A 51,451-nucleotide genomic window follows, 5' to 3' on the forward strand; every position below is an offset into this window, starting at 1 on the left:
GTGGTGGCGTTCAGATCATCGATCTGTTCCTTGAGCGTCTTCGCGTCTTCGCTGGAGCTGCTCAGCCACTGGACCATCGCGGCGCCGGCCGCGATCGAACCGATGGTGACCAGATTGACCGGGCTCAGCAGCCCGACAAACGCCTGCCCCAGCGCCCGTACGGCGCCGGATGCGCCCATCGGACCGATCACCTGGGTGATCTGCGTACCCTGCTGGATGGCCAGCTGCAGTGGGTTCTGCCCGGCCGCCATCATGATGCCGATGTCGTTGAACTGCGCGGTCAGGTTGCCGACGCTGCCGGCGGCCAGTTTCTGCGTGTCGTCCACATCGCGCAGCCCGGTGATGTAGGCGGAAACGCTGGAGCGCAGCGCGGACAGCCGCGCCCGGACACTGCTCAATCCCTGCCCCATGCGGTTGCCGGATTCCGCCGCCTGGTCGGAACCGGTCTTGAGCCCGGCAACCGATTTCGCGGTGCGGCCCAGTTCGGCGCGCGCCTGGCTGCCTTTGACATCGATCAGGGCGGAGACGCGCAGGGTCATGACCGGGCCCCGTTCATCTCGGCACGCGCACCGGCCTCGATCAGACGGACGTCAGCCCAGAGTGCCGGCGTCATCTCGATGCCGGCCAGGTCCAGGCCAGCCCGGGCGGCGGCATAGTCGAGGCCAAGCGCCCTCATGCCGCCCATCCCCAGCGGCGCCATCCGCCATTGCGTGTCGATTGCCAGGAACGCGCGCAGGGCCGGCACGAGCCATGCCCAGATGCCGTCGCCGGGATCACCGGCGAGGTCGGCAGGGTCGAGATCGATCCCCCAGCGTTCGGCATCCGCAAGCGCGTCATCATCCTGCTCTGACCCTCCGTCAAGCCGGCCAGCCGCCCAGGCGCGGCCGGCCTCCATCAGTTTCCCCGGCGGGCCGCCGCGATCGCGAAGCAATAGGCGTTGATCATGGCGCCACGCGCCCAGCTGCGGCCGATCAGCTGTTCCAGCAGCTCCGGGGTGAAGGGCAGTTCGACATCATCATCGCCGACGATGTCGCGCAGCCCCTTCGTGACCTTGCGCAGCAGATCCTTCTGACCGCTCAGGGTGCTCAGGTTGAACTCGGCCAGCTCGTCATCGGGAAGCGCAAGGAAGGTGGCGCGGATCTGTTCATCCCGGTGCCCTTCGTCCGCTGGGACCGGGATCTTGACGACATGGGTGAAGACGGGCGTTTCGGTTATCTTCAACATGGGTTTTCTCCAGGCTTCAAAATCAGGTCAGGGTGAGGGTCCACTGGTCGTTGCCGGCAACCGGCAACGGCACCAGGCGCAGCGGCCATTCCTTCACGTCCTGGGCATTGGCGAGGCCCTGCGGGCGCTGCATCTGCGCCGCCGGAATGGCCAGCGTGGAGATCTTGCCCGCGCCGGTGCCATGCACGAGGTTGACGGCCACCTGGTTCTGGCCGATGGCGGCGGCGAAGGGATCGAAGGTGGTGAGCGCAACGGCCTCGACCGTGGTCTCGAACACCTCCTGCTTCTCGGTGATGATGATCTCTTCCTTGCCGACCAGGAACCGCCGCTCGACGGCGTTGCCGAGATCGAGCATGGCGGAGCGCATCACGAAACTCGTGCCACCGATGGTGAAGGTCGGGGTGAAGGCGTCGGTCACGAGCTGCGGCTTCTTGAACGCGGTCAGATCGACGCTGGGCCGGGTGCCCTCGGCCGGAGCCACGAAGAGACCGGTGAACTCGAACTCGATGACCGGCACGGATTGCGCGGTCAGGTTCAGCTTGGCAGTGCCGCGCAGACCGTTCGAGGCGTAGAGCGTGTCACCGATATAGAGATAGAGCGTGCCGCTCTCATGGGCATCGGTGACGGGATTGTAGGCCACCGAGGTGCCGGGCACGATCACTTCGGCCACGCCGCAGGCGCGCAGCATGGGTCCCCAGGCGGGCGCGGTGCCGGCGGTGCCGGAGGGCGCCAGTTCCACCTTGAACGTGATCCGCGCGTGCAGCTCGGCCGCAATGGTCTCGTCGGCCCCAAGCCAGGGCTTTTCCAGATCACGGCTGACATCGGTGCCTTCCATGGGCCGGATTTCAACATCCTTGGCATAGATGGCGTTGGAGGCACCGGACGGCGTCGGGTCGGTGCCATAGGTTGCTTCCAGCTTGAACAGCAGGATCTTCGATCGCCATTTGATGGCCATTTACTTGCCCTCCTTCTTGGCAGGCTTCGGCGGCTTCGCGTCCTGGACCTTTGCCAGGCTGCCGTCCTCGTTGCGGATGTAGCTGCCGCCGGCGGCGGGCATGGTCTTAGTGCTCATGTGGCAATCCTCAGCTGGTCGGTGATGGAAAATTCGAGCATGTAGATGAGTGCGCCGTTGCGGATGCCGACAAGCGTGCCGCGGCGCAGCTCGAAGACGCCGAAGGCGCCCCCGGCGGTCCAGCCGGCAATGGCGGCGATGACCGACTGCAGCAGCGGCCGGATTTCCTCCAGCGCCTTGCTGCCAGCCTGGTCGGTCACGCGGGCCACCAGCAGCACGCCGATGGTCTCGGTGAATTCCTGGGTGAAAAGGCCGCTGGCGTCATCCGCCGGGCGCGCCTGCAGCCCGAGCGGCACCACGAAGGTGGTCGAGTTCTGCGGCAGGCCACGGGCCGAGAGCATCTCCGCAAGCCCGGCCGCGCTCTGCACGCGGCCGTCAAGCGCGGGTACCTGCGTCTTCAGGCGCTGGACGATCTCACCCAGCATCAGATGAAGCCCTTCAGGTTGTCGGCAGTGAGCGGGCGTTCGCGGTCGGTGATCTCCACCCCGCTCGCGCCGCTGCCTTCCGGTTCCACGCCGGCCACGTCCAGGACGATGATGCCGCGGGCGATGTCCTTGAGCTGGCGCACCGCCTCCTCGTAGTCGGCCTTCACCTTGGCGGGCGGGTCGTAGAGGTGCAGCTTCCAACAGGCGATGGCCTGGGCGAGATCCGCCAGGATCGGCGGTGTCGCGGCCAGCGGCAGCTTGTAGCGGCCCTTGAGATAGCCGTCGATCTGCGCGTCGGCCCCGGCAATGGCGCGGTCGATCACGCCGGTATCGATCGTTCCCGTCGGGGTGTCAGCCCGGTCGGTGAGTGAGACCAGCATGGCGTCGCCGTAGCGGTCGGTCAGCTCTGCAAGCGTCGTATAGGCCATGCTGGTCTCTCGTGAGTGGTGGTTTGAGAATTCCTGGCGGCGATCGCGCCGCCACCAGGCAGGCCCCACATTCGGAGCATCAAGCGGCCGAGGGGGTGGCCGCTATTCGGGATCCGCCGCGCGCGTGGTCACGCTCAGCTTCGGGTCGGCGATCAGGGCCGCCTTCTCGTCCTCGCTGAGCTCGTCCAGCGGGATCACCACCGGATCGGCGGTGAAGTGGCGGCCGATGCGCCACCGGCCCTTCTTCGGGCCGACAACCTCGACGACGAGATCACCGGCGGGGGGTTGGGTGGCGGGGGCCTTGCCTGCCCCCGCCTGCGGCTTCTGGCCGGTCTCGGCAGCCGCCTCCGCTGCGGCCTTACTGGGCTGGGTATCGCCTTTGGACGCCATCGCTTCGTCGATCAGCGCCTTCAGCTTCGCCGTGGGGATGTTGCCCGCAAAGTCGAGCCCCATCGCAACGGCTTGGGCTTTAAGGGTGTCACGTTCGCTCATGGCTCAGCCCCTCACGCCAGCCAGGGCACGACGAGCAGTTCGGCGGTGCCTTTCCACTCGTTGGTCTCGCCGCCGGCGGCGCTTTCCGAGTTCAGCAGCTTGCGGGCGGCGCTTTCGAGGCTCGGCGGCACCACCAGCAGGTTCGGCATCAGGCCCAGCGGGCGGCCATAGTCGCCCTTCATGCCGGTCAGCGCCGCGCGGGCGGTGGCGTAGTTGGCGGCGTTCAGGGTCTGCTTCGATCCCCAGGTGAATTGCCAGAAGCCGAAGCCTGCGTTCATCCGCGCATCGGCGCCGTAGACGAACTCGTTGTTGTCGAAGACGTTGTCGTCATCGAGCTTGTCCTTGGCGACGAACTGGAAGTCCTTGCGCTTCTGCAGGATCAGCGGCTTCAGCGCCCGGCTGGTGTCCATCAGGAACCAGGGCGTGCCCGAACCGCCGTCGGTGTTGGCCACGGTGGTCGCCTCGCCGTCCTCGTCGAGCACCGGATGGTCGGTGTCGCAGTAGTTCTGGCCGTCGTAGCACTCGGTCGTGAAGGCGTTCTTCAACAGGCCGAAGATCAGCGTGTCGGGATAGGCGCCGGTGGCGCGGCCCATCTCCGAGAACATCGGGCCGTAGATGCCCAGGTTGTCGGTTTCCACGTCATCCCGGTCGACGCCGATGGTCAATTCCAGCGGCTTTTCCTTGATGGCGTAGTCGTGCTGCTCGAGGTTCTGCACGGCGCGGGCGCCGATCCATTCGCGCACGTTGGGCATCTTGCCCAGCCAGCCGTATTTCTGCTCCTTCTGCGAGGAGCGCACTTCGGCGGCCACGCGGGTCCACTGCGACGGCGCTTGTTCGAGGCCGCCCTGGAACGCGGCGCTGAAGCCGGCGCGCAGGGTGTTGAGGTTTGCGGCATTTACCAGCATGTCAGGTCTCCGTTCAGGCTGCGTTGGTCAGGGCTTCGTCGAGGCGCACCCAGACGCCCTGGGCATCCACGTCCTCGATGATGCCGGCGGGCGAGCGGGTCGACGTGCCGTCGGTCTTGGCGACGGTCTGGTCATCGACCGCAAAGCACTTGGCGCCGATATCGGCGATGGTGATCAGGTCGCCGGCGGCGGAGTTCGCAAAACGGAACACGCCGGGGCGCACGGTCACGGTGAGAGCGCCGTTCGCGCCGGCCGAGTTGTCGACCTGTTCCTCGGCACGGCCGACGCCGACCAGGCCGGTGGCGGTCTGGCCTTTGACCAGGTAGCCGGTGGCGTTGCGCATCACCAGCGCGCCGGCGAAGATCTTGGTGGATGCCGCGACAGCGCCGGAGCGGAGTTCGCCCTCGCGGCGAGGCGTGTTGCGGTCAGCGGTGAGAGCGGTCATCAGTTGGCCTCCTTCCGGGGCTTGAGGTTTTCAGCAAGTTTGGTGGGATCGACGCCGATCAGGCGGGCAAAGGCCTCCTGTTCGGCGTTGAGGGACACGTCGCCCTCGATCGACGGCGGCTCGACGGTGACACCCGAGGGGCCAAGGATCGGCAGCGCGCCGATTTCCTTTTCGACCCGGGCCGGGTCTTCCTGGTGCATGGCGATGTAATGCTCGCGCAGCGGTTTGACGCCGACGCGGCCCTTGGCGATCTCGCCGTCAACGAAGGCGGCTGCCTTCTCGCGGGCGCGATCCTGCTTGAACGAGGTCAGCTCGCTCTGCAGCGCGACGTTCTCCGCCTGCAGCTCGGCAACCGCGTCCTGCCAGCCGGGTGCGGCGGTCTTTGCAGCCTTGGCTGCGGCAACGATGTCGCCGTCCACTTCGACGCCCAGGGCCGTGGCGATCTCGCCCAGCTGCGCCTGCATGGCCTCGGTTTCACCGCCCTTCTTGAGCGCGGCGATCGCGGCTTCGATGTCGGCCTCGGTGGCGGCCGGGTCCAGACCGAGCAACTCGGCCAGCTTTTCGATAAACGGCATGCCGCCGTCCTCCTTCTCCTGGTTGAGCGCGGCCAGGCCGCGCAGGTTTTGCCTGTTGACCAGGCTCGCGTTCAGAATGCTGACGACGCGCCGCCCTTTCGGACGGTCGAGCGCGAAGACAGGGGAAATCCGGCGGTAGGCGCGGGTTGCGACCAGGCGCCGGCCTTCCTCGGTCCAGCGCACACGCCCCCAGATCCCGTCGGGACGGGCCTGCATCTCCGTGATCCAGCCACGCGCCGGGGCATCGCCGCCCTGCGGGGCGGCGGTGAAGGTTGCATGATTGACGTCGATTTCGATCTCGCCCCGCGGGGCGAAGCTCGCATCGATCACCGCCTGCGGGTCGGTGATCTCGTAAGGGCCGCGCCGATCGAAGGTCTCGATCGGACCGGCAGGCGCCAGGTGGATCCACTCCGGCACATCCGCGCCTTCGGGCGCGGCCGGCAGATCCTGGGCAGCCATCATGGCGATATGAAGCGCGATACTCATGATCCGAATATCGCCGCCCGGGACATGCAAAAACGCCCGCAAGTGCTTGCGGGTCACGTCATTTGGAGGTTCAGGGAAGGGTCAGGCGCAGGATGACGGCGGATGGCGGCGCGGTCAATCCCGTCCGTCTGCTATATCCGACAACCAGTCTTCGATCTCGGCAACTATGGCAATCCGGTCATCTTCGGAGACGCCCAGGTAAGGACGTGCGGGGATGTCTCCCCAAGGGATCGAGATCGTTGGCGTGGAATCACCGAACCCTTTGCCCTGGTAAGTCCCAAAGGCCCCCTTCTTCGCACCGAACTGCATCACCGCCGCCTGGATCGCGTTCGAGCCCCAGCTAACGTAATCGGATCCGGCCTCGTAGGCCAGCTGCTGGCGCATCTCGCCGGTGCCCCAGAGCGGTTGCGGTCCAAAACGGAAGCCGCGCTCGGCATATTCCTTCAGCGTGGTTTCCGAACGCGGTGCAAAAGGCGCGCCATCCGGCTGCTCCCCGCGCTGCATCCGCTCCTGGGTGCTGTTAACCAGGATCTCGCCCAGGTCCTGCATGAGAGGGGTCATGTTGCTCACCCCGTCGCGCAACCGCATCAGCGCCGGGGTCAGGTCATCATCGTTGATTTGGAGCGTGTACATGGCGTTTCTCGCTCTATTCGAACTCGCGTTTAATGCGGCGTTCAAAATCCACCTGCGCGGCATCCTTTGCGGCGGCCTGCGTTTCATATCCCGGCGTGAGTACGTAGCTGGTTGCGCCGGGCGACATCAACGTCCAGTCGCCCGGCCTGCCAGTCACGCGGTAGAACACTTCGATGCCAAAAGCCGGGGCTTCCAACCGGTCACCAAGGCCGATCCATTTTAACCTCCAGACCTGCATCATTCCTCCTGCCTCAAGAGGCGCTGCAACTCGCGATCCTGCTCGGCCGCCTCCCGGCTCAAGCGGCGCAGATCGGTGATGGACAACCCCGACGCCGTCTCATTCACCCTGACCACCAGGATGTGTCCGTCGGTGTCGGGAATCGCCCGGACAAAGACCAGGCTGTTTGGTCCGTCCTTGACCCTGTGGGTGGCGTTCAGAACGGTCACCTGCGCCCGGGCGAAGTCCGCGATCGTCAGGTCCGGATGCTGCCGCATCTGCCTGAGCGCGACATCAGCCGCCAGATCCGCGACCTCGCGCGGCGCGCCGATGGACTGGGCATCCTGCTTCGACAGGCGCACCAGCGGCCAGTTGCCCTGGGGCTCTTTCAACCAATGCTCGAATGGCCCGTTGAGCAGCCAGTCCTGGATCAGATCGACGGAGGGTTGAGCGGGCAAGAGATCCAGCTTGTCGCGCAGCGCCAGAACCGTGTCGCCAACGCTGGATCCCGGCGCATAGTCCCAGCCCTTGCCGACGCCTTTCGGCGCGCCGGTCCTGGGATCGCGGTTCTGCCAGCCTTCGCCCAGCGCCTTGCCCGGATCGCCGCCACGCCGCTTGGCGGCCTCTTTCGATCGGGCGCCCACCACGCGGCAGCTGCAGCCCCAGCCGTTCGGCGGGTAATGCGTCCGCCAGAACTCGTGATCCGCCTCCAGCACCAGGCGGTCCCAGCCGAGATGCTGCAGGCGCGGCTCGATCGAACCGCCGTGGCGATAGATCCAGTATTTGAACCCGCCTTCCGTCAGCTGGGCGTGCCGGCCGGCCATGTAGCTGACCCGCATGTTGGTGCGGTAGATCGTCCGCATCCGCCACGCCTCGCCCTGTTCCGTGCCCTCGCCGGTCCAGCCGTGCCAGCCGTGCTTGGCAACAATGGCCCGGAAATCACGCTTGAACGTCTCGAAGCCGGTTCCGTCGGCGATGGCCTTGTCGACCGCTTCCGCCAGATCCGCCAGCAGATCGGTCCTGGTCGCGCCCGCCACCATGAAGGCCCGGTCATGCGCATCGCGCTCGATGTCATCCCAGCGCGCGGTCGGAACCAGATCGCCCAGGCGCAGCCGGAACGCCGCGACCTGTTCCTTGAACGGCTTGCGGAAGGTGGTGGCCAGGGGCTTAGTCATTCGCCTCGTCCTCGACCGCCGCCCGTCCGCCGGCATGCGCCGCCAGCATCGCCTGGGCCAGCACCTCGGCAAACTCGGCCTCATCGAGATCCGGGTAGCCGGCGCGCAGCATTTCGGCGAACTCCTCGAACGAGCCGGAGGCGTTCAGCATCGCCTCGATGCGATCCAGCATCCGCCCGACGGCCGGGGCGGCGTCGGCCTCCAGTTGATCCGCCAGATCGAGCTCCGGAGCGCGAGGCGCTGAGAGCGCCGCTGAGGCGCGTTCCGCCTGCAAGGCTCCCTCGGGCCCCGATCGAGCGTTGAGGGTATTAAATGGGTATTTAACGGCGCTCCCATCGCCGTTTCCGCCCTTGGTGGCCGGATTGCCGACGCCGGACGGGCCGGGTTGGGCCGGATTTGCGATGATCCGGTCGCCTTCACCCGGTTCCGAGAGACCGAACTTGGCGAGCACTTCCGCCTCCTTCACCCGCAGGCCCTGGGCGATGAGCGGCGAGATCGCCGAAGAGAAGGCCGAGAGGTCCTCTTCGTCGGGCCGTGCCAGCACCAGGCGCGGGCAGCCCTGCAATGTGCCGAACTCGAGCTGCATCCAGGGCTGCACCAGGTCGCGGTTCAGGATCGCCGCCAGCGCCCGGGCGTCGGCGCGCTCGATGTCCTGCTGGACCTCGCGATGTTCCTTGCCGGATCCCAGCCCGCCGGTCACCGCATCGGTGGTCGCGGTCTGGCCCAGCACCAGTTTCGAGGTCTGCTTGTCGAGCCAGTCCGACCGGCGTTCGTAGTGATCGGTGGACGAGCCCAGGTTCGCGGTCTCGACGAACTCGATCATCATGCTTTCCGGCACGATCGCGGCGCAGTCGCCGGCGATGTTGGACACGGCGCGGAACAGCTTGGCGCGGTCCTCCTCGGAGGTGCCCGGGCCGTACTTGCCGATCCGGAGCGGCTGTCCGTAGGTCTGGGTGAAGATCGCCCAGTCGCGCTGGGTGAAGGCCTTGAACATCCACGACCAGGCGGCAACGCGGGCGATGCCGGCCCTGAGCGGCAGGCCGGACTTGGCCTTCATGGTGGCGAAGATGAACTTGAACGCCGGCAGCGGCAGCTCGTGGCCGTTGGGATCCAGCATCAGCGGCGAGGCAAGATCGTGGCGGGCAAAGCGGAACCAGCGCGGGTCCCGCCATTCCAGGCGGGCCGGCTGCCATTGCCCCTGCGAGGTTTCCCACATGATCTCAGTGAAACTGTATCCCTTGCCGATGGCATCGAGGATGTCGAAGAGTTCGTCGGTCAGCTCGTCGCGCTTCAGCCAGTGCCGGACGCGTTTTGCCATGTCCTGGGCAAGGGCGCTGTCGTCTCCCGGCTCGACCGTGATGTCGAGCTGACTGACCGAGCGTTTGCGGGTACCGAGCACGCCAAGGTAGTGTGCATCGCGCTCCTCGATGGCTTCCGCCAGTTCCAGGTAGCGCAGCGGATCGCCGGCATCGGCCTCGCGCAGGATCGACGCCAGGCGCTGCGGGTTGAGGCCATCCGCCGGATAGCCGGAGATCGGCGAGCGGACGCCGCCGATGGTGGGTGCGGCGACCTCGTCGCGCAGGACGGCGCGCCGGACCGGGTTGCCCCAGCGGTCGAGGAGGTGCGGTTTATTCGTCATCGGAGGTCACCATGGGCACGTCGCGCCAGACCGAGCCCCCGGTCGATGTCAGGAAGCGCTGTTGCAGGATGCGAACCTTGCGGGCCCGTTCCCCGGTTGCAGTCTTGCGGGTTTCCGCCCGCTCGATGAAGCGCAGGCCGGTGGTCGGCATCAGGTGGTCGAGATCAGCGGCCATGGCGCAGCCCCCGGACATTGTGAAGAACCACCGCGGCCATCACCACGTTCAGCAGCCAGAGCAGCCAGATTGCGTCCCGGTCGACGATCACCGCCGCCGCAATAACGGCAAACATCAGCTTGGCAAAAATCCAACCCGGATCGCCGACAAGGTCCATCAGGTAGGCGACGATCGGATTGAGCTCCCGGCCTCCCCTGGCGAGGATGCGCCGCGTCGTCACCACGTCGGCGATCTGCAAGACGGCGCAGACCCCGAGTGCAAGAACCGCGTTGAGACTGTCGAGCATGGTCTGTCCTTTCGTTGCCCGTGTTCAGAGACCGCCGCGCAGGCCGGAGCCCAGCGGACCGCGCCACCAGGGACGGTCGTCGTCGCGGTCGGGATCGTCCGTTGCCCAGCGGGTGCCCGCGCTGCGGTAGTCGTATTCCACCGGTGCGGCCTCGGCGGCGGAGACCGCCAGGGCCAGCGCCCAGAACCGGTCGGCGTGGCCGTCGGTTTCGCCATCCGCAACCAGCCGCCGGATGCCGGTTGGTCCGACGCGGCTGCGGATCGCGTGCAGGTCGGCGCGCAGCACCGGATCCCCGGCCGGGATCAGCAGCGCGCGGTCCTGCATGTGTTCCTTGAGGACGGTGGCCATCTCCAGCTTGCGGGACGCGCTGAACAGCACGCCCTCGACGCGGCTGGTGCCATAGCGCCGGATCGCGTCCTCGACCGGTTTTTCGCCCATGCCGGTCTGGTCGATCGCCACGCGCAGCACCTTGTAGCGGCGCATGACCTCGTCCAGCAGCCGGTCCTGGTCGGCAAACGAGATCCGCTTTTCCGCGATCACTTCGCGGGTCACCAGCCGTTCGCCCATGTCCTCGATCACCCAGATCACGAAAAGGTCGTTGCGGGCGGCGATATCGACGCCGACGTAACAGGCGTTGCCGCGATACCCTTCCGGACGCCCGGCATCTGCCGCTTCGCATTCCGCGATCAGGTCGTAGTCCAGCCAGGACGATGCCGCGTCGAGCCATTGCAGCTCGAATTCCTGTGCCCAGGCATCCTCGTCGGACATGCCGGCGCGTAGCTCGTCGATATCGACTTCAAGCCCCTGTTGAACGGCCTCGTAAATGTCCACGTGATGGCGCGACCACTTGCTGTCCTCGGCCGTCATCAGCTCGTAGAACTTGTTGCCCTTGCCGTTTGGCGTCGAGATCACCCGGATCTTGTGACCGCCGCGCGCGGCGACCGGGAAGGCCGATCCCCAGATCCGGCGGCTGTCGCGGTGGAACGCGAATTCGTCGAGCAGCAGGTTGCCGCCGAATCCGCGCGCCGCGTCGGGGCTGGCCGAGAGGGCGGTGACCCGGCTGCCGCCCGGAAACCGCACCTCGTGGGTCTTGTAGGTGGCGTCGAGCTCCTGACTGTAGAACTCGCCCTCGCCAAACTCCGGCTCGCGCATCCGCGCCAGCTCGTTGTAGGCGGCCCAGAAGCCGCGCGCGATTGGCTTCAGCGCATCCTCCATCGCTTCCTTGGCGGTGGCCTCGGAGCGGCTCAGGATGGTCCAGCGGGTCTTGCGCCCGTCGATCTCGGCCTTGAAACAGTCATCGGCGATCTCGCCGCAGGCCCCGAAGGTCTTGCCGCCACGGCGGGTGAACATACCGATCTTGAAGCGGCTTTGGTCCTCCAGCCAGCGGCGCTGGTAGGGCAGGAAGGTGATGACGGGGGCGGTCATCCGGCGGTCTCCCCAGCTGCGCGCAGAGCACAGAGTGCTTGCAGCGCCCTATGGAGGTTGTCGTGGATGCCGAAATGCGCATACCTCCGGCTCATCGACAGATCGAGCATACGGCGATGCAAACCGTACCAGGTCCGCCCATCGACAGGTTCGTCGGCCAAAATCATGCGGATCATCACCGCAGCATCGTTGCAGGCCTTGGAGATGGCCTTGTCTCGACGCGCCCAGAACACCGATTGTGCGGCCATGTCGTTGGCGATCTCAGCCGGGCTCGCCATCACGCGGCCTCCCAGTAGCCGTTCCGCAGCCAGCCGCGCCAGCCGCAGGACGTCACATGCATGGGAGACGCGAGGGTCGGGTCATTGAGCGAGCCGTTCCACGCCCAGAACGCCGGAGCGTCGGGCTCGGCGTCCTTGACGACCGTGATGCGCGAATAGGCGCCGCAGCCACAGGGGCAGAGGAACAACATGGCCATCGGATCTCGGGTGACGTCAAAAAAGATCGCCCCCTTGTGGGCCTTCTCCCGGAAATCCCGGTGGTCGCGGTAGCGGATGGCCCGGATCATGCAAACCCCATGATCTCGCGGGCCCGCCGCGCCGCGTCCTGGTCGAGCTGGCCGGCGGCGACACCGGCGTCGAGCTTCTCCAGAGCCTCCGCCCGCGCCTTTGCTTCCGCCTCGCGGGCGATGCGCTTCGCCTCGTCCTCGCGCAACTTCTCGCGGATGCCGGCCGAGTGCATCAGGTCCTTGAGCATGCGGCTCAGGTTGGCCAAAGCCTTGGGGTCGAAATGCTCGTCCTTCTCCGACACCGCCTGCATCATCTGGAAGGCGGCGGTCGCGATCATCTGCATCAGCACCTTGTGCATCTGGCTCTCGGCCTCGATGTCCATGTCCGAAAGCAGCGTCTCGGCCATGGCAAACGCGTCGCGCTGGTCCTTCAGCAGCTTGGAGAACTCGCCCACCGAACTCTTGCCGATGCGGATCTGAAGCCCGGCCTCGTCGAGCCAGAAGTTCAGATCCTCGGTGACGGCAACGATGTCGGCAAAGCCGCGCTCCTGCAGCGTCTGGGCAAGGCGCTGGCGCAGCTCCAGCGGGATGAGGTCGAGCTTCTTCGGCGGCGGCACGGCATCACACTCCCGGCCGGGGGCGCTGGATCTCCGGATGCCGGGCCACGCCCTGGGCGATCTCGACGCCGCGGGTGGTGGCGGTGACCACGATGAAATCACCCGAGGTTTCGGTCACCACCATGCCCTGCTCCGTCAGCCAGGTGATTTCGGTCACCACTTGGTCGCGGGTGAACGCGATGCCGACCAGCGGCAATTGCGTGGCCAGCATCGAAACGTTGGACGTGTAGCGCGGCGCTTCTTCCAGGAACCGCAGAATGGCGATGCGGGCGTGGCGACGCAGGGTGTCGGAATAGCTCATCGGTCACGGCCTCCTTGCAGCAGATGGTCTTCGTGGCGGGAGACGATGCTTTCGAGGCGGCTCATGATCATCTGGCTGCCTTCCATGACAGCCTCCATCCGGCCCATCGTGCCGTTCATGCGTTCCATCGCCAGTTCGATCTTGTGGACGTCCTCGCGGGTCGGCATCGCCTTCACCGATTGTTCGAGCGAGTTGAGACGCAGCTCGTGCCGGTCCATCCGGTCGGCGCCCGCCTTGAACCGCTCATCGACGTTGGACCGCCGGGTGGCGAACCAGGTGTAGATCACGGTGGCGATCGAAACGACGACCGGGATCGTGATGGTGAAGTCGACAGCGAACATCAGTCGGGATCCCCGTCCGCGGTGACCGGATTGACCAGGTAGAAGTGTTCGCCCACCATCATGATGCAGGAAATGCCGTCGGCGCTGGTCAGTATCGTGAAAGTGCCGAACGGATTGGCCCAGACCTCGATGAGCGAGCCGCCCGAGATGCCGACCGCCTGGCGGCGCTCGCCGAGGCGGTCGGACAACCGGTCGTAGATCCGTCCGCTGACATCACACTGGACGTCCTGCGCCTCGGCGATGGTTGCGATCAGCAGCGAAACCGCCGCCCAAACGACCAGGACCATGAATGCCTGGTACACGGTCCAGAAGATCGAGGTTGAACGCTGCGTTGAACGTCTCATTGAATGCCGCCTTTCAGGGATGCGATGATCTGTTGCTTCTCTTTCGATCCCGCCGAGGAGCCAAAGAAATAGTTGGAGATCTGGGTGGTCATGGTGCCGAGCGCGCCGACCATGATGAGCAGGACCTCGCCACCGGTCTCCGGCAGGCCGAAGTAGAAGATCGCCGCCAGCACGCCGAAGAACCCGGCGATGATCAGCAGGCCAAGCAGCGTCGGCGTCCAGTCACCGGTTCGGACCTGCCGGTCGCGGGCGCTGGCCCGATCGTCGGCGGCGATGCGTTCAAGCTCGATGCCGGCCCGCTGCATTTCCTGCTGGAACTCGGCCTCGATTTCCTTCAGCCGCACCAGGTCCGCCCCGGACGCGCCGGCGACAAAGGCCTCGACCTCGTCCTGGCTGGCGTCGGGCTGACCCAGCAGCTGGTCGGCCAGCGTGCGGGTGGCGACACCGGCCAGCGGACCGCCGAAAGCCGCGGCGATGGTTGGCGCCACCGTCCGCAAGATGTCCAAGAACTTGCCCTGCTTTTTCATGACAGATTCTCCTGTTCGGTGAGCGGATCGGCGTAGCGAGCCACAATCCAGCCCTCCCGGCCGCCATAGAGAACCCGCAGCCAGTGGCGACCGTCGAACACGCCTTCGCGCAGCACCGGCACCACGGCGCCGTCCGGGATTTGCCCGATGACGTTGGGGTTGAAGCTGGGCCAGCGACGCAGGTTCAGGCTGTCCTCGGGCGCATGGATCATGACGAGATCGTCGGCATGTGCCGGCTGCGAAGCGATCTTCACCGCCTTGTCGACCGGGTCTTCGCGGCCGAATACGTGCGAGCGAACCTGCTCCAGCGGGAACAGCGGGTTGGTGTCGGTCTTGCGGCCGGGCGAGACATACCAGTGCGCGGTAATGTCCTTGAGCGAGGGCATGGCGCGGAACAGCGCCGGCAGCAGGTCGAGCAGCGTGTTCAGCTGCGATTCCGTGTAGGGCATCCACAGGCCATGCCCGTGCTCTGGCGTCGTCACCTCCTGGATGCCGAGTTCGTCGATGTCAAAGCGCTCGCCATACCAGGCCTGCGCTTCGCAAACCGAAAACCGCGTCATCCGGCCCGGATTGACGATCTCGACGCCGATGGAGTATTCGTTGCATTTTTCGCGGCCGTGATAGGACGACTGCCCAGCGTGGTAGGCGGCCTGGTGGATCGGCACCAGCTGGGTCAGCGCCCCGCTGCGCTCGATCACGAAATGCGCCGAGACTTTGCGGTCATTGTCGGCCAGGTCACGCGCGGCGGCACCGGGGGTGAGGCGCGAGGCGGTGTCATGCAGGATGACGATTTCGGGCACGATCGGCCCGCCTGACCACTTGGCGCGTCGAAACGCGACGCCTTGCAAGATGCCGTCCTGGAAGTCCATGCCTGCCCCTGAGTTTCCGGGTGAAATACAAGGTTCAGGATGCGGCAGGCCGGGATGCAAAAAAGCCCGCAAGCATTTGCGGGCCTTGGTCAGAACAGGGTCAGCTGGTTCGGATCACCGGGCGGAGCATTGCCCAGGTAGGCGCGAACGGTAACGTCCGTGACGCCCAGCTTGCGCGCGATCTGCGCCTTTTTCAAGCCCTTCGAATAATAGACCTGGGCGCGCCAGCGTTTGGCCAGCGGAACCCGGCGCTGAAGCCGCTCCGCGATGCTGGCCAGCGCCTTCGCCTTGGCATGGCCGACCACCGCCGCGACACTGGAACGCGACTTCGGATTGGTCGCGATGTAGATCTCCGAACCGCCAAACGCTTCAAGGAAGGCCAGCGTGTCTTCGAGCCCAAGCGCCTCGATATAGGGTTCCACCTGCGCCGGCGGACGCGGATAAGGAAGATCATGCTTCGACATACTCGCCCCCGAACTTGCAGGTTTCGTTCCCCCACACATCGTGTTCCGCCCAGGGCTCGCGCGCGAACAACTCGCAACAGAAGCTGTGCGGCAGCAGGCGTCCGATCATCTCGCGCATCTCGATGGGTTTGCGGGAATGCTCGCGGCGCACCGATTCGATGCTGTCGGGCACGTCCTCGGGCGCGAGGATGACGTTGCGCTCCGACCGGGATACAATCCGGGGCCGGCCGATCTTGCCGACAAGATACGGCTCGCAAGCGCTGCGCAGGACATATCCCGTGCCAAATGCCAGTTTTCCGGTCTGGGTCCTCTTCGTCCAGGAACCGCCGGTCACGTAATCGAAACCCCATTGCTGCATCAGCCACAGCGCCTGCGGCAGGTGCGGCCAGGTCGACCAGAGAAACAGGTAGCAATCGGGGCCGGCCAACTGCTGGACATCCAAGGCTGCCAGCGCGTCGATATCCATGGTTGCATAATGTGATTCCGGCGACTTCTCGTAGCCCGCGTCCGAACGCATCACGTATGCCCAGGGCGGATCGGCGAGGATCGCGCCGTATTTCATCGGGGTCAGGTGGCCGAAGCTCCAATCACTCATTGATGTATCCCCGCTTGCCACGCGCGCGGCCGGTCCGCAGGTCGGCGCTTGCCTGCGGGATCACCGTGATGACCGCACCTTCCTGCATGCGGTAGACGAACCCGCCCGAGACGACACCGCAAGCCGCCGGGTGATCCACGGCCAGATCGACGATGTGGCCGATCTCGCGACGGATGGTCTCGACGTCGAGCCCCTTGACCCGCTCCAGGTAGCGCAGCACGGCGTGATCGGTGACATGGGCCATCGGCTTTTTCATTTCCTGTGCTCCTCCCAGTCGAAATCGATCTCCGCCCGTTCGCCCCAACTCTTGAGCGCTTGGATCACCTGGTCGATCTGCAACCACTCGCGCAGCATGTCGACATCGGCGGGCACCGATCCCCAGGCCCTGGCGAACCGGGCCCGGATGAACCGGTTGAGCCCGGCGCGGCTCGGATCGCGCAGCTGGCCGGCCTCGCCAAGCTTGCGCCAGAGGACATGCACCAGCCGCAGGTCGCTCCGCGGCGCGACCGGTCGTCTGCCGCCGGGCTTCTTGGCGGCCTTGAACCCGTCGTTTTCCAGACGTTTCAACACCCGTTTCAAATCGGCCTCGGACATGTCCCGCATCGAGGACTTGCCGGTTTCCGCCAGCTGCAACGCCCGCCGCGCTTCGGCGTCGAGCCCCAGATGGCGGCACCCAACATGGATCTTCTGTTGCAGCGAACGGGTCATGATCTACTCCGCCAGTTGCCGGGCCAGAGCCGCTTCGAGCCGCGCCTGCCGATCCCGGAGCGCGCTCACCGGAACGCCGAGCGTTTGAGCCAGCCCCGCCAGATCATCCGGCGAGGCAACAAGAATGTCGTCATCGAACCGGCCGTCGGCCAAGCAGCGGGCGCGTCCGCGCTGCAGCACCGCACCGACGCCACCAGATACCGGGCTGTCATCCAGCGCGTCCGACGCGCCATCAAGCCAATTCGACGTGTGGAACATGGTCATGGTGCGCCCTCAATGCAGTTTCCGCTTGCGCTGCCACTGGCACAGAACCGCACCGATGGCCGCGTTGATGTAAGTGACCTCGCCGTCCAGAACCTCCCGGATGGCCGCGTTGCCGATGCCGCTGGCGCGGGCTTGTTCACACGCAGCGTCGGCCCGCTGGGCCAGTGCGATCTGCACCGCGCATTCCGCCCGAACGTGACCTTCGGAAATCTCCCGCATCGCCTTGCGCAGTTCGTCCAGGGCCTGCGAGGTGTCGACTGTCTGTTTTCTCATCCCAGCCTCCGCTCTCACGTGTCCATGATCGACTTGCCCTGGTGAAACTTGCGCGGCTCGGGCCGCGCCCAGTCCGGCAGTTTCACCACGACCTCGCCCCGTTTCGGCGCATGCGAGACGGCCATCTGCCGGGCCGGTTTCTTCCCCGGCGCCACCTGGCAGTAAGGAGCGACCTTCAGAGCGATCGAACCGCGCGGGCCGCCAGAGACCGGAACGGCATTGGCTTCGTCCGCGTCCGCCACCTCGATGCGCAACAGGTGGTGCTTGCTGGCGTCATCATCGATCGACAGCCGCAGCGCATCTTTCTTCGGATCGAGCAGGCCGCCGAGATAGGCCTCCTGCGCCGCCGACGTGAAACCGATGCGAACAAACTGTCCCGAGCGGCCCTGCCCCAGCGAGATCGAGATCCCGGACCCGGCAGCTTGGCCCTGATCGAAGGCCTTGAGTTGGATCAGTGTCATCTCCGCCTCCCTCATGCCTTGGCCAGGTCGATGGTGATGGCGCGCCAGGGCGCGTCGGCGCTGTCACGCTCGTAGCAGCGCACATAGGTGGTGGAGCCGACCACGCGCATGGCGTCGCGGATCGCGTCCATCGCGCGCCGCCAGCGGGCATCCTCGATCTCCAGCCGCAGCAGCATGAAGATCTCGGAGCGGTTGATCTGACCGGCCTTGTCGGTGTTGAAGGCGCGGGTGACGATGGCGCGGATCTCGGGGCGGGCATCGGCCGACCACTCGTTCAAACACTCGTCCACCAGTTCCTTGGCGATCTGCAGCTCGGGGCCGAAGTCGATCCGGTCCGACACCTGCACCTGCACCTTGAACAGCCCGTCGAAGCTCAGCAGGGTCTTGTTGCCCTTGGCGCCGCCGACGGTGGCGTCGTATTCCTGCGCGAGGATCGCCTCAAAGGCGCCGATGTCGTCGAAGACGTGCGACTTGAACCGCTTGACCTGGGCGCTGAGCGCCATGGCGTAGCCGACGATCTTGCGCACCGTCTCGTCCTGCAGTTGGTCCTGCGGCCGGACCAGGTCGAGCGGCACCAGCGCGCCTTTCGCATCGGTCATGTAGGTCTTGCCGCCGGCCTCGACCCGTCCTTCCGGGATCGGGTGCGGCTGGTACTGGCTGGGGGGAACTTGCATGGTCATGGTCTTCCAACTCCATTGGATTGTTGAGTGTCTTCGTCGCAACCGTCGTCGAGCACGGCATCCACCAGATCGCTGGCCGCCACCGCCTCGAGGATTTCCGCCGCCAGCTCGCGCACGGTCAGGCCGCGCAGGTCGGCATGTGGGCGAAACTGCTCCTTAACCTCCGGAGTGAACCGGATCCGGCTCAGGCCACGTGCGCCGGTCCGGCCGCCCGAGAAACGTTTTATCTCCACGCCGCGCTGCCGGGCGGAGCTGAGCACGTAGTAGATCGCGTGGGGCGCGATCCCGAGTTCCTCGGCGATCTCGCGCGGAGGATACCCGGATTGCGCCATGGTAATGATCTGGTCCCGGTCAGGTCTCGCTGCTGGCATCGCCGTCTCCTCCGATCGGGCCCTTGTTGAGGGCGCAGCGGTTGCAGGCCCGGAACATGGCAACGTTGAGCGCATTTGCCGGCTGCAGCTTCTTCGCCTTGCCGCGCCAGTCGTGGCAGACATCCAGGGGCATTTGCCCCATAGCCGGACAGTCCACGACTTTCGCCTCGTATGCGCCGCGATAGAGGTCTTCCAGGCGGGCAAGATCGCCCGGATACCGGGCGGCGATGACGTTCGAGATCATCGCCGCCGACACGCCCAGGCGCGCCGCCACCTTGTTCTGGCTGGACTCGGCGCAGGCGGCGGCCAAGCCTTCGACCCAGTCCGGCAGCTTGTCACCCCAGCAGGCGCGGGCTTTTTCCACCGGGCCGCTCATTTCAGGATCCCCTGGGCATAGGTGACCTGGCCGAGATTGTCGTCGCGGATCGCCCGAATGCGGGTCACGCGCGGCGGCAGCGGCCCGGTGTTGCGCATCAGCCGATAGGTGGCCGGACGCCGTCCAGCGATCGCTTTGACCTCGATGCGGAGGTAGCCGCCCTTGGCCAACACACGGCAGTACTCAACCGCCTCCGCCTCGGCGACCGGGACGGTCTCCGTATTGGCGTGCATGGCAACATCACGCGGGCTGAAGGTGCGCAGCATCCGAATTGCCCGCCACATGTTGCCCTCGGGCGATCCTTCTTCGCGAATCCTGTTTCCGTCTCGATCGGTCGCGGGCGGCATCCCGGATTTGCCAGTGATCTTGAACTGCTTCTTGTTGCCTCGGCGCTCGGGAAGCTCTTCAACATATCCGAGAAGGATCCAATCCCCGATGCGGTCCTTGCAAAACTGCACCGATCTGCCGCTGTCGGCCGAAAGATCATGCGCGGTGAATTGCCCCATCACACGGGCGAGATTCCAGATCCGCTCGCGCTCCAAAAGGAAGCGTCTGTGCCGTGCAAAACTCATGACAACCTCCGCGCTTCAGGCGCCAGGCCGGTAAAAAAGGCCCGCTTGCCCCAGTCCGCCACGGTCACCTTGCGCAGACCGTTCACGGCTGCGATCTCGCGGGCCTCGTCGAGGTTCTCCACGATCCGGCGCACGGATCCCCGGCTTGCCTGGACCATCTTGGCCGCCAGCGCGTCGTCGAGCTCGATGCCGGGCAGGCGGATCTTCTGCAACTGCCGGAAATCTGCTTCGTCGGCCGGCTGCGCGGCCGCCCAGCTCAGGATCCGACCATGCACCCGCTCCCATTTCTGAAGCTTCTGCGGCAACAGCTCCTCGCCGATCAGCACGACCGGCACGAAACTGCCCTCGTAGATGTCGCGGACGATCTCGATCATGTTCTTGCGGACCAAGTGATCGGCCTCGTCGATCAACAGCGGCACGTCGCGGCGGGCCAGCGTCTCGGAGATCTGGTCGACCATCTCGTAGACCAGCTTGGCGGGCTTGACGCCAAGTTCCGACAGGATCGCCTGGCACAGTGCCTTCTGCGTCCAGACGCTCTTCACCTGGACGACGCAGGCCTGGTGCTCGTTGGCGGCGAAGACCGAAGCCGTGGTCTTGCCATATCCCGAGGGGCCGTAAAAACACCCCATTCCGGGCAGCCCGTGCCGGCGTTCGTGCAGGCGGCGAACCAGTGTCAGGAACGAGCTGACGTTCCGCAGCGGTGCCAAAGTATTGTAAAGTGGTTTCTGCTCTGACATATTTCCCTCTATTCACTTACTACCGGCGCGCGCGGGGTGCATCCCGCCGCGCCACTTCCTTCACCCCAGCATGTCGGTGCCGAATTTTGCGACCAGGTCGCGCTGCGCCTTGTATTCCGCTGAGGTCTGGTAGCCTTCCAGCCACCTTTCCTGGTCACGGCTGACCGGTTCCCCGGCTTCGATCCGCGCCTCCAGTTCCAGGGCCCGCTTCATGCGGGTCCGCATATCGTCTTCTTCCACCTTGGGCGTACGCGCCGCCCGGTGGGTCTCGAAATCCGCCACGAAGGCTGCATGAGCAGCTTCCTCCTCGGCGCTGCGCACGGGCTCGGCCGGCGCCACGGGTTTGCGGTCGAACACCGGGCGCACCACGCGGGCTTCCACCGCTTGAGGCATCTCTCCGGGCGCGGCCTCGCCGCGGCGGCCCGCATCGAGGAAGTCGCCAAGCTCGGCCACCTTGAACTTCCGGTGGGCCTCCGCCGCCGCCTTCTCGGCATTTACCCATTTGCGGCGCGCCGCGGCGTGGGTGCGGGCCTCGTCGATATCGAAGAACCCGGCGGCCAGCTTGCAGGTTGCGTGACCGAGATAGCCGCCATCCAACGCATAGAGATGCAGGCCGGCGCGGAGATCGGCCGGGTCGAACCGCGCCACCACCTTCTCTCCGGCCAGCTGGTGCATCCAGGCATCCCAGTATTCGTTGCCCATGAACCGGACCAACCCGGTGCGCGCGTCCGCTTTCACGCCTTCTGCGCCCATCAGCCAGAGCCTCCGCTGTGCGTCGGTCGCCTTGCGGATCGGCGCGACGGCATAGCTGGCCTCGAAGGTCTCCAGCAGGCTGCGCCCCTGGGCCGTTTGCCCCCTGCGGCCAGTGCGGATGTTGTGCTCTTCGATCCCTTCCTCGACCACCTCGATGAAGCGCTCCAGCGGCACCGCCGCGCTCTGGTAATTCTCCGGCTTGGCATCGGGCCGGTTGCCGGTATAGGCACCGGAGAACCGCGGATCCCTGGCGATGTCATCGCACATGTCCCGGAACGCGCGTTCGATGGGTTTGGACTGGCCGGAATAGGGCGTCGCCCAGTGTACCTCGACACCCAGCACCTTCAGGATGCCGGGGATGTCGTCATCCTTCACCTTGAACCGGAACCGGGTCGGCACGCCGCCTGTCAGGAACTTGTTGGCAAACTCGCGGCCGTTGTCGAGCAGGACATGCTCGGGGATCCCGAACCGCTCGATCATGTCGCCGAGCGCCAGGCTGACGCCGACCTTGTTCGGCGTCTTGTCCAGGCGCCAGCTGAGTATGCGACCCGAGTAGATGTCCTGGAACGCGACCATCTGCGGCCGCACGATCTCCTCGCCCTCACCGTTGCTGTCCGGCCAACGCACGAACACGTCGAATCGGTGATAGTCGGCGTTGACCGCCTCCATCGCATGCAGCGCAGTCCGGTCGCGCGTCTGCGCCGGATACAGCGATTTCAGCGCATCCGCGCCCTTGCGACAGAGCGTGATCGTCAGCGCCGAAACCTCGGCCTCCAGCCGCCGGCGCATGGTGCGTTCCGGCAGCGTCGACCAGCCCTGTTCCCTGGCGACCCGCATCGCGCGGCGATGCACGGAGGAAAAGCTGGGCCGCTCCGGACGCAGGAAATCCGCCTTGATGTAGTCCCAGAATTCGTCGCTGCATTCGGCCTTCGCACCACGCTTGACGGCAGCCTGATGGCGCGGCGCCAGATACGGCAGGCGGTCATCGGGGCGCACGCCCTCGACCAGGGCAAACCAGTTCCACACGGTGCGTTTGCTCACGCCGCCCATGCGGCCCGCCTGGTAGGCTGCCAGGTCCCGACTCATGCCGCCGCGTTCCAGCGCCTCGACCGTCTGCAGCACATGCAGCCGCGACCGGGCGGCATCCCTTGCCTTGTCGTTGAGCCCTTCGAACCACTCCCACGCTTCGTCGCGCCCCATTTGCGGTGTTTCTGCCTCTGCAGGACGAGCTTCGGCCAGCAGCGCCTTCTGGGCGCGCGACGGCAGCAAGGTCCAATGATATTCCCAGCCGCCGCCGCGGCCCTTGCGACGGCGCGCCAGCGTGGGATGCGCGCGCCAGTTCAGTCGCTGGATCATGCGGTCGATCGGCTGTCGAGCGGAGGGCATGTCCGGCAGACACGCCTCGGCCATTTCGTTTGCCGTCCACCATACGCGATCGGGTTGCAGGTCAGACATCGGCCGAGCCCCCCTCCATAGCCGCGAGGTCATCGGCGATCTGATGTACGAACCGCCGACGCGCCGCCATCGGCGCCCGGCCCCACGTTTTGAACAGAACCTGAAACGCCTCTTCAACGGGGTCTTTCGGCGGGGTCGGATTGTCCTTGTCAGCGATTGCCTTCCGGGCTTTTGCAGCGCTCTTGGCCGCGCCGGTCGACAAAAGGCGGCAGACGTCATAGCGCTCAACCGTGTTGCTGATCTTGCCGATCAACTGAAGATCGGCCAGCGACACCGGTTTAGGCGCCATGCGAAGCTCCTGCACTTCTTTGACACCGAGGGCCGCACCGGCGGCAGCGATCTTGCGGATTTGACGTTCGCTTATGCCCATCTTCTCCGCCGCAGCGGATGCAAAGGAACTGAGTTCCGTTGCATCCCACCGCTTTGCCGCGCCGGCCGCACCTTGTTTCGTTTCCGGGTGAAGCTCCTCGTAGATCCGCTTGCGACGCGCGAGGAAAACCGCCGTGTCCAGGGCCGTCAATTCAGCGCTGGCAAGGTTGTCGTCCACCTCCATCAGCTGCGCCCATGTGTCATTGCAGGTCCAGAGCGTGGCAGGGATCGTCTCCCAACCCAGCTGCCGCGCGGCCTCCAGGCGATGCGCGCCGGCCATCAGCACCAGCTTGTCGTCACGATGCCGGATCTTGCGGACATGGATCGGGTCCTTGATCACCCCCAGTTCCCGAACCGAGGCGACAATCGCGGCCACCCCGTTCGCACTGACCGGGCGGATCCGGCTTTCGACCGTGATGTCGGCGACTGGAAGTTCCGAGATCGACTGGATCCGGTCTGCCATGGGGATGCTCCTTTAAACCTTTGGGCTCTTGATGAGCGTGTAGTAGAAAACCCGCTGGCCGCTCTCTTCGACGGCCTGGCGGCAGGTGATCTCGGCTCCGTTGGCGCGCAGCTCGGCGATCACGGAATTCACGGCGCAGAGGTCGGCGGCACGGGACAGCGCATAGGTGCTGATCTCGCCGCCCGCCTCGCGCAGCGCACGCAGGGCGCGCTGAAGTCGGGGGCTGGTGCCGATCCGCGCGTGGTGCATCAGGGCCGCCCCACCGTTTCCGCGCGCAGCATGTCGCGCCACTCCGAAATCAGGCCCTCGGCCGCCAGGTGGCGGATCCGCGCGACCACCTCCTCGACCGCCGCGATCTCGGCGTCGATCATCTGGTCGAGCAGATCCAGATCATCGGGGTCGCTTGCGCCCGACGCCGCATCCACTCCGTGAGCAACGCATTGCGTCACCGTCCGGCGCGCTTCGAGGACCGCCAGGCTGTCGATCAATGCCTCGACCCGCTCGAACGGTGTTGGAGGGGGATGGCCCAGGGCCCGGCCGTGAATGTGGGTTTGAATGCTCATTGCAAGGCGGCTCCAAAGATCAGCAGAGCGAAGAGGATGACGAACAGGCTTGCTGCGGCGAGGATCTCGCTGGCCCAGAAGGCGACCTGGCGAATGAACTCGGCGACGCGCGCCCTGGGAAGAAAATGCCCGGCCGGGACATCCCCATGGCCGGCCGGGCAGGTGCCCGACGGGGCGCGGGGAGCGCTCGCTGCATCGGGTGTATTGGCAAATTTGGAGACGCAGTGGCCAGTCATCACTTCCACCCCCGCGCCTTCATTGCTGCATCGACCTCGGCAACATGACGTCGGATTCGGTCGGCATATGCGCGTGCCACGAATTCCGGCCCTGCATGCTGGATGATCATATCAAGCTGCTCACGACCCCGCGGACCCCGAGACTGTCCGAACATCGCATTGCGGACCGTGTTTTGATTGAAGTCGTGCCCGTCGCACCAGTCTGTAAAGCTGATACCGCGGGCGCGAAGGCAGCCAAGGATAACCTCGTACAGCATCGCTCCAGGCTGGTATGGGATTTCGCGTTTATGCATGGTAGCTAATGGCCTACGTTTCGTGGTCGTTACGCAATATTAGGTCGTCATTTGACTACCGTCAAGCCGAATGGTTGTCAATTGTCAACCTTGTGGGAGGGATGTAGGAATGGGCACCGTTGGGGCGCGCCTAAAAGAAGAACGAGAGCGTCTCGGCTTAAGCCAAATCGCATTTGCAGATTTGGGAGGCGTGAAGAAACACGCTCAAATCAATTATGAGAGTGATCGACGGAAGCCAGATAGCAGCTACCTAAGCCTGATCTCGAAAGAAGGAGCGGACGTTCTTTACATCCTGACTGGCAAGCGAGTTGATGCTCCGCGCAATCCGACCCGCACCGAGGCACAGATGCGCCAAACCGCCACGGACATACGTCGATCGCTCGACCAGACCATCTCCATCGACGGCAGCGACTATGCCACGGTTGCCCGTTTCGACGTCGAGGCCGCAGCCGGCGACGGCGCGACGGTCGGCTACGTCGAAAACGCGGAACGTATTGCATTCCGACGCGCCTGGTTGGACCGGATCGGCGTCAAACCAAAGAACGCTGCTCTGCTCAGAGCGCGCGGGTCTTCGATGGAACCGTTGATCTGGGATGGCGACCTTCTGATGATCGATACGACCATGACGGAACCTCGATTGTACCGGCGCGGGCGGTGGAAGGGTCACCAGGATGAGATTTTCGTACTCGAGCTCGACGGCGATCTGCGCGTCAAATCGGTGCGCCGGCCAGAGGAGGACAAAGTCGTCATCAGTTCGGAGAACCATGTACGCTACGAACCCGAGGTCTACCAGGGCGACGAAATCAGCCGCCTTCGCTTCGTCGGCAAGGTGGTCTGGTGGGGCCATACGGCGGTGTGATCTTCGGTCCCGAACGTAGGCTCAGCAAAGGCAGAGCGGGCTCTGCGCTTTTTGCGTGACTCTCAAAAGAGAACTGGCACATAAATTCGGCAATGTTCGATTTGGCGTGGAGTGAAGTTGTGCCGAAATCTCGATATTTGGTTGTGATGTCCGTTTGTCTGCTCGGTGCTTGTCAGGATCCGCAACAGGTGGCCTCGTCCGCATTCGACAAGTCGTTCTTCGTCGGCGAAAGCTACCAGGCCGTTTATGCCAGGACGCTGCAGACAATGCGCCTCTGTTTGAAGCCAGGCACCACCTATCTCGCAGCGTCTGGAGCTGGGGTTACACTCGACGCCCAGCTATACCCAGATCTCGGCTACGCTGAAATCATCAACGGTCTCTCCGGTGTTAGTCCCGTCACCTTGGGGGTGACTCGCATCGAGAACAGCGATGGCAAAACCAAGGTTTCGATCAAAGCGCCTTACGGCATCCAAAGCGCACGTGACGGGTATCGATCATGGCTTGAGTATTGGAGTCGGGGCGGCACATCGTGCAAGTCCGCTGAATTCCAGGTGGCGCCAACGATCCAGTGAAAAACTGTCGCCGAAGGCGTGTTAGGAATGCAGGTTCCAGCCGTCGAAATCGTAGCTCTGCGAGGCCGACCGACCGCCTGATCTGATGAAATCGGGTGCATGTTCGAGATCTTGCAGGGCGAGGCCGCTAACACGGCAAGCCATTAAAAACACTTCTATTTTCGCTATCTCGCACCTGTTTTTGCGAACATGCACCTTTAGGTGCGAGTTCACGAGCCCTCGGCGACCTCGATTTACCCCTGAAGAGCCGTCTGCAAGCCTCGTTTTAACCAGTGTTCAATGGGGTTTGGGCTGTTGCCGGCTGCACCGGCTGTCAAAACGCCTGGGCAACCCTGCAAAGCGCGTTTTCGGCCTTTTTTGGCCTTTTGTGCGTGACAACTCGTCCGCCTGACAAATGGGCGTCAGCGCCTCGTTACGAGCCTTGTTTTATTGGCCCGTCCGCAATCTTCCGGCCACTTCGACCCTCTTCCGGCATCTCTGCAGATATCGGTGTCAACTTACAGCGCAACCCGGTCAGGATTGCACGGTGAGGTGTCTTTTGCCCAAAATTTGAATGGCGGTTACTGGGTCAGTCGCCCAGCTTGGCCTCAAGCGCCGCGATGCGCGCCTCGAGCGCGGCGTTTTCCTCGCGCGCCTTCTGCGCCATGGCGCGCACGGCGTCGAATTCCTCGCGGGTGACGAAGTCGCGGTCGGCGAGCCAGCGGTCGATCATCGACTTCATCGCGGTCTCGGCCTCTTCCCGCGCGCCCTGCGCCACGCCCATGGCATTGGTCATCAGCTGGGAAATGTCGTCCAGGATCTTGTTGCGGGTCTGCATGTCTTTACTCCGGTGTCGCGGTTGCACTCTATATGGGCAAGGAAACGCCCGGGCTCAAGGTTGACTTGCCCGGCAAACCCCGGGCAATGAGACGCACATGCAGGCAGTTCTGAATTTTCCCGACGTTTCGCCCGAACTTTTCTCGATCTCGCTGTTCGGGATGGAGTTCGCGCTGCGCTGGTACGCGCTGGCTTATATCGTCGGCATCCTCATCGCGTGGCGCATGGCGCTTGCCGCCCTGCGCCGCACCGCTTTATGGCCGGGCGATGCGTCCCCGATGACGGCGCAGCAGCTCGAAGACCTGGTGACCTGGATCATTGTCGGCGTCATCGTCGGCGGGCGGCTTGGCTTTGTCCTGTTCTACCAGCCGGCCTATTACCTTCAGAACCCGGTCGAGATCGTGAAGGTCTGGCAGGGCGGCATGGCCTTTCACGGCGGGCTGCTCGGGGTGGTGACGGCCACACTGCTTTACGCGCGGCGCCACGGCATTCCCGGCCTGGCGATCTCGGACCTGGTGGCGCACACGGTCCCGCCCGGGTTGTTCCTTGGCCGCCTGGCCAATTTCATCAACGCCGAACTGTGGGGCAGGCCCAGCGAGTTGCCCTGGGCGGTGATCTTTCCGGGTGCCGCGGCGCAGGATTGCCCCGATGTAACCGGCCTTTGCGCGCGCCACCCTTCACAATTGTACGAAGCCGCACTCGAGGGGTTGTTGCTGGGCGCTCTGCTGCTTTGGCTGGTCTACCGCCGCGGCGCGTTCCGAAAGCCGGGGCTGATTCTCGGCACGTTCCTCGCGGGCTACGGCGCCTCGCGCTTTGTCGTCGAATTCTTCCGGCAGCCGGATGCGCAATTCGTCGCGCCCGGCAATCCGCTCGGGCTGGCCTGGCAGGTCGGCGGCTACGGCCTGACCATGGGGCAGCTTCTGTCCCTGCCGATGATCGCGCTGGGGCTGTGGTTCCTGCTGCGCGCAAGACGAGCGCCGGTATGAGCCTCAAGGACCTGCTCATCGAGCGAATCCGGCAGGACGGCCCCCTGACCGTCGCGGACTACATGGCCGAATGCCTGCTGCACCCGGTCCACGGCTACTACACAACCCGCGATCCCTTGGGCGCGCAGGGCGATTTCACCACCGCGCCCGAGATCAGCCAGATGTTCGGCGAACTGGTCGGCCTTGCGCTGGCGCAAAGCTGGCTGGATCAGGGCCGCCCCGATCCGTTCACGCTGGCCGAACTGGGGCCGGGACGCGGCACGCTGATGGCGGACATCCTTCGGGCGACACGGAACGTGCCCGGATTTCACGACGCGGCGCGGATCGCGCTGGTCGAAGCCTCGCCCACGCTGCGCAAGCTGCAGGCCGATACTCTGTCTGGATACGCGCCGGAATGGCTGGGCGAGGTCGGGGACCTGCCGCGCCGGCCGCTGTACCTTGTCGCCAACGAATTCTTCGACGCCCTGCCCATCCGCCAGTTCGTCCGCGACGGCGAAGGCTGGCGCGAGCGTGTGGTCGGTTTGAAGGACGGCGAACTGACCTTCGGCCTGGGTGCCGCCGCGCCGCAGGCCGCGCTGAAGGATAGGCTCCCGGATACGCGCGACGGCGACATCGTCGAAACCTGCCCTGCGGCGGCCCCGATTCTCGGGCAAGTGGCCGGGACGATATCGTCGCTGGGCGGCGCAGCCCTGATCATTGACTATGGCGACTGGCGCTCGCTGGGCGATACGTTCCAGGCAGTGCGCCGGCACGACAAGGTGGGCCTGTTGGACGCACCGGGCGAGGCGGATCTGACCGCCCATGTGGATTTCGAGTCGCTTGCGATCGCGGCCAGATCCCAAGGGTGCGCCCACACCCGCCTGACGCCGCAGGGTGTGTTCCTGGAACGCCTCGGCATCACCGCGCGCGCGCAGGTTCTGGCCCGCTCCGGCGAAGAAAAGAACGCCGAAGCGGTGGTCCGTGCACATCGCCGGTTGACGCATCCCGAGGAAATGGGAAATTTGTTCAAGGTGCTGGGCCTCTACCCGGCACAAGCCGCACCGCCACCCGGACTGGAGCCATGACCCTCGAAATCCTCACCTCGGATACGCTGTCTCCCTTCCAGCACGGTTTCTTCACCCGCCGGGGCGGCGCATCTTCGGGGATTTTTTCCGGGCTGAACTGCGGCATGGGTTCGTCCGACCAGAGCGAGGCGGTCGCCCTCAACCGCTGCCGGGTCGCGGCGGCGATGGAGGTGGCGCCCGACAACCTGATCGGCGTGCACCAGGTTCATTCGGCGGATGTCCATGTGGTGACCGGCCCGCCATCGGAAACCCGGCCCAAGGCCGACGCGATGGTGACCAACCTGCCGGGCGTCGCCCTGACGATCCTGACGGCCGACTGCCAGCCGGTCCTCTTCGCCGACCGCGACGCGCAGGTCGTCGGGGCCGCACATGCGGGATGGCGCGGCGCGCTGGACGGCATTCTCGAGGCGACGCTCGAGGCGATGGAGCAACTGGGCGCGCATCGCGAGAACACGGTCGCCGTGATCGGCCCGACGATCTCGCAACGCGCCTACGAGGTCGGGCCGGAATTCCTGGACGATTTCATGGCCGACAGCCCGGACAACGCCCGCTTTTTCAGCAATGGCAACGGCGACAGGCTGCTGTTCGACCTGCCCGGATTCGGGCTTGACCGGCTGCGCCGCGCGGGCATCGGCCAAGCCGAATGGACGCGGCACTGCACCTATTCCGATGCCGTCAGGTTCTACTCGTACCGCCGCTCGACGCATGCGGGCGAAGCCGACTATGGCCGGCTGATCTCGGCGATCCGGCTTTGAGAATGTGGCGCGACTAAGGCGCCGCCGCCACGTTTTGGCCGTAATCATCCTGAATATTTTCCAGTGAGTCGGGTGAAAAATCCCGCCTGAACTCAGTTGCTTAGTTGGTCAATTTGGGCCGTTTGAAATTGGTGCGAGTGTAAAGGGAGTTCGAACAGCACGAAGTTTTGTCCTCATTTTTTCCCGGATCAGCCCTATCTGCGCCGCAAAACGGTTTCACAGTCGAAAGCTGAGCAGGAAAGGCTGAACAGCCGCATCGAGGCAGGAGAAAATGATGAAACCCAAATCGCGCTTTATCAGGTCCGTGATCGCTGCCGCCAAGGAACACGATCTGGACATGCCCTGGAAACGCGGGGTGGGCAATTCCATCAAAAGCGTTCGCCGTACCGGCGAAACAGCTTGATCGCAAGAATGCTCCAGGAGGCCAAGCTGCTAGGCCTTTTGGACAAGGCCGCACCGGTTACCGGCCTCGGACCGGCGCGGATACTGACCGCTGCCCGGTTTGCTCGGCGGCATCACGAGGTCGAGGGGTGCGCAGGCAATTTTCGCCTGTGTTTAACGAGTTCTGACTGGGGGGTCATTGGTATGGCCGAAAACGCGCGAATTGAACGTCGCAGGTTTGGCAAACGACGCGGGATCCTGTTCCTGGATGCTCCATCCATTTCAGAATGCAAAGGAAAGAAAGCCAATCCAAGGCCGTCTGAGGGGGCTGCCCGGCAATGGCAGGAATTGAAAGGGACGGAATACAGATGCCAATTCCACATTCACTGACGCGGGCGGCGCGCAACGCCGTCGGCACATCGGCGCTGCTGCGCGACGTCGGCACTCAGCGCGGGGTCCGGCGGCCCAAGCTTCGACGCTACGAGGTCAGCTGCCTGTCGCCCGAGGGCGAAATCGTGCAGGCGCGCCACATCGCACCTGCCCTGCCCATTTTCGAGGACGCGTTTTGCGCCTTCACCCGCGGCTCGCTTGTGGAAACCGACCAGGGGCCGATGGCGATCGAGGATCTGCTGCCCGGCGACATGGTCGTGACCCAGGACGGTTCGGCCCAGAAGGTGCTGTGGAAGGGCTCGCTGACACTGGTGCCGGGACAGCCGGATTCGCGCGGGCGGACCCATCCGCTGACGCGGATCATGGCCGACACGTTCGGCATGCAGAAACCCTTGTCCGGCGTGATCGCCGGCCCATCCGCGCGGTTGCTGGCGACGCCCGGGCATCTGCGGCATCTGGCCGACGGCGGACAGCTGCTGGCCCCGGTGCAGGAGTTTCTGGACGGGTTGAGCGTGATCGAGACCATGCCTCCGACGCCGGTGGAGCTGTTCCACATCTGCTTGCGCCGCCACTCGGTCATCCGCGTGGACGGCCTGCAGTTCGAAACCTACCATCCGGGCATCAACGCGATCCGGATGCTGGGCCAGTCGCTGCGGTCGCTTTACCTGGGCCTGTTCGCGCATGTCGATTCTATGGGCGATTTCGGCCCCCTGCTGCTGCCGCGCGCCGGCGACGGCGAAATCGACGCGATCACGGCCTGAAAGGGGGGAACCATGCAGATCATTCTCAGCTGGCTGATCTCCCTGACGATCGCCGCCTTCCTGCCGCCCAGCAACGCGCACCCGAAGGGCGCGTCCGCTACGCCGACCGGTTCAACCGTGCTTCCAGCACGTCGAACGGCACGCCCGGCTCGTCTTTGGCCCCGCGAATGACGAGCGAGGTCTTGACGCTGGCCACGTTCGGCGTGGTCAGCAACTCGCCGGTCAGGAACTGCTGAAAACTGCTCAGATCGGGGGCGACGCATTTCAGGATGAAATCCACTTCGCCGTTCAGCATGTGGCATTCGCGGACCAGCGGCCAGTTGCGGCACCGCTCCTCGAAGGCGCGCAGTTCGACCTCGGCCTGGCTGTCCAGCCCGACCATCGCGAAGACCTGAACCTCGAACCCCAGCTCGCGCGCGTTGACGTCTGCGTGATAGCCTCGGATGAGCCCCGCCTCCTCCAGCGTACGCACGCGCCGCAGGCAGGGCGGCGCCGAGATTCCCACGCGTTTCGCCAGTTCGACATTGGTCATGCGACCATCCGCCTGCAATTCTGCCAGTATCTTGCGGTCAATCTCGTCCAGTCGTGTTCCGACCATGAAATGCTCCTGATGTTTGCGGTTCTTATAGCAGCACCCCGGCGATGCGCAATAATATTTCACGCCCGAGCAATATTGTTCATTTGCAATGCTCTTTTTCCGCGCATTGGCCAAGCCCTTCAGTCGTGAGCACACGCGACGTAGGGGGTTTAAGCCCGCGTCGGCGGTCGCTATATCCAAGCCCCGAGGACAGCAAGATCGCTGCGGCAGTTTTTTGGGGGTATCATGGCCGAAACACGTCACACCAGGGTTCTGATCATCGGGTCGGGACCCGCAGGCTATTCCGCGGGCGTCTATGCCAGCCGCGCCATGCTGAATCCGATTCTGGTGCAGGGGATCGAACCGGGCGGCCAGCTGACCACGACCACCGATGTCGAGAACTATCCCGGCTTCACCGAGGTTCAGGGCCCGGACCTGATGATCAAGATGCAGGAGCACGCCGCCGCAATGGGTTGCGAGGTCATCGGCGACATCATCACCGATCTGGACCTGAGCAAACGCCCCTTCAACGCCAGGGGCGACAACGGAACGACCTATACCGCGGATGCCGTGATCCTCGCCACCGGTGCCCGCGCCAAGTGGCTGGGCCTGCCGTCCGAGGACAAGTTCAAGGGGTTCGGCGTGTCGGCCTGCGCCACCTGTGACGGATTCTTCTACCGCGGTCAGGAAATCGTGGTGGTCGGCGGCGGCAACACGGCCGTCGAAGAGGCGCTGTTCCTGACCAATTTCGCCAGCAAGGTGACGCTGGTCCACCGCCGCGACGAGCTGCGCGCGGAAAAGATCCTGCAGGACCGCCTGTTCAAGCACGAAAAGATCGAAACGCTGTGGTTCAACGTGCTTGAAGAAGTGATCGGCACCGAAGACCCGCTGGGCGTCGAAGGCGTCAAGGTCAGGAACGTCAAGACCGGCGAGATCACCGAAATCCCATGCAAGGGCGTGTTCATCGCCATCGGCCACGCGCCGGCGAACGAACTGGTCAAGGACGTGCTGGAAACCCACATGGGCGGTTACGTCGTGGTCAAGCCGGGCTCGACCGAAACCTCGGTTCCGGGCGTCTTTGCCGCCGGCGACCTTACCGATCACAAGTACCGCCAGGCCGTAACATCGGCCGGCATGGGCTGCATGGCCGCGCTGGACGCCGAGCGGTTCCTGGCGGAACAGGACGGCTGACATCATCGCATGACAGGGGCCGGCCCCGGGCAAGGGGCTGGCCCGATTGCGTTTTGGCCCGCACGGAGCTGTGTCTTGACCCTCCGTGACCCGCGTCGCAAAGTCGTCTCGACGGACAACACCCGGAGATGTCGTTGGCGAGGGCAATCTGGCGCGGAAGCTGGACCACACGACTCAGGCTCGCAACCGGTCTGATCCTTTTCACCTACGCGTTCTTCCATTTCATCAACATCGGTCTGGGCCTGCTGGACCCGGTGTGGATGAACGACTTTCAGGACGCGAGGCAGGTGATCTCTCGCAGCCTCGCGGGAACGATCATCCTTTATGGGGCGCTGCTGATCCATGTCGGCCTGGCCCTGCTCTCTCTGGCGCAGAGGCGCACCTTGCGGATGCCCTTCAGCATGGGCCTGCAGGTGGCCTTGGGCCTGCTGATCCCGCTGCAACTGCTGCCGCATCTCGTCCACACCCGGTTTGCGCATGAGGTGTTCGGCGTCAATGACGAGATGAGCTATCTCATCATCCTGATGTGGCCCAACGAATCCGTGTGGTTCCAGAGCCTTTTGCTGCTGCTGGTCTGGATCCACGGCTGCATCGGTCTGCACCTGTGGCTGCGGCTCACGCGCTGGTGGCGCAGCGTCGCGCCCTATCTGATCGGCGCGGCGGTGCTGGTCCCCGCCTTCGCCTTTGCCGGGTTGATCACCGAAGGGCGGCGGATGATGTCGGACTTTGGCGACGAGCAACTTCGCGCGGCCTATGTCGACCATTTCAACTGGCCCGGCGAGCAGGAATTCCAGACGCTTTTTTCGGTCAAGGATTGGGCCCACGCGGTGTTCTGGGCGTTGCTGGCTCTGACGGCGGCTGTCTACCTGGGGCGCAAGATCTGGCGCCGGCGTCACACGGTGCGCATCCGCTACGTGGACGGTCCCGAAATCCGCTCGGAACTGGGCATGACGCTGCTCGAGATGTCTCGGGCCAACCGCATCCCCCATACCGCGCTCTGCGGCGGCAAGGGGCGCTGCACGACCTGCCGGGTCATCGTCGAGGAAGGCGCCGATCTGCTGCACCCCCCGGGAGAGATCGAGGCGCGCAGCTTGGCCGCCGTCGGGGCGGAGCCCGGAACGCGGCTGGCCTGCCAGATCCGGCCCGCGCATCCTTCAACCGTCCTGCGGGTCTTCCGCCCCGACGGCCGCAAGAGCCGCGCCCACGCCAGCCAGGGGCAGGAACGTCAGCTTGCCATCCTGTTTCTGGACATGCGCGGCTTCACGGCGCGCACCACGGGTCAGCTGCCCTATGACGTGGTGTTCCTGCTGAACCGCTTTTTCGACGCCATCGTTCCCGCGATCACCGGCGCTGGCGGCGTTGTCGACAAGTATCTGGGCGACGGTCTGCTGGCCGTGTTCGAAACCCGCGATGCGGCCAGTTCCGCCCGCGCGGGACTGAAGGCCGCCGTCGAGGTCGGCCGCGCGCTGGAGCGTTTCAACCGCCGGCTCACCGACGAGAACGCCTCGGCGATCCGGATCGGCATGGGCCTGCATTTGGGCAACCTCGTGCTGGGCGAGATCGGCGCCGCCGGACATGCAACCCGCACCATCATCGGCGACACCGTCAACGTCGCCAGCCGCCTGGAGGCGGAAACCAAGGCGCAGAAGGTGGAACTTCTGGTGTCAGCCGCCATTCTGCAGGCCGCCGGCATCGAAACCGGGGAGCTGGATCTGCAGGAATTCACCCTGCGCGGCGTTTCGGTGCCCATTGCCGCATTGCCCGTTGCCTGCGCCTCGGAACTGGATTCGATTCTCGGAATCAAGGAACGCCAGTCCCGCAACTCGGCCTGAGATGGGCATTTCACGGATTGCCGTCCAATTCGGCGCCGCGAACCGGGATTTTCTTCCGATCTGCGCAAAAACGGCACAAAACGTCCTTACTTGCTGCACCCCGTCTGGACATCGGCCGGACGACGCGTCAAATGCCCCGCAAGACGACCCCGGAAGCACCGGAAATCACAACCGAACCGACAAGAGAATTCAAATGACGATGTTGAGCAATCTGGCCCCGATTCCCGAACTGTACGTTTCCTACGACTCGGCGCAGAAACTGAAGGTCGAAGCGGCGGATCTGACCAGCTGGGATCTGACCCCGCGCCAGATCTGCGACTTGGAACTGCTGATGAACGGCGGGTTCAACCCGCTCAAGGGGTTCCTCAGCGAAGCCGACTACAACGGCGTGGTCGAGGACATGCGGCTGGCCGACGGCACCCTCTGGCCGATGCCGATCACGCTGGACGTGAACGAGGCCTTCGCCGAAAAGATCGAACTGGGCCAGGACATCGCGCTGCGCGACCAGGAAGGCGTGATTCTCGCCACCATGACCGTCACCGACCGCTGGACCCCGGACAAGTCGAACGAGGCCGCCAAGGTGTTCGGCGCCGATGACATCGCGCATCCGGCGGTGAACTACCTGCACAACGCGGCCGGCAAGGTCTATCTGGGCGGCCCGGTCGTCGGCATCCAGCCGCCGATCCACTATGACTTCAAGGCCCGCCGCGACACGCCGAACGAACTGCGCGCCTATTTCCGCAAGCTGGGCTGGCGCCGCATCGTCGCCTTCCAGACCCGCAACCCCTTGCACCGCGCGCACCAGGAACTGACCTTCCGCGCCGCCAAGGAGGCGCAGGCCAACCTGCTGATCCACCCGGTCGTCGGCATGACCAAGCCGGGCGATGTCGATCACTTCACCCGCGTGCGCTGCTACGAGGCGGTGCTGGACAAGTACCCGGCCGCAACCACCTCGATGTCGCTCTTGAACCTCGCCATGCGCATGGCCGGCCCGCGCGAGGCGGTCTGGCACGGGCTGATCCGCAAGAACCACGGCTGCACCCATTTCATCGTCGGCCGCGACCATGCCGGCCCGGGCAAGAACTCGGCTGGCGAGGATTTCTACGGGCCCTACGACGCGCAGGATCTGTTCCGTCACTACCAGGACGAGATCGGCATAGAGATGGTCGATTTCAAACAGATGGTCTACGTGCAGGAGCGCGCCCAGTACGAGCCCAGCGACGAGATCGAGGACAAGGACAACGTCACCATCCTGAACATCTCGGGCACCGAGCTGCGCCGCCGTCTGCGCGAGGGGCTGGAGATCCCGGAATGGTTCTCGTTCCCCGAAGTGGTGCAGGAGTTGCGCAACCGCTTCCCGCCGCGTTCGCAGCAGGGCTTTACCGTGTTCTTCACCGGCTTCTCGGGTTCCGGCAAGTCGACCATCGCCAACGCTCTGATGGTCAAGCTGATGGAGATGGGCGACCGCCCGGTGACGCTGCTCGACGGCGACATCGTGCGCAAGAACCTCAGTTCGGAACTGGGCTTCTCGAAAGAGCACCGCGACCTCAACATCCGCCGTATCGGCTATGTGGCGAGCGAGATCACCAAGAATGGCGGCATCGCCATCTGCGCGCCCATCGCGCCCTATGCCACCACCCGCCGCGCGGTGCGCGAAGAGATCGAAGCCTTCGGCGCCTTCTGCGAGGTACATGTGGCGACCTCGATCGAGGAATGCGAACGCCGCGACCGCAAGGGCCTCTACAAGCTGGCGCGCGAGGGCAAGATCAAGGAGTTCACCGGCATCTCCGACCCCTATGACGTGCCCGAAAACCCGGAACTGCGCGTCGAGACCGAGAACGTCGATGTCGACAACTGCGCCCACCAGGTCATCCTCAAGCTGGAACAGATGGGCCTGATCGCCGCCAGCTGACAGGCGACGGATTTGCTTTGCTTCAACGGCCTCCGGTTTCCGGGGGCCGTTTTTCGTCTGGCAAGCGGCACCCGGCCGTTGCGACAGAAACCTTGCTATCCGGTTTCATCACTTGCAACATCCGAACACCAAGGGCTGCGTAACCGTCCATTACAAAGAAACGCCGCATTGAAACGGGTTAGCCGCAGACCGCATCGACCGAAAACCGGGCTTGGCCCATTGACCGGGAATACGCGCCGAGAAGAAACATGGACCGAACGCTATCGAAGAAGGCCCTTGTCAGGATTGCCGAGGCGATACGGAAAGGCGACAGGCTGGACGTCACCGACGTGGAGCCGTTTCTGAACCACGAGTTTCCGGAAACCTCGTCCTTCGGTCGGTTCATGCTGAAGGTGGCCGCGGGGATCTCGCTGTTCTTCGCCTCGGTTCTGGTCATCTTTCCGGAGGTCGGCGAAAAACTCATAGAAATCCTGCCCGGTTTCTTCCTATTGCCCGAACGCTTGGCCAAGGCGCTGGACTATGTCTGGAGCCTGGTCGGAAAACCGGTCGGCAAGCAGCACCTGATGTATCACCTGCCGAACATCATCATCTACGCATTCGGCGTAGCCGGAATCCGGCAGTTGTGGCGACGGATCAACAAGAACAACTGGAAGGATCTGGTCGGGGCGGCGCAGGACAAGCTGGAGAAAGCCATATCGGAAGGCACCGCGCGCTTTACCTTTGCACCTGGCTTTTCGCTGCTGTTTGTCGGCGAAGGAGACCAGATCGCCAAGAGCCTTGTTGCCGACGACCCCACCCTGGGCCCGACCATAGCCTCGCGCAAGCCGCCTTACACGAACCTGTGGGGAAGGTTCAAAGCATCGGACGGGGATGAAGGGTTCGAGCGGGTTCTCGATCAGTTCAATTCGGAAGACGCGGGCGAGTACGTGCTTTTCCCGGTCGTTGACGAGCATCTGTTTCTGCCCGGAATGCACGAATACGACCTGCCGCCCCACCGCGTCGAAATCGCCGTGCGCCGAATCCGCGAATACGAAAAGGAAAGAGGCTGGGACAAGAAACAGATCCTGATCGTCGGCGACAAGGAGCAGAAAAGCAGGTTCGTCACCGCCTCGGACGGCGGCAGGGTCGACACGCCGAACGACGAAGTCAGTCTGCGCACCATCGCCGCCGACTATGAAAAGGTCACGATCGCGGATCCGACCGACATCACTCTCAGAAAGATCATCGACATCGCGGACGGGCGTAAGATCCTGTTCCGGGCTTCGGATCAAGGCGCCGACAAGTATGGCGCCGAGTTCTATCACCGGCTGTCCCTGCTGGGATACGCACCTTCGAAAGACAATAGCCTGACGGTCGGCTACGACATTTCGGACCTGGAAACCGAGCATCAGGTCGTATCGCAGAAACACACGGAATACCTGCCCGTCATCATTTCGCGGGACATTTTCGATTTGCTTTCCAAGAGTTATCTCCGCGACGGCACGTATATTTTCGTACCCCGCCTGGTGAAGCGCGAGTTGCAGCGCCTCGTTGCCCAGGACGAAGGCTGAGCGCGGCAGCGCCCCGGCGCAAGCCGTTCAGAGCTGATCCCGCAGCGCCTTGACCGCCCGTCTATCATAGTCGGCGAACTCCGCCGCGGCCGGCTTCAGGCCCCGGACAAGCGGCAGACGTTTCGCGAAATCCTCGACCGATGCGGCTTCGACCGCCCGTCGTATGTCGGCCTCGCTGTTGCAAAGGATCATGCCCGACGGGTCCATGAACCGTTCGATGTTGGGGCAACCCCAGTAGATCGGCACGGTGTCGCACAGGATGGCGTCGATCAGTTTTTCGGTGAAATAATTCGGTTCCCGCGTATTCTCGATCACGACAGAATAGCGGTAGGGCGCAAGCCCGTCGGCCTTGTCCTCGAACGGAGCGTAGCCGCGGCCCATAACCTCTACGTTCTGCCCTGTCCGCTGCACCCAGTCCACGATGGAATGGCGCAACCGGTGCCCCTCGGTGTCGCGTTTGCTGGACGCGATCAACGAGGCCATTTCCTTCTTTTCCGGCTTCAACTCGCGCCATTCCGGCACGTAAGTCAGCCCGAACGGCAGGAAGACTCCGTTTGGAATCCGGCCAAGCAGATCCTCGTTGAACGAAAAGACGCGAAAGAAGCGGCGATGAAAAACCTGCATCAAGAGCAGATGCTTGCGGTGGATCGTCGACGGTTCGACGATCACCACTGAAACCCTGGCCGCTGTTCCGAAATCCCGGCGGAAGTAGAGGCTGGTCTTGGGTGTGACGATCAGATGATCGTCCGGCGACATCTCTCCGACTGTGCGGCCTTGCAGTCGGTCGGGCATGCCCAATGGCCAAGTCAGTTCGGATACCGGTTTGGACCTGAGATCGGGGCCAGCGGTCTGCCCATAGGGCAGAAAGGCGATTGCCGGGTCTTGCCGTTTCGTCGCGTTACGCACGTTTTGCCCTCTTCCTCGCCTTGCGAGCCAGCAGGGCGTGCTTGATCCGCTCTTCGGCCTGCTTGTCCAGCATCAACAGCGCGTTCCGGGCCATCCAGTCGGCAATGTTGCCGCGGGTTCCCTTTTCGGGCAGGAAGGTACGCTCGGACCAGATGTGGCGCGGCTTGTCCGCGCCCTCGCCGACCGGTCGCTCAAGCATCGCGGTCGCGAGGCGGTCGAACAGGAATGCGATGTTGTAGCGCCGCAGAATGGCATCGCGGGCCCGTTCGATTTCCTTTTGCGCCTTTTCCCAACGGCCGCTGTTCACGCTTTCGACCATTAGATCCGCCGCGCCCTCGGGATCGTCCAGATCGATCGGGGCGAAACTGCCTTCGGGCACGTAATCCGCAAGGTTGTCGCAGCCGGCGTAAAACGGAAAGGTCCAGCACAGCACCGGATCGGCGAATTTCTCGGTCCAGGTGTCCGGGCCGCCGCAGTTTTCCAGCGCGACGTGATACTTGTATGGCAGCAGCGCGTCCGCCTTGTCGGCGACCTGCCGCGTGCCGCGACCGAAGATTTCAAGGTGATCCGGAATCCTGCGGGCGATCTGCTCGACGAAGCGGATGCGCCGACGCTGAAACTCCGTGAGGGTCTTGTTCGAGGTGACGATGGAAATCTTGTCCGTCTTGGCGGGCGGCTCAAGCGACGCAAAATAGTCGAAGCCCCGGATCAGGCCCACGTCGGTCGGATGTTCGAAATTGATGCCCGCATACCAGAACCAGCAGGTCGCGGTGCGCCAGGCGTCGGTGTCCAACGGCTTGGGGCTGGTCGTGACGGCGATGCCGAATTGCTCGAGGTATTTCTTCTTGTAGCCGTAGATCACCTCGGGCTCGGCCGCAACGATCGCCGTGCGCTCCCTGGGCAGCGACGTCCGCATCGTGTAATGCGTTCGGTTGAACACGATCAGGGCATCCGCCGATGCGGGGATATCGGGGCCGAACGTGTAGGTGCGCCCGTTGAGGCTGGCGACGCCCCCCGGAAACTGCTTTTCGAAGTGCTCGGCGGGTTCGACGGAGTAGACGTGAACGCTGACGGGATCCTGTTTCATCTGCGGCAGTTCAATGAGCGGCTGCACTGGAAAGATCGACCTGACCGCGCATCAGAACGAACCCCTGGCCTGCAACCTTGATCCCGGTCATCGCCTCAGCCGGTCCTACGCGGGTCACGGTGGCGCGTCCCGGGCGGCCCATGTCGTGGCCCTGCTCGGCAACGAAGCTGTCCTTGTCCATCAGCCCGTGTTTCCAGAGATAGGCCGCCATCGCGCCGGTGGCCGAGCCGGTGAACGGGTCCTCGGGCGGGCTGGGCGGCGCCAGAAGCAGACGCGAAAAGGTGTCGCCCCGGTCGGTGGCCCCCTGCAACGTCACCAGGAAAGGCTCCATCATGTCGGTGTCGGGGTAGCCCTGGCTTTCCGTCAGCTGGCGCAAGGCGGCCACGTTCAGCCGCGCCGCCCGCAGCGCATCGTGGTCGCGCAGAACCGTGATGCAAAACGGCAGGCCGGTGGACACCATCTGCGGCGGCGAGACGATCGCGGAAGGGTCAAGGCCGATAGTTGCGGCCACCAGCTCGGCGGGGATCATCGCGCCGAAGCGCGGCGCTACCTGCGTCATCTCGATCGCGTCGCCGCCCAGCCGGATCGGCACGATGCCAGCGCCCGTCTCGAGCGTCAGCCGGTCGCCCGCAACCAGTCCGCGACTGCGCATGGCGGCGACGGTGGCGATGGTCGGGTGCCCGGCAAAGGGAATCTCGCGGCTGGCCAGGAAATAGCGCACACGGATGTCGGCAATCTCGGAAGGTCCGGTGAAGGTGCATTCGACCAGCGAGGTTTCACGCACGAAAGCGGTACAGATGTCTGTCGGCAAGGCTGCGCCACCATGCACCACCGCGCAGCCGTTGCCGCCGAAGGCGCGGTCGCTGAACGCGTCCACCCAATCGAAATCGAACCAACTCATCCGCCCTCTCCCGCATTGGTCAAGCCGGCGCGCAATGGACTGACCCTGCCGACCGGGCTGCTTGTTTCGCCCAACCGGCGGCAATTGTCACGTCAAATCCGGTCAGTGGACGGCGACGGGCGACAGGTCGTTCTGGCGGGCCAGCACGAAGGCCAGCTTGCGGTCGGCCACAAGCGCCAGCTGGTGGCCCTGGGCGTCGTGAACCGCGTAGAGATGCTCGCGGTCTCCGGCCTGGAGCCGCACCTCTTCCGGCAGGTCGGCGACGTCGACGGCCTTCACGTAAACGATCCGGCTGCCTTCGTCCTTGAAGTCATATGGTGTGTGCATCGCTTACCCCTTCCTTATGTTGATGGTCTGCACCACGGTTTCGGGAACCGAACGGCTTAGGTCGATATGCAGCAGACCGTTCTCCATCACGGCTTCTCCCACCTCGACACCGTCGGCCAGCACGAACATGCGCTGGAACTGGCGCGCGGCGATCCCGCGATGCAGGAACACGCGCCCCTCGCTGTCGTCGCGTTGACGGCCGCGGATCACAAGCTGGCGATCCTCGATGGTGATCGACAGATCCTCTTCGGCGAACCCGGCCACGGCCAGCGTGATCCGGTACGAATGATCCGAAGTCTGTTCGATGTTGTAAGGCGGGTAGCCTTCGTTTCCGGCCTTGGCCGAACGTTCCAGAAGGCGTTCCAACTGCTCGAACCCCAACAGATGCGGATAGGAGCCAAGAGTAAGTTTCGACACGTTTTCCTCGTCCTTTTTTGTCAAAGCGACGTATGGCCCGGCCCCGTAGCGGCAACCGTGCTACGTAGAACATGGGGAGAAACCGCAATGACCACAAGGTCTAGGCGGATTCAATCCGACGCACTATTCTGTGTGCCAAGCAGTAACAGAAACACCGAGTCGCCCATGAACGCGCCCACCGATCTGTCGATGAAATCCGATGAAGTTCTCCGGGTCGAACTGGAAGTGTTCCGCCGCCAGCACCGTGACCTCGACGAGGCGATCGTGGCGCTGGAGGAAAAGGGAACGGCGGACCAGCTGACGATCCGGCGCCTGAAGAAGCAGAAACTGCGCCTGAAGGACATCATCGCGCTGATCGAAGACCGCCTGACCCCCGACATCATCGCCTGAGACCGTCCGGCCTCGCACTGCTTGCGCCGCGTGCCGAAAGCCTTGTTTTTGCCTACCGTACCGCATTGCCACAACAGCCGATTTGGCTATAGTGCGCGCTCTTTCCAAAGCCGGGGAACGAGCGGATGGGCGACACCAAAGTTGGGATCATCATGGGCAGCCAGTCGGACTGGCCGACCATGAAGGAAGCGGCCGATATTCTTGACGAACTGGGCGTGGCCTACGAGGCCCGCATCGTCTCGGCGCACCGGACGCCCGACCGGCTGTGGGACTACGGCAAGACCGCGGTGGACCGTGGGCTGCAGGTGATCATCGCGGGCGCGGGCGGCGCGGCCCATCTGCCCGGCATGATGGCATCGAAGACGCGGGTTCCGGTGATCGGCGTTCCCGTCCAGACCCGGGCGCTGTCCGGCGTCGACTCGCTTTATTCCATCGTGCAGATGCCCAAGGGCTTCCCGGTCGCGACCATGGCCATCGGGTCCGCCGGCGGGGCCAATGCCGGTCTGATGGCGGCGGGCATCCTGGCCCTGCAGGATCCAGCGCTGGCCAAGCGGCTGGATGACTGGCGCGCGGCGCTTTCCGCCTCGATTCCGGAGGTACCCAACGATGAGTGATGCGCTTGCGCCCGGCGCGGTGATCGGCATTCTCGGCGGCGGCCAGCTGGGCCGGATGCTGTCTGTGGCGGCGGCCCGGCTGGGCTTTGTCACCCATATCTACGAGCCCGGCGCCAATCCCCCCGCCGGGCAGGTGGCCGACCGCGTCACCACCGCAGCCTACGAGGATGCGGCCGCGCTTGAGGCCTTCGCCGCCTCGGTCGACGTGGTCACCTACGAATTCGAGAACATCCCGACCGAGGCGCTGGATCTGCTCGAGGCGCACCGCCCGATCCGTCCGGGGCGCGAGGCGCTGCGGGTCAGCCAGGACAGGTTGACCGAAAAGACGTTTCTGCAGGGGCTTGGCCTGAACACCGCCCCCTTCGCCGACATAACCGATCTGGACAGTCTGCGCGCCGCGATCGGGACGATCGGCACGCCCGCGATCCTGAAGACGCGCCGGTTCGGCTATGACGGCAAGGGCCAGGCGCGGTTGCGCAGCCCCGAAGATGCCGAGGCCGCCTTCGCGGACATGGCGGGCGCTCCGGCGATCCTGGAAAGCTTCGTGGAGTTCACTCACGAGGTTTCGATCATCGCCGCGCGGGGGCTGGACGGCCAGGTCGCCTGCTTCGATCCCGGCGAGAACGTGCATCGCGAGGGCATCCTGCATACCACCACCGTCCCCGCCCGGCTGTCTCCGTCTCAGCGTACCGATGCGGTGCTGCTGGCGGCCAACATCCTGAACGCCTTGGACTATGTGGGCGTCATGGGGGTCGAACTGTTCGTGACGCCGCAGGGGCTGATCGTGAACGAAATCGCGCCGCGCGTGCACAATTCCGGCCACTGGACCCAGAACGGCTGCGCCGTGGACCAGTTCGAACAGCATGTCCGCGCGGTCGCGGGCTGGCCGCTGGGCGACGGGCGCCGTCACGCGGATGTGGTGATGGAGAACCTCATCGGGTCCGACATGGAGCGTGTGCCGGACCTGTCGCGCGAAAGCGATGTCGCCATCCACCTTTACGGCAAGGCCGAGGTCAAACCGGGCCGCAAGATGGGCCATTTCAACCGGATCATCCGCACGCGGTGAGGGATATCGCGCCTGCGGCGCGATGCGCTCCGCGCGGGAGTATTTGGGAAAAGATGAAGCGGGGTCAGCCGAGGAAGCGGCCAGCGATCTCACCGGCCATGTGGCTGACGCGGCCGCCCGACAGCGTGGCGGCGACGCGGCGGGTGTTCGCGTCCAGGATCACCAGATCGGCGCGCCTGCCCGCTTCCAGCCTTCCGCGATCTTCGAGGCCCAGCACCCGCGCCGGGCCCTCCGAGATCAGCGCCCAGGCCGAGGCCAGGTCCAGCACCCCCGCGTCGGCCAGCATCAGCGCCGCGCGGCGCGGGCTGGGATAGTGGTAGTCGGACGCCAGGGCATCGCAATACCCCATCGCGATCAGATCGACGGCGCTGGCATTGCCCTTGTGCGAGCCGCCGCGGACGACATTGGGCGAACCAAGGATCACGCTGTCGCCGGCCGCCTTTGCGGCCTCGGCCGCTTCCAAGGTCTCGGGGAACTCGGCGATATGCACGCCGCGCGCCCGCCAGATCTGCCGCGTTCCGGCCAGCGCGTCGTCGTGGCTGCCCATGCGGACGCCCAACCCCGCCAACCTGTCGCATAGCGCGTCCAGCGCGGCCGGCACCTCGGAAGTGCGGGCATGCAGGGTTTGCAGGAGTTCGAAATGCGCCTCGGGGCTGCGCCCGGCCTTGAGCGCCTGCCCGGTCAGGCGCGGCGGTTTGCGCCCCTCGGCCAGGCGGTCATGCGGCAGATGGTCGTTGAAGACCACGTAAGGCACACCCCATTCGGCCACACGCGCGGGCAGTGCCGCATAGTCATCCAGAAGGTGCGTTTCAAACCGCAACTGAGGGATCAGATCGGTCACGACCTGCTCGCGAACCGCCGCGATGGCGCGAAAGACCTGCGCCGCGAAGTCCGGGCCCCGCAATCCGCCTTCCCAACTGTAGAACTGCGCCAGAACCGCGGTGGTGATGCCGTTGGCGGCCAGTTCCGCCTCGGCCGACAGAACGCCTTCGTCCATCTGCTTCATCGCCCCGCGCCGCGGGGCCAGGTGCCGTTCGAACCCGTCGCCGTGCAGATCGACGATGCCGGGCAGCACCACGTAGCCGGTCAGGTCCACCCGCCGCCCGACGGGTCCATCCGCGACCACGCCATTCGAAATGGCCAGGTCGGCACGGACGATCCCCGCATCCGGCACAAGCACATCGGCGCCGCAGAAGGTCAGGTTCAGTGTCATTGCGTGGCTTCCGATTCGGGTTCCGAGCAATCCCGTCCTATGCAGATCTCGTCGATTGCCGCCATCACCGCGTCCAGCCAGGAAATCTCGGGGTCGAAATGGCCGAATTCGATGAAATGCACCGTCTGCGCGATCACGCGCGGGTTGTTCATCATGAAGGTGTGGGTCACGGGCAGCACGATGTGATCCTTCATTCCCACAACCCGCGTCGAGGCGACCGAAACCTTGCCGTCGTCCGGCCCGTCGATCATCGACGAAAACACGGGGTTGAGCGAGTTCTGCCCGGCGATCACGCCCAGGTCGAAATCCACCGGCGGCAGGCTGCGTGGCACGCTGTCCGGCCCGGTTCCCAGGGACAGGCCGGCAGGCCCGTGCAGCAGCCCGAACACCTCCCAGTCGCCCAGTTCGTCGACCAGTTCGCTGCCCTGGTTCGGCGGTCCCAGCATGACCACGCGCCCGAGGTTTTCGGGCTTGCCGTCCCGCAGCCAGTCGCGGAGCAGGATCCCTCCCATCGAATGCGCCACGAAATGGGTGGGTTGATCGCCGCATTTCGCCAGCGCCGCGGGCAGCGTCTGGTCGACCAGTTCCGGGATCGGCAGGTCGGTCGAAGGATATCCTGGCCGGACGACGTCGTAGCCACGGGCCAACAGAAGCTGCTCCATGACGGCAAAGGACGCCTCGGTCCGCGCCAGCCCGTGCAACAGCACCACGCAATCCGCCCGCGATGCCGCGGGCCAGAAGAGAAGAAGGAAGAACATCAACCGCATGTCAGCCAGATATGCTCAATTGACCGCCGGGAAAAGCCTCAGTTCGCGCGGCGCCGGACAACCGCCAGCGCGATCCCGCCCAGAACCAGCGCCGTGCCGGACACAAGGCGCCAACTTGCCGCCTCGGCCAGAAACAGGATGCCGCCGAGGATGGCGATGACGGGCACGCTCAGCTGCACCGTGGCGGCGATCGACGGCGCCAAATGCGGCAGGACCCGGTACCATAGCGCATAGCCTAGGCCCGAGGTCACCGCCCCCGACAGGATCGCGAGCCCGTAGCCAACGGGGGTCATGCCCCAGCCGCCGCCGAGCAGCAGGATGGCCCCGGCCGTCACCGGCAGAGCGGCCACGAAATTCGCCCCGGTCCCGGCCAGGGCGTCGGGCTCGGTGCGCCCGGCAAGCGTGTAGACAGCCCAGCCGATCCCGGCCAACACCATCAGGACCGCGCCGGCCGGATCGGCCCGCACCTCGCCCGCGGGCCAGAGGATGTAGGCCAGCCCCCCGAAGGCGATGACGGCCCCGGCCATTTGACGCGGCATCGGCGGCATGCCGGTCGCCGAGGTCACTCCGAACATGGTGATCTGCACAACGCCGAACAGGATCAGCGCGCCAAGCCCCGCATCCAGCGTCAGATAGGCGGTCGAAAAGCCGATCATGTAAAGCGACAGCGCCCCCGCCCCGGCGATCCGCCGCACCGAAAGCAAGGGCAGGCGACCGCCGCGCAGATGCACCAGCACCGCCAGCGTCACTGCACCCGCCAGAACCCGCACGACCGCGAAGCCGCCGGGTTCGCTGGCGCCGCTCTCGACGGCCAGGCGATTGAGGATCGAATTGGCCGCAAAGGCGACCATCGTCAGCGCGGTCAGCAGGAACAGTCTCATCCGTTCCGCATAGCGCCTCGGCCGCGTCCCGAACACCCGCTTTCGCATCCGGCCGGGTTTTCGCGGCCTTCCCCGGACATCGGGAAATCGAAACGAAACGGGGCCGCCCGAAGGCGACCCCGATCCGTTAGCGCGAAGGCTGGGCCGGATTACATCATGCCGCCCATGCCGCCCATGTCGGGCATACCGCCTGCCGGCGCGTCTTTCTGCGGCTTGTCGGCCACCATCGCTTCGGTGGTGATCAGCAGGCCGGCAACCGACGATGCGTCTTCCAGAGCGGTACGGACGACCTTGGCCGGATCGATCACGCCGAAGGCGAACATGTCGCCATACTCTTCGGTCTGAGCGTTGAAGCCGAAGGCTGCGTCGCTCGACTCGCGGACCTTGCCTGCCACGACAGCGCCGTCGACACCGGCGTTCTCGGCGATCTGGCGCAGCGGAGCTTCGATGGCCTTACGCACGATGGCGATACCGGCGTTCTGGTCGGCGTTCGCGCCTTCCAGACCTTCCAGCGCCTTGCCGGCCTGAACCAGAGCGACACCGCCGCCCACGACAACGCCTTCCTGCACGGCGGCGCGGGTCGCGTTCAGAGCGTCGTCCACGCGGTCCTTGCGCTCTTTCACTTCCACTTCGGTCATGCCGCCGACGCGGATCACGGCAACACCGCCTGCCAGCTTGGCAACGCGCTCCTGCAGCTTCTCACGGTCGTAGTCGCTGGAGGTTTCCTCGATCTGGGTGCGGATCTGGGAAACGCGCGCCTCGATCTCGGCCTTTTCGCCAGCGCCGTCGACGATGGTGGTCTCGTCCTTCGAAATGGTGATCTTCTTGGCGGTGCCCAGCATGTCCATGGTGACATTCTCGAGCTTCATGCCCAGATCTTCCGAGATCACCTGGCCGCCGGTCAGGATCGCAATGTCCTGCAGCATGGCCTTGCGGCGATCGCCGAAGCCCGGCGCCTTGACGGCCGCGATCTTCAGACCGCCGCGCAGCTTGTTGACCACCAGGGTTGCCAGGGCTTCGCCCTCGACGTCCTCGGCGATGATCAGCAGCGGCTTCTGCGACTGGATCACCTGCTCGAGCAGCGGAACCATCGGCTGCAGCGACGAGAGTTTCTTCTCGTGCAGCAGGATCATGGCGTCTTCCAACTCGGCGACCATCTTGTCGGCGTTGGTCACGAAGTAGGGCGACAGGTAGCCGCGGTCGAACTGCATGCCTTCGACGACATCGGTCTCGGTTTCCAGACCCTTGTTCTCTTCGACGGTGATGACGCCTTCGTTGCCGACTTTCTGCATCGCTTCGGCGATCTGGCGGCCGATTTCGGCTTCGCCGTTGGCCGAGATGGTGCCGACCTGTGCGACTTCAGCCGAGTCCTTCACTTCGCGGGCGGCGGCCTTGATGCCTTCGACGACCTTGGCGGTCGCCAGGTCGATACCACGCTTGAGGTCCATCGGGTTCAGACCGGCGGCAACCTGCTTGAGGCCTTCCTTGACGATGGCCTGGGCCAGAACGGTGGCGGTGGTGGTGCCGTCACCGGCTTCGTCGTTGGTGCGCTGGGCGACTTCTTTCACCATCTGCGCGCCCATGTTCTCGAACTTGTCTTCCAGTTCGATTTCCTTGGCGACGGACACGCCGTCCTTGGTGATGCGCGGCGCGCCGAATGATTTATCCAGCACCACGTTGCGGCCCTTGGGGCCCAGGGTCACTTTCACGGCGTCGGCCAAAACGTTGACGCCTTTCAGCATCTTGGTGCGGGCATCCGTAGTAAACTTGACGTCCTTAGCAGCCATTTGACTTGCTCCTTGGAATAACTTTTTGCGTTGAGGTCAGACGATCCGGGCGCTTCAGGCGGCTTTGGCCGCGGCCGAAGCCTCGATGATGCCCAGGATGTCGCTCTCTTTCATGATCAGCAGCTCTTGACCGTCGATGGTCACTTCGGTGCCCGACCATTTGCCGAACAGGATCTTGTCACCTTCGGAAACGGACATCGGGATCAGCTCGCCGCTGTCTTTGCGGGCGCCTTCGCCACAGGCGACGACGATTCCTTCGGCGGGTTTTTCTTTGGCGCTGTCGGGAATGATCAGGCCGCCCTTGGTTTTCTCGTCGCTTTCGACGCGGCGCACCAGCACCCGGTCATGAAGAGGTTTGAATGCCATCTTTGCAGCTCCTTGGCTCAAAGGTTGTTTTTCCTCCCCCCGCGCTCTGGCGGGAGTATTAGCACTCACATCAGTAGAGTGCTAACGCAGGCATAGCTAGGTGGGAAAAATCGGTGAGTCAACAATCCGGATCGAATTTTTTTCGTCGGCCCGCGCCAAACCGTTGCAGCGGCGGGATTTACATGCACCGCTCCGCAGATAGACTTCCGGTCGCCGCGTTTCAAGACGCCGCCAGAACCGATTGCCGGGGGAGTGGGTAGATCATGCAAATCGCTGCCAACGGCACCCGTCTGGAGGTCGAAGCGCACGGCCCGGACGACGGTGCGCCGCTCATCCTGATCCGGGGCCAGGGCACGCAACTGGCGCACTGGCCCGATGCCCTGGTGGAGGGCTTCGCAAAGGCGGCGTTCCGCACGATCCTGTTCGACAACCGCGACGTAGGCCTGTCGCAACGATGCCCAGCCGAAGGCATCCCGAGCAGCGCGGACGCGATCCTCGACCTGATCCGCGCAGGCGGCGAACTGCCCAATCCCTACGGGATCGAGGACATGGCGGCGGACGTGATCGGCCTGATGGACGCGCTCGGCATCAGCCGCGCGCATGTGTTCGGCATCTCGATGGGCGGCGCGATCCTGCAGCAGATCTGCATCGATCACCCCGACCGGCTGCTGTCGGCAACGATTGTGATGTCCGCCTGCCGCCCCTTTTCCCAGCGCACCCCGGGCGGCGCCGCGGCGCTTGCGGTCCTGGCCGAAAGCCTGCTCGTCCGCCCCCGCTCGCTGGAGGAATATGTGGAAGGACAGGTCGAGGAGCACGCCCGGTGGGGCAGCCCGGGCTACCCGATGCCAAAGGCCGAAATCCGCGCGATGGCCGAACGCGCCTATGCGCGCGGCGTGGATGACGAGGGCATGAACCGGCAGGTTCTGGCCGTGGTGAACGCGACCGACCGCCGCCCGGCGCTGCGCGGCGTCGCCCTGCCCTGCCTGATCATCCACGGAACCGACGACACGCTGATCCCGGTCGCACTGGGCGAAGAGATCGCGGCCCACATTCCCGGCAGCGAGTACCGGGCGATCAATGGGATGGGCCACATCATCACCCCTGCCCTGTCCCCGGAGATCGTCGGAATGGTCCGCGATTTCGTCCGGCGGCGCAGCCCCTGACCCGGATCACGCCTCGTCCTCCCAACTGTAGGCCCAATGCGTCAGCCCGTCCCGGCCGGTTTCGGCCAGGGCATAGATCCCCTTGTCGACCTTTTCGAACCAACCGTAGTGATTGTCCCGCATCAGCCGCGTGGCCTGCGCCACACCGGTTGCCCTGGCGACCTCGGCCCCCTTGGCGGGGCCGTTCTCGGCCAGATGCGCAGCGCAGCGCAACGCGTCCTGCCGATAGGCCGTGACGATTCCGTGCCGCGTCGCGCCGCCGGCATTCGGATCCCCTTGCAGCCGGTCGAACTCGCGCAGCAGCCGGGCGGCGCGCGCCGGCGACTTGCGGGGCGCGTAGGGTCCCGGATCGCAATGCACCTCGACCCGCCCGTCCGTCCGGACGGTGATCAGGCCCAGTCCCAGCCGGCGGCACAGACCCAGGTTGTCGCGCAAGGCCCGCCGCGCCGTCTTGCCCCGCGGCCGCGCCACCGCCACATAGACCCGGTCGGTGACCTTCAGACGCGCGATCGCCTGGTGAAACAGCGCCAGCGCAAAGCGCAGCTTCAACTCGACGATGACGGGCGGTTCCGCCTCGCGAACGGCGACGATGTCGGCGGCCCCGACCTCGCCTTTCACCAGATAGCCCTGACGCTCCAAAAGCGCCTTGACCGGGGGATAGAGATCCTGCTCGCGCTGCATGACAACAAGCTAAGCCCAATCCGCCGCCGCGCACAAATAGCATTTGCGGGCAGGTATGCGCCCGCGCCACAATGGGATCAGGACACGGCGGCGGAGACCCTGCATGCGACGCGCAATCGCAACCCTATTGTTCTGCCTCATCGCGGCCGGAGCGGCGCAGGCGCGCTGCACCGGGTCGGACCTGCGCGACAGGCTGACGCCCGCGGCCGAGCGGCGGCTGCAGCACGAGATCCGCGCAATCCCCTTCGCCTACGGCAACCACTGGGTCGCGACCAGAGGCGACCGCCGGATCCACGTCGTCGGCACGCAGCACAACGGCGACAGCCGAATGCGGCGCATCATGCGCACGCTGCGCCCGGTGATCCGTGCGGCGGATGCGGTTCTGCTGGAGGTCACCGCAAGGGAACTGAACAGGCTGGACGACGTGATCGAGTCAAACCCCTCGATCCTGCTGATCCCGCGCGGGCCGACCTTGGCCGACATGATGTCGGCCGAAGACT

General features: G+C 64.8%; 72 protein-coding genes (2 of these 72 running past the window's edge). 16 read left to right on the forward strand and 56 right to left on the reverse strand.

From position 1 onward, the window contains the following. The 43 genes from FGK63_RS01735 to FGK63_RS01945 all read right to left on the reverse strand — a co-directional run. A protein-coding gene (locus FGK63_RS01735; RefSeq protein WP_246043894.1) for a phage tail length tape measure family protein crosses the window boundary here: on the reverse strand, positions 1-539 show its 5' portion. 1,930 nt of this gene lie to the left of the window's left edge; the window shows 539 of its 2,469 coding nt (coding positions 1-539); it begins with the start codon at positions 537-539; the stop codon falls past the left edge of the window. Further along, the gene (locus FGK63_RS01740) at positions 536-895 is read right to left on the reverse strand and encodes a DUF1799 domain-containing protein (protein WP_138839876.1); all 360 of its coding nucleotides are present in this window, start codon (positions 893-895) and stop codon (positions 536-538) included. The genes FGK63_RS01735 and FGK63_RS01740 overlap by 4 nt, the downstream gene beginning before the upstream one ends. Next, positions 895-1,224 (reverse strand): hypothetical protein, encoded by a 330-nt coding sequence (locus tag FGK63_RS01745; protein WP_138839877.1) that lies wholly within the window; start codon positions 1,222-1,224, stop codon positions 895-897. The genes FGK63_RS01740 and FGK63_RS01745 overlap by 1 nt, the downstream gene beginning before the upstream one ends. A gap of 22 nt (positions 1,225-1,246) precedes the next feature. Beyond that, the gene (locus tag FGK63_RS01750; RefSeq protein WP_138839878.1) at positions 1,247-2,179 is read right to left on the reverse strand and encodes a hypothetical protein; all 933 of its coding nucleotides are present in this window, start codon (positions 2,177-2,179) and stop codon (positions 1,247-1,249) included. Positions 2,180-2,292: 113 nt separating this feature from the next. After that, the gene (locus tag FGK63_RS01755; RefSeq protein ID WP_138839879.1) at positions 2,293-2,721 is read right to left on the reverse strand and encodes a phage tail terminator protein; all 429 of its coding nucleotides are present in this window, start codon (positions 2,719-2,721) and stop codon (positions 2,293-2,295) included. Beyond that, a complete protein-coding gene (locus FGK63_RS01760; protein WP_138839880.1) occupies positions 2,721-3,149 on the reverse strand; it encodes a gp436 family protein in 429 nt (142 codons plus the stop codon). The genes FGK63_RS01755 and FGK63_RS01760 overlap by 1 nt, the downstream gene beginning before the upstream one ends. A gap of 102 nt (positions 3,150-3,251) precedes the next feature. Beyond that, a complete protein-coding gene (locus FGK63_RS01765; RefSeq protein WP_138839881.1) occupies positions 3,252-3,641 on the reverse strand; it encodes a hypothetical protein in 390 nt (129 codons plus the stop codon). Positions 3,642-3,652: 11 nt separating this feature from the next. After that, positions 3,653-4,546, reverse strand: a complete 894-nt coding sequence (locus FGK63_RS01770; RefSeq protein ID WP_138839882.1) for a Mu-like prophage major head subunit gpT family protein — start codon at positions 4,544-4,546, stop codon at positions 3,653-3,655. A 13-nt stretch (positions 4,547-4,559) separates the two neighbouring features. Further along, complete coding sequence (locus tag FGK63_RS01775; RefSeq protein ID WP_138839883.1) at positions 4,560-4,991, reverse strand: hypothetical protein; 432 nt, start codon at positions 4,989-4,991, stop codon at positions 4,560-4,562. Beyond that, positions 4,991-6,052 (reverse strand): phage protease, encoded by a 1,062-nt coding sequence (locus FGK63_RS01780; protein WP_246043896.1) that lies wholly within the window; start codon positions 6,050-6,052, stop codon positions 4,991-4,993. The genes FGK63_RS01775 and FGK63_RS01780 overlap by 1 nt, the downstream gene beginning before the upstream one ends. A gap of 114 nt (positions 6,053-6,166) precedes the next feature. Next, a complete protein-coding gene (locus tag FGK63_RS01785) occupies positions 6,167-6,685 on the reverse strand; it encodes a phage virion morphogenesis protein (RefSeq protein ID WP_138839884.1) in 519 nt (172 codons plus the stop codon). Between the two features lie 13 nt (positions 6,686-6,698). Continuing rightward, on the reverse strand, positions 6,699-6,923 hold the full coding sequence (locus FGK63_RS01790; RefSeq protein ID WP_218961088.1) for a hypothetical protein: 225 nt from the start codon (positions 6,921-6,923) through the stop codon (positions 6,699-6,701). Next, on the reverse strand, positions 6,923-8,077 hold the full coding sequence (locus tag FGK63_RS01795) for a phage head morphogenesis protein (RefSeq protein ID WP_138839886.1): 1,155 nt from the start codon (positions 8,075-8,077) through the stop codon (positions 6,923-6,925). The genes FGK63_RS01790 and FGK63_RS01795 overlap by 1 nt, the downstream gene beginning before the upstream one ends. Continuing rightward, the gene (locus FGK63_RS01800; protein WP_138839887.1) at positions 8,070-9,716 is read right to left on the reverse strand and encodes a DUF935 domain-containing protein; all 1,647 of its coding nucleotides are present in this window, start codon (positions 9,714-9,716) and stop codon (positions 8,070-8,072) included. The genes FGK63_RS01795 and FGK63_RS01800 overlap by 8 nt, the downstream gene beginning before the upstream one ends. After that, positions 9,706-9,891 (reverse strand): hypothetical protein, encoded by a 186-nt coding sequence (locus FGK63_RS01805; RefSeq protein ID WP_138839888.1) that lies wholly within the window; start codon positions 9,889-9,891, stop codon positions 9,706-9,708. The genes FGK63_RS01800 and FGK63_RS01805 overlap by 11 nt, the downstream gene beginning before the upstream one ends. Then, positions 9,881-10,177 carry a DUF5658 family protein gene (locus FGK63_RS01810; RefSeq protein ID WP_138839889.1) on the reverse strand — a complete coding sequence of 99 codons (297 nt, stop codon included), beginning with the start codon at positions 10,175-10,177 and terminating at the stop codon, positions 9,881-9,883. Before FGK63_RS01810 ends, FGK63_RS01805 begins: the two co-directional genes overlap by 11 nt. 24 nt (positions 10,178-10,201) lie before the next feature. After that, positions 10,202-11,602, reverse strand: coding sequence for a terminase large subunit domain-containing protein (locus tag FGK63_RS01815; RefSeq protein ID WP_138839890.1), 1,401 nt, complete (start codon positions 11,600-11,602; stop codon positions 10,202-10,204). Further along, positions 11,599-11,880: a hypothetical protein gene (locus FGK63_RS01820; protein WP_138839891.1), complete on the reverse strand. Its 282-nt coding sequence runs from the start codon at positions 11,878-11,880 to the stop codon at positions 11,599-11,601. The genes FGK63_RS01815 and FGK63_RS01820 overlap by 4 nt, the downstream gene beginning before the upstream one ends. After that, the gene (locus tag FGK63_RS01825; protein WP_138839892.1) at positions 11,880-12,167 is read right to left on the reverse strand and encodes a ubiquitination-like system serine protease family protein; all 288 of its coding nucleotides are present in this window, start codon (positions 12,165-12,167) and stop codon (positions 11,880-11,882) included. The genes FGK63_RS01820 and FGK63_RS01825 overlap by 1 nt, the downstream gene beginning before the upstream one ends. Continuing rightward, positions 12,164-12,724, reverse strand: coding sequence for a phage protein Gp27 family protein (locus FGK63_RS01830; RefSeq protein ID WP_138839893.1), 561 nt, complete (start codon positions 12,722-12,724; stop codon positions 12,164-12,166). Before FGK63_RS01830 ends, FGK63_RS01825 begins: the two co-directional genes overlap by 4 nt. Before the next feature lie 4 nt (positions 12,725-12,728). After that, positions 12,729-13,025, reverse strand: coding sequence for a VpaChn25_0724 family phage protein (locus tag FGK63_RS01835; RefSeq protein ID WP_138839894.1), 297 nt, complete (start codon positions 13,023-13,025; stop codon positions 12,729-12,731). After that, the gene (locus FGK63_RS01840; RefSeq protein ID WP_138839895.1) at positions 13,022-13,366 is read right to left on the reverse strand and encodes a DUF2730 family protein; all 345 of its coding nucleotides are present in this window, start codon (positions 13,364-13,366) and stop codon (positions 13,022-13,024) included. The genes FGK63_RS01835 and FGK63_RS01840 overlap by 4 nt, the downstream gene beginning before the upstream one ends. Next, on the reverse strand, positions 13,366-13,710 hold the full coding sequence (locus FGK63_RS01845; protein WP_138839896.1) for a hypothetical protein: 345 nt from the start codon (positions 13,708-13,710) through the stop codon (positions 13,366-13,368). The genes FGK63_RS01840 and FGK63_RS01845 overlap by 1 nt, the downstream gene beginning before the upstream one ends. Further along, a complete protein-coding gene (locus FGK63_RS01850; RefSeq protein WP_138839897.1) occupies positions 13,707-14,237 on the reverse strand; it encodes a hypothetical protein in 531 nt (176 codons plus the stop codon). The genes FGK63_RS01845 and FGK63_RS01850 overlap by 4 nt, the downstream gene beginning before the upstream one ends. Further along, positions 14,234-15,106 carry an N-acetylmuramoyl-L-alanine amidase gene (locus FGK63_RS01855; protein WP_138839898.1) on the reverse strand — a complete coding sequence of 291 codons (873 nt, stop codon included), beginning with the start codon at positions 15,104-15,106 and terminating at the stop codon, positions 14,234-14,236. The genes FGK63_RS01850 and FGK63_RS01855 overlap by 4 nt, the downstream gene beginning before the upstream one ends. A gap of 89 nt (positions 15,107-15,195) precedes the next feature. Continuing rightward, complete coding sequence (locus tag FGK63_RS01860) at positions 15,196-15,570, reverse strand: helix-turn-helix domain-containing protein (protein WP_138839899.1); 375 nt, start codon at positions 15,568-15,570, stop codon at positions 15,196-15,198. Next, on the reverse strand, positions 15,557-16,165 hold the full coding sequence (locus FGK63_RS01865) for an MT-A70 family methyltransferase (protein WP_138839900.1): 609 nt from the start codon (positions 16,163-16,165) through the stop codon (positions 15,557-15,559). Before FGK63_RS01865 ends, FGK63_RS01860 begins: the two co-directional genes overlap by 14 nt. Next, positions 16,158-16,421 (reverse strand): hypothetical protein, encoded by a 264-nt coding sequence (locus FGK63_RS01870; protein ID WP_138839901.1) that lies wholly within the window; start codon positions 16,419-16,421, stop codon positions 16,158-16,160. The genes FGK63_RS01865 and FGK63_RS01870 overlap by 8 nt, the downstream gene beginning before the upstream one ends. Continuing rightward, on the reverse strand, positions 16,418-16,873 hold the full coding sequence (locus FGK63_RS01875) for a gp16 family protein (RefSeq protein WP_138839902.1): 456 nt from the start codon (positions 16,871-16,873) through the stop codon (positions 16,418-16,420). The genes FGK63_RS01870 and FGK63_RS01875 overlap by 4 nt, the downstream gene beginning before the upstream one ends. A gap of 3 nt (positions 16,874-16,876) precedes the next feature. Beyond that, the gene (locus FGK63_RS01880; protein WP_138839903.1) at positions 16,877-17,137 is read right to left on the reverse strand and encodes a hypothetical protein; all 261 of its coding nucleotides are present in this window, start codon (positions 17,135-17,137) and stop codon (positions 16,877-16,879) included. 9 nt (positions 17,138-17,146) lie between these two features. Further along, a complete protein-coding gene (locus tag FGK63_RS01885) occupies positions 17,147-17,410 on the reverse strand; it encodes a hypothetical protein (protein WP_138839904.1) in 264 nt (87 codons plus the stop codon). A 14-nt stretch (positions 17,411-17,424) separates the two neighbouring features. Further along, a complete protein-coding gene (locus FGK63_RS01890) occupies positions 17,425-17,871 on the reverse strand; it encodes a hypothetical protein (RefSeq protein ID WP_138839905.1) in 447 nt (148 codons plus the stop codon). A gap of 11 nt (positions 17,872-17,882) precedes the next feature. Then, positions 17,883-18,551, reverse strand: a complete 669-nt coding sequence (locus FGK63_RS01895) for a DUF3164 family protein (protein WP_246043898.1) — start codon at positions 18,549-18,551, stop codon at positions 17,883-17,885. After that, a complete protein-coding gene (locus tag FGK63_RS01900; protein WP_171052543.1) occupies positions 18,548-18,922 on the reverse strand; it encodes a helix-turn-helix domain-containing protein in 375 nt (124 codons plus the stop codon). Before FGK63_RS01900 ends, FGK63_RS01895 begins: the two co-directional genes overlap by 4 nt. Further along, positions 18,903-19,298 carry a helix-turn-helix domain-containing protein gene (locus FGK63_RS01905; protein ID WP_138839907.1) on the reverse strand — a complete coding sequence of 132 codons (396 nt, stop codon included), beginning with the start codon at positions 19,296-19,298 and terminating at the stop codon, positions 18,903-18,905. The genes FGK63_RS01900 and FGK63_RS01905 overlap by 20 nt, the downstream gene beginning before the upstream one ends. Beyond that, entirely contained in the window at positions 19,295-19,840 is a 546-nt protein-coding gene (locus FGK63_RS01910; protein WP_138839908.1) for a hypothetical protein, read from the reverse strand. The genes FGK63_RS01905 and FGK63_RS01910 overlap by 4 nt, the downstream gene beginning before the upstream one ends. Before the next feature lie 26 nt (positions 19,841-19,866). Then, entirely contained in the window at positions 19,867-20,607 is a 741-nt protein-coding gene (locus tag FGK63_RS01915; protein ID WP_138839909.1) for an AAA family ATPase, read from the reverse strand. 60 nt (positions 20,608-20,667) lie between these two features. After that, on the reverse strand, positions 20,668-22,815 hold the full coding sequence (locus tag FGK63_RS01920; RefSeq protein WP_138839910.1) for a transposase domain-containing protein: 2,148 nt from the start codon (positions 22,813-22,815) through the stop codon (positions 20,668-20,670). After that, a complete protein-coding gene (locus tag FGK63_RS01925) occupies positions 22,808-23,647 on the reverse strand; it encodes a ParB N-terminal domain-containing protein (protein ID WP_138839911.1) in 840 nt (279 codons plus the stop codon). The genes FGK63_RS01920 and FGK63_RS01925 overlap by 8 nt, the downstream gene beginning before the upstream one ends. A 12-nt stretch (positions 23,648-23,659) precedes the next feature. Next, positions 23,660-23,896, reverse strand: a complete 237-nt coding sequence (locus tag FGK63_RS01930; protein WP_138839912.1) for a hypothetical protein — start codon at positions 23,894-23,896, stop codon at positions 23,660-23,662. Then, positions 23,896-24,210: a hypothetical protein gene (locus FGK63_RS01935; protein WP_138839913.1), complete on the reverse strand. Its 315-nt coding sequence runs from the start codon at positions 24,208-24,210 to the stop codon at positions 23,896-23,898. Before FGK63_RS01935 ends, FGK63_RS01930 begins: the two co-directional genes overlap by 1 nt. After that, entirely contained in the window at positions 24,207-24,446 is a 240-nt protein-coding gene (locus FGK63_RS01940) for a hypothetical protein (RefSeq protein ID WP_138839914.1), read from the reverse strand. Before FGK63_RS01940 ends, FGK63_RS01935 begins: the two co-directional genes overlap by 4 nt. Continuing rightward, positions 24,446-24,739: a helix-turn-helix domain-containing protein gene (locus FGK63_RS01945; protein ID WP_138839915.1), complete on the reverse strand. Its 294-nt coding sequence runs from the start codon at positions 24,737-24,739 to the stop codon at positions 24,446-24,448. Before FGK63_RS01945 ends, FGK63_RS01940 begins: the two co-directional genes overlap by 1 nt. Positions 24,740-24,848: 109 nt before the next feature. Between FGK63_RS01945 and FGK63_RS01950 the strand changes: the two genes are divergently transcribed. Both FGK63_RS01950 and FGK63_RS01955 read left to right on the forward strand, forming a co-directional pair. Continuing rightward, positions 24,849-25,598, forward strand: coding sequence for an XRE family transcriptional regulator (locus FGK63_RS01950; protein ID WP_171052544.1), 750 nt, complete (start codon positions 24,849-24,851; stop codon positions 25,596-25,598). A gap of 92 nt (positions 25,599-25,690) precedes the next feature. Continuing rightward, a complete protein-coding gene (locus FGK63_RS01955; protein ID WP_138839917.1) occupies positions 25,691-26,170 on the forward strand; it encodes a hypothetical protein in 480 nt (159 codons plus the stop codon). A gap of 568 nt (positions 26,171-26,738) precedes the next feature. On the opposite strand, the gene FGK63_RS01960 is transcribed toward FGK63_RS01955, so the two are convergent. Beyond that, the gene (locus tag FGK63_RS01960) at positions 26,739-26,987 is read right to left on the reverse strand and encodes an accessory factor UbiK family protein (RefSeq protein ID WP_138839918.1); all 249 of its coding nucleotides are present in this window, start codon (positions 26,985-26,987) and stop codon (positions 26,739-26,741) included. A 97-nt stretch (positions 26,988-27,084) separates the two neighbouring features. Here FGK63_RS01960 and lgt point away from each other — a divergent pair, with 97 nt between their 5' ends. The 5 genes from lgt (at position 27,085) to FGK63_RS01980 (ending at position 31,323) form a co-directional block, all read left to right on the forward strand. Then, positions 27,085-27,972, forward strand: coding sequence for a prolipoprotein diacylglyceryl transferase (lgt, locus tag FGK63_RS01965; RefSeq protein ID WP_138839919.1), 888 nt, complete (start codon positions 27,085-27,087; stop codon positions 27,970-27,972). Further along, positions 27,969-29,036, forward strand: a complete 1,068-nt coding sequence (locus tag FGK63_RS01970; protein ID WP_138839920.1) for a class I SAM-dependent methyltransferase — start codon at positions 27,969-27,971, stop codon at positions 29,034-29,036. Before lgt ends, FGK63_RS01970 begins: the two co-directional genes overlap by 4 nt. Next, a complete protein-coding gene (pgeF, locus tag FGK63_RS01975) occupies positions 29,033-29,791 on the forward strand; it encodes a peptidoglycan editing factor PgeF (RefSeq protein ID WP_138839921.1) in 759 nt (252 codons plus the stop codon). Before FGK63_RS01970 ends, pgeF begins: the two co-directional genes overlap by 4 nt. A gap of 274 nt (positions 29,792-30,065) precedes the next feature. Next, complete coding sequence (locus FGK63_RS21095) at positions 30,066-30,194, forward strand: hypothetical protein (protein WP_281282103.1); 129 nt, start codon at positions 30,066-30,068, stop codon at positions 30,192-30,194. A gap of 346 nt (positions 30,195-30,540) precedes the next feature. Next, a complete protein-coding gene (locus FGK63_RS01980; RefSeq protein ID WP_138839922.1) occupies positions 30,541-31,323 on the forward strand; it encodes a Hint domain-containing protein in 783 nt (260 codons plus the stop codon). Positions 31,324-31,420: 97 nt separating this feature from the next. On the opposite strand, the gene FGK63_RS01985 is transcribed toward FGK63_RS01980, so the two are convergent. Beyond that, positions 31,421-31,921 (reverse strand): Lrp/AsnC family transcriptional regulator, encoded by a 501-nt coding sequence (locus tag FGK63_RS01985; RefSeq protein ID WP_138839923.1) that lies wholly within the window; start codon positions 31,919-31,921, stop codon positions 31,421-31,423. A 225-nt stretch (positions 31,922-32,146) separates the two neighbouring features. On the opposite strand from FGK63_RS01985, the gene trxB reads away from it, so the two are divergent. The 4 genes from trxB to FGK63_RS02005 all read left to right on the forward strand — a co-directional run bounded on the left by trxB (position 32,147) and on the right by FGK63_RS02005 (position 38,385). Then, on the forward strand, positions 32,147-33,091 hold the full coding sequence (trxB, locus tag FGK63_RS01990) for a thioredoxin-disulfide reductase (protein ID WP_138839924.1): 945 nt from the start codon (positions 32,147-32,149) through the stop codon (positions 33,089-33,091). 134 nt (positions 33,092-33,225) lie between these two features. Next, positions 33,226-34,923: an adenylate/guanylate cyclase domain-containing protein gene (locus FGK63_RS01995; protein ID WP_138839925.1), complete on the forward strand. Its 1,698-nt coding sequence runs from the start codon at positions 33,226-33,228 to the stop codon at positions 34,921-34,923. A 193-nt stretch (positions 34,924-35,116) separates the two neighbouring features. After that, positions 35,117-36,835, forward strand: coding sequence for a bifunctional sulfate adenylyltransferase/adenylylsulfate kinase (locus FGK63_RS02000; protein ID WP_138839926.1), 1,719 nt, complete (start codon positions 35,117-35,119; stop codon positions 36,833-36,835). 248 nt (positions 36,836-37,083) lie between these two features. After that, positions 37,084-38,385, forward strand: coding sequence for a hypothetical protein (locus FGK63_RS02005; RefSeq protein WP_138839927.1), 1,302 nt, complete (start codon positions 37,084-37,086; stop codon positions 38,383-38,385). 27 nt (positions 38,386-38,412) lie between these two features. Here the strand turns inward: FGK63_RS02005 and FGK63_RS02010 are convergent, their stop codons facing one another. From FGK63_RS02010 to FGK63_RS02030, 5 genes are all read right to left on the reverse strand, one after another. Then, positions 38,413-39,291: a glycosyltransferase family 10 domain-containing protein gene (locus tag FGK63_RS02010; protein WP_246043901.1), complete on the reverse strand. Its 879-nt coding sequence runs from the start codon at positions 39,289-39,291 to the stop codon at positions 38,413-38,415. Further along, positions 39,284-40,378, reverse strand: coding sequence for a glycosyltransferase family 10 domain-containing protein (locus FGK63_RS02015; protein WP_218961090.1), 1,095 nt, complete (start codon positions 40,376-40,378; stop codon positions 39,284-39,286). Before FGK63_RS02015 ends, FGK63_RS02010 begins: the two co-directional genes overlap by 8 nt. A gap of 10 nt (positions 40,379-40,388) precedes the next feature. Next, on the reverse strand, positions 40,389-41,279 hold the full coding sequence (locus FGK63_RS02020) for a PhzF family phenazine biosynthesis protein (protein WP_138839929.1): 891 nt from the start codon (positions 41,277-41,279) through the stop codon (positions 40,389-40,391). Between the two features lie 102 nt (positions 41,280-41,381). Then, positions 41,382-41,606 carry a DUF1150 family protein gene (locus tag FGK63_RS02025; RefSeq protein WP_138839930.1) on the reverse strand — a complete coding sequence of 75 codons (225 nt, stop codon included), beginning with the start codon at positions 41,604-41,606 and terminating at the stop codon, positions 41,382-41,384. Positions 41,607-41,609: 3 nt separating this feature from the next. Then, positions 41,610-42,023: an Hsp20 family protein gene (locus tag FGK63_RS02030; RefSeq protein ID WP_138839931.1), complete on the reverse strand. Its 414-nt coding sequence runs from the start codon at positions 42,021-42,023 to the stop codon at positions 41,610-41,612. A 165-nt stretch (positions 42,024-42,188) separates the two neighbouring features. Here FGK63_RS02030 and FGK63_RS02035 point away from each other — a divergent pair, with 165 nt between their 5' ends. The 3 genes from FGK63_RS02035 (at position 42,189) to FGK63_RS02045 (ending at position 44,093) form a co-directional block, all read left to right on the forward strand. Beyond that, on the forward strand, positions 42,189-42,413 hold the full coding sequence (locus tag FGK63_RS02035; protein ID WP_138839932.1) for a YdcH family protein: 225 nt from the start codon (positions 42,189-42,191) through the stop codon (positions 42,411-42,413). Positions 42,414-42,538: 125 nt separating this feature from the next. Further along, positions 42,539-43,027, forward strand: a complete 489-nt coding sequence (purE, locus tag FGK63_RS02040) for a 5-(carboxyamino)imidazole ribonucleotide mutase (RefSeq protein ID WP_138839933.1) — start codon at positions 42,539-42,541, stop codon at positions 43,025-43,027. After that, positions 43,020-44,093 (forward strand): 5-(carboxyamino)imidazole ribonucleotide synthase, encoded by a 1,074-nt coding sequence (locus FGK63_RS02045; RefSeq protein WP_138839934.1) that lies wholly within the window; start codon positions 43,020-43,022, stop codon positions 44,091-44,093. The genes purE and FGK63_RS02045 overlap by 8 nt, the downstream gene beginning before the upstream one ends. 64 nt (positions 44,094-44,157) lie before the next feature. Here FGK63_RS02045 and FGK63_RS02050 read toward each other — a convergent pair whose 3' ends face one another. From FGK63_RS02050 to FGK63_RS02070, 5 genes are all read right to left on the reverse strand, one after another. Further along, positions 44,158-45,306 carry an alpha-D-ribose 1-methylphosphonate 5-triphosphate diphosphatase gene (locus FGK63_RS02050; RefSeq protein WP_138839935.1) on the reverse strand — a complete coding sequence of 383 codons (1,149 nt, stop codon included), beginning with the start codon at positions 45,304-45,306 and terminating at the stop codon, positions 44,158-44,160. Continuing rightward, positions 45,303-46,073 carry an alpha/beta hydrolase gene (locus FGK63_RS02055; protein ID WP_138839936.1) on the reverse strand — a complete coding sequence of 257 codons (771 nt, stop codon included), beginning with the start codon at positions 46,071-46,073 and terminating at the stop codon, positions 45,303-45,305. Before FGK63_RS02055 ends, FGK63_RS02050 begins: the two co-directional genes overlap by 4 nt. A gap of 38 nt (positions 46,074-46,111) precedes the next feature. After that, a complete protein-coding gene (locus FGK63_RS02060; RefSeq protein ID WP_138839937.1) occupies positions 46,112-46,954 on the reverse strand; it encodes a DMT family transporter in 843 nt (280 codons plus the stop codon). A gap of 149 nt (positions 46,955-47,103) precedes the next feature. Continuing rightward, complete coding sequence (gene groL, locus FGK63_RS02065; RefSeq protein WP_138839938.1) at positions 47,104-48,741, reverse strand: chaperonin GroEL; 1,638 nt, start codon at positions 48,739-48,741, stop codon at positions 47,104-47,106. A 54-nt stretch (positions 48,742-48,795) separates the two neighbouring features. After that, entirely contained in the window at positions 48,796-49,107 is a 312-nt protein-coding gene (locus FGK63_RS02070) for a co-chaperone GroES (RefSeq protein ID WP_138839939.1), read from the reverse strand. A 263-nt stretch (positions 49,108-49,370) separates the two neighbouring features. Between FGK63_RS02070 and FGK63_RS02075 the strand changes: the two genes are divergently transcribed. Beyond that, a complete protein-coding gene (locus FGK63_RS02075) occupies positions 49,371-50,270 on the forward strand; it encodes an alpha/beta fold hydrolase (protein ID WP_138839940.1) in 900 nt (299 codons plus the stop codon). A gap of 6 nt (positions 50,271-50,276) precedes the next feature. Here FGK63_RS02075 and FGK63_RS02080 read toward each other — a convergent pair whose 3' ends face one another. Next, complete coding sequence (locus tag FGK63_RS02080) at positions 50,277-50,951, reverse strand: DUF2161 domain-containing phosphodiesterase (protein WP_138839941.1); 675 nt, start codon at positions 50,949-50,951, stop codon at positions 50,277-50,279. A 103-nt stretch (positions 50,952-51,054) separates the two neighbouring features. Between FGK63_RS02080 and FGK63_RS02085 the strand changes: the two genes are divergently transcribed. Beyond that, positions 51,055-51,451, forward strand: the 5' portion of a protein-coding gene (locus tag FGK63_RS02085; RefSeq protein ID WP_171052545.1) for a TraB/GumN family protein. Its footprint extends 590 nt past the window's final position; 397 of the gene's 987 nt are visible here — the first part of the coding sequence; its start codon is at positions 51,055-51,057; its stop codon lies beyond the right edge, outside the window.

The organism is Ruegeria sediminis, assembly GCF_005938215.1.
Lineage (GTDB): Bacteria > Pseudomonadota > Alphaproteobacteria > Rhodobacterales > Rhodobacteraceae > Ruegeria > Ruegeria sediminis.

Excerpts from the sequence above, each read along its gene's own strand:
- FGK63_RS01775 (WP_138839883.1), bottom strand. The coding sequence starts at position 4,991 with ATGACCGCTCTCACCGCTGACCGCAACACGCCTCGCCGCGAGGGCGAA.
- purE (WP_138839933.1), top strand. The coding sequence starts at position 42,539 with ATGGGCGACACCAAAGTTGGGATCATCATGGGCAGCCAGTCGGACTGG.
- FGK63_RS02050 (WP_138839935.1), bottom strand. The coding sequence starts at position 45,306 with ATGACACTGAACCTGACCTTCTGCGGCGCCGATGTGCTTGTGCCGGAT.
- FGK63_RS01890 (WP_138839905.1), bottom strand. The coding sequence starts at position 17,871 with ATGACACTGATCCAACTCAAGGCCTTCGATCAGGGCCAAGCTGCCGGG.
- FGK63_RS01840 (WP_138839895.1), bottom strand. The coding sequence starts at position 13,366 with ATGTTCGCTGTCGACTTCACCATCACGATCCCGGTCGTCGTTTCGATC.
- FGK63_RS01745 (WP_138839877.1), bottom strand. The coding sequence starts at position 1,224 with ATGTTGAAGATAACCGAAACGCCCGTCTTCACCCATGTCGTCAAGATC.
- FGK63_RS01935 (WP_138839913.1), bottom strand. The coding sequence starts at position 24,210 with ATGAGCATTCAAACCCACATTCACGGCCGGGCCCTGGGCCATCCCCCT.
- FGK63_RS21095 (WP_281282103.1), top strand. The coding sequence starts at position 30,066 with ATGAAACCCAAATCGCGCTTTATCAGGTCCGTGATCGCTGCCGCCAAG.
- FGK63_RS01905 (WP_138839907.1), bottom strand. The coding sequence starts at position 19,298 with ATGAGCGGCCCGGTGGAAAAAGCCCGCGCCTGCTGGGGTGACAAGCTG.
- FGK63_RS01815 (WP_138839890.1), bottom strand. The coding sequence starts at position 11,602 with ATGACCGCCCCCGTCATCACCTTCCTGCCCTACCAGCGCCGCTGGCTG.
- FGK63_RS01915 (WP_138839909.1), bottom strand. The coding sequence starts at position 20,607 with ATGTCAGAGCAGAAACCACTTTACAATACTTTGGCACCGCTGCGGAAC.
- FGK63_RS01785 (WP_138839884.1), bottom strand. The coding sequence starts at position 6,685 with ATGTACACGCTCCAAATCAACGATGATGACCTGACCCCGGCGCTGATG.
- FGK63_RS01925 (WP_138839911.1), bottom strand. The coding sequence starts at position 23,647 with ATGGCAGACCGGATCCAGTCGATCTCGGAACTTCCAGTCGCCGACATC.
- FGK63_RS02045 (WP_138839934.1), top strand. The coding sequence starts at position 43,020 with ATGAGTGATGCGCTTGCGCCCGGCGCGGTGATCGGCATTCTCGGCGGC.
- FGK63_RS01755 (WP_138839879.1), bottom strand. The coding sequence starts at position 2,721 with ATGCTGGGTGAGATCGTCCAGCGCCTGAAGACGCAGGTACCCGCGCTT.
- FGK63_RS02055 (WP_138839936.1), bottom strand. The coding sequence starts at position 46,073 with ATGCGGTTGATGTTCTTCCTTCTTCTCTTCTGGCCCGCGGCATCGCGG.
- FGK63_RS01945 (WP_138839915.1), bottom strand. The coding sequence starts at position 24,739 with ATGCATAAACGCGAAATCCCATACCAGCCTGGAGCGATGCTGTACGAG.
- pgeF (WP_138839921.1), top strand. The coding sequence starts at position 29,033 with ATGACCCTCGAAATCCTCACCTCGGATACGCTGTCTCCCTTCCAGCAC.
- FGK63_RS01760 (WP_138839880.1), bottom strand. The coding sequence starts at position 3,149 with ATGGCCTATACGACGCTTGCAGAGCTGACCGACCGCTACGGCGACGCC.
- FGK63_RS01920 (WP_138839910.1), bottom strand. The coding sequence starts at position 22,815 with ATGTCTGACCTGCAACCCGATCGCGTATGGTGGACGGCAAACGAAATG.
- FGK63_RS02005 (WP_138839927.1), top strand. The coding sequence starts at position 37,084 with ATGGACCGAACGCTATCGAAGAAGGCCCTTGTCAGGATTGCCGAGGCG.
- FGK63_RS01900 (WP_171052543.1), bottom strand. The coding sequence starts at position 18,922 with ATGCCAGCAGCGAGACCTGACCGGGACCAGATCATTACCATGGCGCAA.
- FGK63_RS01770 (WP_138839882.1), bottom strand. The coding sequence starts at position 4,546 with ATGCTGGTAAATGCCGCAAACCTCAACACCCTGCGCGCCGGCTTCAGC.
- trxB (WP_138839924.1), top strand. The coding sequence starts at position 32,147 with ATGGCCGAAACACGTCACACCAGGGTTCTGATCATCGGGTCGGGACCC.
- FGK63_RS02060 (WP_138839937.1), bottom strand. The coding sequence starts at position 46,954 with ATGAGACTGTTCCTGCTGACCGCGCTGACGATGGTCGCCTTTGCGGCC.
- FGK63_RS01960 (WP_138839918.1), bottom strand. The coding sequence starts at position 26,987 with ATGCAGACCCGCAACAAGATCCTGGACGACATTTCCCAGCTGATGACC.
- FGK63_RS01810 (WP_138839889.1), bottom strand. The coding sequence starts at position 10,177 with ATGCTCGACAGTCTCAACGCGGTTCTTGCACTCGGGGTCTGCGCCGTC.
- FGK63_RS01880 (WP_138839903.1), bottom strand. The coding sequence starts at position 17,137 with ATGACCATGTTCCACACGTCGAATTGGCTTGATGGCGCGTCGGACGCG.
- FGK63_RS01885 (WP_138839904.1), bottom strand. The coding sequence starts at position 17,410 with ATGAGAAAACAGACAGTCGACACCTCGCAGGCCCTGGACGAACTGCGC.
- FGK63_RS01955 (WP_138839917.1), top strand. The coding sequence starts at position 25,691 with ATGTTCGATTTGGCGTGGAGTGAAGTTGTGCCGAAATCTCGATATTTG.
- FGK63_RS01875 (WP_138839902.1), bottom strand. The coding sequence starts at position 16,873 with ATGACCCGTTCGCTGCAACAGAAGATCCATGTTGGGTGCCGCCATCTG.
- lgt (WP_138839919.1), top strand. The coding sequence starts at position 27,085 with ATGCAGGCAGTTCTGAATTTTCCCGACGTTTCGCCCGAACTTTTCTCG.
- FGK63_RS01855 (WP_138839898.1), bottom strand. The coding sequence starts at position 15,106 with ATGGACTTCCAGGACGGCATCTTGCAAGGCGTCGCGTTTCGACGCGCC.
- FGK63_RS01970 (WP_138839920.1), top strand. The coding sequence starts at position 27,969 with ATGAGCCTCAAGGACCTGCTCATCGAGCGAATCCGGCAGGACGGCCCC.
- FGK63_RS01895 (WP_246043898.1), bottom strand. The coding sequence starts at position 18,551 with ATGACCATGCAAGTTCCCCCCAGCCAGTACCAGCCGCACCCGATCCCG.
- FGK63_RS02025 (WP_138839930.1), bottom strand. The coding sequence starts at position 41,606 with ATGCACACACCATATGACTTCAAGGACGAAGGCAGCCGGATCGTTTAC.
- FGK63_RS01950 (WP_171052544.1), top strand. The coding sequence starts at position 24,849 with ATGGGCACCGTTGGGGCGCGCCTAAAAGAAGAACGAGAGCGTCTCGGC.
- FGK63_RS01795 (WP_138839886.1), bottom strand. The coding sequence starts at position 8,077 with ATGACTAAGCCCCTGGCCACCACCTTCCGCAAGCCGTTCAAGGAACAG.
- FGK63_RS01980 (WP_138839922.1), top strand. The coding sequence starts at position 30,541 with ATGCCAATTCCACATTCACTGACGCGGGCGGCGCGCAACGCCGTCGGC.
- groL (WP_138839938.1), bottom strand. The coding sequence starts at position 48,741 with ATGGCTGCTAAGGACGTCAAGTTTACTACGGATGCCCGCACCAAGATG.
- FGK63_RS02000 (WP_138839926.1), top strand. The coding sequence starts at position 35,117 with ATGACGATGTTGAGCAATCTGGCCCCGATTCCCGAACTGTACGTTTCC.
- FGK63_RS01780 (WP_246043896.1), bottom strand. The coding sequence starts at position 6,052 with ATGAGTATCGCGCTTCATATCGCCATGATGGCTGCCCAGGATCTGCCG.
- FGK63_RS01930 (WP_138839912.1), bottom strand. The coding sequence starts at position 23,896 with ATGCACCACGCGCGGATCGGCACCAGCCCCCGACTTCAGCGCGCCCTG.
- FGK63_RS01835 (WP_138839894.1), bottom strand. The coding sequence starts at position 13,025 with ATGAGCTATTCCGACACCCTGCGTCGCCACGCCCGCATCGCCATTCTG.
- FGK63_RS01870 (WP_138839901.1), bottom strand. The coding sequence starts at position 16,421 with ATGAAAAAGCCGATGGCCCATGTCACCGATCACGCCGTGCTGCGCTAC.
- FGK63_RS01800 (WP_138839887.1), bottom strand. The coding sequence starts at position 9,716 with ATGACGAATAAACCGCACCTCCTCGACCGCTGGGGCAACCCGGTCCGG.
- FGK63_RS01940 (WP_138839914.1), bottom strand. The coding sequence starts at position 24,446 with ATGACTGGCCACTGCGTCTCCAAATTTGCCAATACACCCGATGCAGCG.
- FGK63_RS01740 (WP_138839876.1), bottom strand. The coding sequence starts at position 895 with ATGGAGGCCGGCCGCGCCTGGGCGGCTGGCCGGCTTGACGGAGGGTCA.
- FGK63_RS02070 (WP_138839939.1), bottom strand. The coding sequence starts at position 49,107 with ATGGCATTCAAACCTCTTCATGACCGGGTGCTGGTGCGCCGCGTCGAA.
- FGK63_RS01790 (WP_218961088.1), bottom strand. The coding sequence starts at position 6,923 with ATGCAGGTCTGGAGGTTAAAATGGATCGGCCTTGGTGACCGGTTGGAA.
- FGK63_RS02020 (WP_138839929.1), bottom strand. The coding sequence starts at position 41,279 with ATGAGTTGGTTCGATTTCGATTGGGTGGACGCGTTCAGCGACCGCGCC.
- FGK63_RS02035 (WP_138839932.1), top strand. The coding sequence starts at position 42,189 with ATGAACGCGCCCACCGATCTGTCGATGAAATCCGATGAAGTTCTCCGG.
- FGK63_RS02075 (WP_138839940.1), top strand. The coding sequence starts at position 49,371 with ATGCAAATCGCTGCCAACGGCACCCGTCTGGAGGTCGAAGCGCACGGC.
- FGK63_RS01825 (WP_138839892.1), bottom strand. The coding sequence starts at position 12,167 with ATGATCCGGGCCATCCGCTACCGCGACCACCGGGATTTCCGGGAGAAG.
- FGK63_RS01820 (WP_138839891.1), bottom strand. The coding sequence starts at position 11,880 with ATGGCGAGCCCGGCTGAGATCGCCAACGACATGGCCGCACAATCGGTG.
- FGK63_RS01865 (WP_138839900.1), bottom strand. The coding sequence starts at position 16,165 with ATGAGTGATTGGAGCTTCGGCCACCTGACCCCGATGAAATACGGCGCG.
- FGK63_RS02015 (WP_218961090.1), bottom strand. The coding sequence starts at position 40,378 with ATGAAACAGGATCCCGTCAGCGTTCACGTCTACTCCGTCGAACCCGCC.
- FGK63_RS01985 (WP_138839923.1), bottom strand. The coding sequence starts at position 31,921 with ATGGTCGGAACACGACTGGACGAGATTGACCGCAAGATACTGGCAGAA.
- FGK63_RS02080 (WP_138839941.1), bottom strand. The coding sequence starts at position 50,951 with ATGCAGCGCGAGCAGGATCTCTATCCCCCGGTCAAGGCGCTTTTGGAG.
- FGK63_RS01805 (WP_138839888.1), bottom strand. The coding sequence starts at position 9,891 with ATGGCCGCTGATCTCGACCACCTGATGCCGACCACCGGCCTGCGCTTC.
- FGK63_RS01845 (WP_138839896.1), bottom strand. The coding sequence starts at position 13,710 with ATGAGACGTTCAACGCAGCGTTCAACCTCGATCTTCTGGACCGTGTAC.
- FGK63_RS01750 (WP_138839878.1), bottom strand. The coding sequence starts at position 2,179 with ATGGCCATCAAATGGCGATCGAAGATCCTGCTGTTCAAGCTGGAAGCA.
- FGK63_RS01850 (WP_138839897.1), bottom strand. The coding sequence starts at position 14,237 with ATGAAAAAGCAGGGCAAGTTCTTGGACATCTTGCGGACGGTGGCGCCA.
- FGK63_RS01765 (WP_138839881.1), bottom strand. The coding sequence starts at position 3,641 with ATGAGCGAACGTGACACCCTTAAAGCCCAAGCCGTTGCGATGGGGCTC.
- FGK63_RS01860 (WP_138839899.1), bottom strand. The coding sequence starts at position 15,570 with ATGTCGAAGCATGATCTTCCTTATCCGCGTCCGCCGGCGCAGGTGGAA.